This window comes from Companilactobacillus heilongjiangensis (assembly GCF_000831645.3).
GTDB lineage: Bacteria > Bacillota > Bacilli > Lactobacillales > Lactobacillaceae > Companilactobacillus > Companilactobacillus heilongjiangensis.
Genome location: NZ_CP012559.1, coordinates 2,364,533 through 2,422,203, shown reverse-complemented (window position 1 = coordinate 2,422,203; position 57,671 = coordinate 2,364,533). Strand labels below are relative to the sequence as shown.

At 35.7% G+C, this 57,671-nt stretch carries 50 protein-coding genes, 2 pseudogenes and 1 other annotated feature (1 of these 53 cut by a window edge); of the genes and pseudogenes, 37 read left to right on the top strand and 15 right to left on the bottom strand.

What is annotated here, in order from left to right:
- Positions 1-345, bottom strand: partial view of a PRD domain-containing protein gene (locus tag JP39_RS10810; protein ID WP_041500215.1) — the start only. 2,181 nt of this gene lie to the left of the window's left edge; the window shows 345 of its 2,526 coding nt (coding positions 1-345); its start codon is at positions 343-345; its stop codon lies off the left edge, out of view.
- A 544-nt stretch (positions 346-889) separates the two neighbouring features.
- On the opposite strand from JP39_RS10810, the gene JP39_RS10805 reads away from it, so the two are divergent.
- From JP39_RS10805 to JP39_RS10785, 5 genes are all read left to right on the top strand, one after another.
- Positions 890-1,327, top strand: a complete 438-nt coding sequence (locus JP39_RS10805) for a PTS sugar transporter subunit IIA (protein ID WP_041500217.1) — start codon at positions 890-892, stop codon at positions 1,325-1,327.
- Positions 1,328-1,343: 16 nt separating this feature from the next.
- Complete coding sequence (locus JP39_RS10800; RefSeq protein ID WP_041500218.1) at positions 1,344-1,838, top strand: PTS sugar transporter subunit IIB; 495 nt, start codon at positions 1,344-1,346, stop codon at positions 1,836-1,838.
- A gap of 43 nt (positions 1,839-1,881) precedes the next feature.
- Positions 1,882-2,733 (top strand): PTS mannose/fructose/sorbose/N-acetylgalactosamine transporter subunit IIC, encoded by an 852-nt coding sequence (locus JP39_RS10795; RefSeq protein WP_041500219.1) that lies wholly within the window; start codon positions 1,882-1,884, stop codon positions 2,731-2,733.
- Between the two features lie 2 nt (positions 2,734-2,735).
- Positions 2,736-3,584 carry a PTS system mannose/fructose/sorbose family transporter subunit IID gene (locus JP39_RS10790; RefSeq protein WP_041500221.1) on the top strand — a complete coding sequence of 283 codons (849 nt, stop codon included), beginning with the start codon at positions 2,736-2,738 and terminating at the stop codon, positions 3,582-3,584.
- 128 nt (positions 3,585-3,712) lie between these two features.
- Complete coding sequence (locus tag JP39_RS10785) at positions 3,713-4,018, top strand: PTS fructose transporter subunit IA (RefSeq protein ID WP_041500223.1); 306 nt, start codon at positions 3,713-3,715, stop codon at positions 4,016-4,018.
- 176 nt (positions 4,019-4,194) lie between these two features.
- On the opposite strand, the gene JP39_RS10780 is transcribed toward JP39_RS10785, so the two are convergent.
- From JP39_RS10780 to JP39_RS10765, 4 genes are all read right to left on the bottom strand, one after another.
- Positions 4,195-5,430 carry a CAP domain-containing protein gene (locus tag JP39_RS10780; protein ID WP_041500225.1) on the bottom strand — a complete coding sequence of 412 codons (1,236 nt, stop codon included), beginning with the start codon at positions 5,428-5,430 and terminating at the stop codon, positions 4,195-4,197.
- Between the two features lie 152 nt (positions 5,431-5,582).
- Positions 5,583-6,200 (bottom strand): hypothetical protein, encoded by a 618-nt coding sequence (locus tag JP39_RS10775; RefSeq protein ID WP_041500227.1) that lies wholly within the window; start codon positions 6,198-6,200, stop codon positions 5,583-5,585.
- Positions 6,201-6,212: 12 nt separating this feature from the next.
- Positions 6,213-6,623 carry a nucleoside 2-deoxyribosyltransferase gene (locus JP39_RS10770; protein ID WP_041500228.1) on the bottom strand — a complete coding sequence of 137 codons (411 nt, stop codon included), beginning with the start codon at positions 6,621-6,623 and terminating at the stop codon, positions 6,213-6,215.
- On the bottom strand, positions 6,620-7,507 hold the full coding sequence (locus tag JP39_RS10765; protein WP_041500230.1) for a LysR family transcriptional regulator: 888 nt from the start codon (positions 7,505-7,507) through the stop codon (positions 6,620-6,622). Before JP39_RS10765 ends, JP39_RS10770 begins: the two co-directional genes overlap by 4 nt.
- 109 nt (positions 7,508-7,616) lie before the next feature.
- Between JP39_RS10765 and JP39_RS10760 the strand changes: the two genes are divergently transcribed.
- Together JP39_RS10760 and JP39_RS10755 are read left to right on the top strand one after the other, a co-directional pair.
- Positions 7,617-8,156, top strand: coding sequence for a DapH/DapD/GlmU-related protein (locus tag JP39_RS10760; protein ID WP_041500231.1), 540 nt, complete (start codon positions 7,617-7,619; stop codon positions 8,154-8,156).
- 15 nt (positions 8,157-8,171) lie between these two features.
- Positions 8,172-9,038 carry an aldo/keto reductase gene (locus JP39_RS10755; protein ID WP_041500232.1) on the top strand — a complete coding sequence of 289 codons (867 nt, stop codon included), beginning with the start codon at positions 8,172-8,174 and terminating at the stop codon, positions 9,036-9,038.
- Between the two features lie 279 nt (positions 9,039-9,317).
- Here JP39_RS10755 and JP39_RS10750 read toward each other — a convergent pair whose 3' ends face one another.
- Positions 9,318-10,181 carry an SDR family oxidoreductase gene (locus tag JP39_RS10750; RefSeq protein ID WP_041500234.1) on the bottom strand — a complete coding sequence of 288 codons (864 nt, stop codon included), beginning with the start codon at positions 10,179-10,181 and terminating at the stop codon, positions 9,318-9,320.
- Between the two features lie 124 nt (positions 10,182-10,305).
- On the opposite strand from JP39_RS10750, the gene JP39_RS10745 reads away from it, so the two are divergent.
- The gene (locus tag JP39_RS10745; RefSeq protein WP_041500236.1) at positions 10,306-11,055 is read left to right on the top strand and encodes an alpha/beta hydrolase; all 750 of its coding nucleotides are present in this window, start codon (positions 10,306-10,308) and stop codon (positions 11,053-11,055) included.
- A 48-nt stretch (positions 11,056-11,103) separates the two neighbouring features.
- Here JP39_RS10745 and JP39_RS10740 read toward each other — a convergent pair whose 3' ends face one another.
- Together JP39_RS10740 and JP39_RS10735 are read right to left on the bottom strand one after the other, a co-directional pair.
- Entirely contained in the window at positions 11,104-11,562 is a 459-nt protein-coding gene (locus tag JP39_RS10740) for a nitroreductase family protein (RefSeq protein ID WP_041500238.1), read from the bottom strand.
- Positions 11,563-11,631: 69 nt separating this feature from the next.
- Positions 11,632-12,552, bottom strand: a complete 921-nt coding sequence (locus JP39_RS10735) for a helix-turn-helix transcriptional regulator (protein ID WP_041500239.1) — start codon at positions 12,550-12,552, stop codon at positions 11,632-11,634.
- Between the two features lie 90 nt (positions 12,553-12,642).
- Between JP39_RS10735 and JP39_RS10730 the strand changes: the two genes are divergently transcribed.
- From JP39_RS10730 to JP39_RS10700, 7 genes are all read left to right on the top strand, one after another.
- Entirely contained in the window at positions 12,643-13,290 is a 648-nt protein-coding gene (locus JP39_RS10730) for an FMN-dependent NADH-azoreductase (protein ID WP_041500241.1), read from the top strand.
- Positions 13,291-13,362: 72 nt separating this feature from the next.
- A complete protein-coding gene (locus JP39_RS10725; protein ID WP_041500243.1) occupies positions 13,363-13,596 on the top strand; it encodes a cytochrome b5 domain-containing protein in 234 nt (77 codons plus the stop codon).
- A gap of 566 nt (positions 13,597-14,162) precedes the next feature.
- On the top strand, positions 14,163-15,200 hold the full coding sequence (locus JP39_RS10720) for a zinc-dependent alcohol dehydrogenase family protein (protein WP_041500245.1): 1,038 nt from the start codon (positions 14,163-14,165) through the stop codon (positions 15,198-15,200).
- Between the two features lie 12 nt (positions 15,201-15,212).
- A complete protein-coding gene (locus JP39_RS10715; RefSeq protein ID WP_041500247.1) occupies positions 15,213-15,809 on the top strand; it encodes an NAD(P)H-binding protein in 597 nt (198 codons plus the stop codon).
- A 410-nt stretch (positions 15,810-16,219) separates the two neighbouring features.
- Positions 16,220-17,098 carry a LysR family transcriptional regulator gene (locus JP39_RS10710; RefSeq protein WP_041500249.1) on the top strand — a complete coding sequence of 293 codons (879 nt, stop codon included), beginning with the start codon at positions 16,220-16,222 and terminating at the stop codon, positions 17,096-17,098.
- A 97-nt stretch (positions 17,099-17,195) separates the two neighbouring features.
- Positions 17,196-17,567 carry a nuclear transport factor 2 family protein gene (locus JP39_RS10705; RefSeq protein WP_041500251.1) on the top strand — a complete coding sequence of 124 codons (372 nt, stop codon included), beginning with the start codon at positions 17,196-17,198 and terminating at the stop codon, positions 17,565-17,567.
- 19 nt (positions 17,568-17,586) lie between these two features.
- Positions 17,587-18,081, top strand: a complete 495-nt coding sequence (locus JP39_RS10700) for a GNAT family N-acetyltransferase (protein WP_041500253.1) — start codon at positions 17,587-17,589, stop codon at positions 18,079-18,081.
- A 71-nt stretch (positions 18,082-18,152) separates the two neighbouring features.
- On the opposite strand, the gene JP39_RS10695 is transcribed toward JP39_RS10700, so the two are convergent.
- The gene (locus JP39_RS10695) at positions 18,153-19,343 is read right to left on the bottom strand and encodes an ATP-binding protein (protein ID WP_041500254.1); all 1,191 of its coding nucleotides are present in this window, start codon (positions 19,341-19,343) and stop codon (positions 18,153-18,155) included.
- A gap of 522 nt (positions 19,344-19,865) precedes the next feature.
- Between JP39_RS10695 and JP39_RS10690 the strand changes: the two genes are divergently transcribed.
- From JP39_RS10690 to JP39_RS10650, 9 genes are all read left to right on the top strand, one after another.
- Complete coding sequence (locus tag JP39_RS10690; protein ID WP_041500255.1) at positions 19,866-22,397, top strand: M1 family metallopeptidase; 2,532 nt, start codon at positions 19,866-19,868, stop codon at positions 22,395-22,397.
- A gap of 169 nt (positions 22,398-22,566) precedes the next feature.
- Complete coding sequence (locus tag JP39_RS10685; RefSeq protein ID WP_137619729.1) at positions 22,567-24,807, top strand: hypothetical protein; 2,241 nt, start codon at positions 22,567-22,569, stop codon at positions 24,805-24,807.
- Positions 24,808-25,206: 399 nt separating this feature from the next.
- Entirely contained in the window at positions 25,207-27,999 is a 2,793-nt protein-coding gene (locus JP39_RS10680) for a TOTE conflict system archaeo-eukaryotic primase domain-containing protein (RefSeq protein WP_048699087.1), read from the top strand.
- A gap of 291 nt (positions 28,000-28,290) precedes the next feature.
- Complete coding sequence (locus tag JP39_RS10675) at positions 28,291-29,031, top strand: metal ABC transporter ATP-binding protein (RefSeq protein WP_041500258.1); 741 nt, start codon at positions 28,291-28,293, stop codon at positions 29,029-29,031.
- Positions 29,031-29,882, top strand: a complete 852-nt coding sequence (locus tag JP39_RS10670; RefSeq protein ID WP_041500260.1) for a metal ABC transporter permease — start codon at positions 29,031-29,033, stop codon at positions 29,880-29,882. Before JP39_RS10675 ends, JP39_RS10670 begins: the two co-directional genes overlap by 1 nt.
- A complete protein-coding gene (locus JP39_RS10665; RefSeq protein WP_041500262.1) occupies positions 29,879-30,811 on the top strand; it encodes a metal ABC transporter substrate-binding protein in 933 nt (310 codons plus the stop codon). The genes JP39_RS10670 and JP39_RS10665 overlap by 4 nt, the downstream gene beginning before the upstream one ends.
- A 237-nt stretch (positions 30,812-31,048) precedes the next feature.
- A complete protein-coding gene (locus JP39_RS10660) occupies positions 31,049-31,843 on the top strand; it encodes a zinc ribbon domain-containing protein (RefSeq protein ID WP_041500263.1) in 795 nt (264 codons plus the stop codon).
- 12 nt (positions 31,844-31,855) lie between these two features.
- Positions 31,856-32,641, top strand: a complete 786-nt coding sequence (locus JP39_RS10655) for an SGNH/GDSL hydrolase family protein (protein ID WP_041500265.1) — start codon at positions 31,856-31,858, stop codon at positions 32,639-32,641.
- An 11-nt stretch (positions 32,642-32,652) separates the two neighbouring features.
- Positions 32,653-33,804, top strand: a complete 1,152-nt coding sequence (locus tag JP39_RS10650; RefSeq protein ID WP_041500267.1) for a zinc ribbon domain-containing protein — start codon at positions 32,653-32,655, stop codon at positions 33,802-33,804.
- Between the two features lie 37 nt (positions 33,805-33,841).
- Here the strand turns inward: JP39_RS10650 and JP39_RS10645 are convergent, their stop codons facing one another.
- The gene (locus JP39_RS10645; protein WP_041500269.1) at positions 33,842-34,540 is read right to left on the bottom strand and encodes a Bax inhibitor-1/YccA family protein; all 699 of its coding nucleotides are present in this window, start codon (positions 34,538-34,540) and stop codon (positions 33,842-33,844) included.
- Positions 34,541-34,617: 77 nt separating this feature from the next.
- Here JP39_RS10645 and JP39_RS10640 point away from each other — a divergent pair, with 77 nt between their 5' ends.
- From JP39_RS10640 to JP39_RS10600, 9 genes and pseudogenes are all read left to right on the top strand, one after another.
- Positions 34,618-35,058 carry a hypothetical protein gene (locus JP39_RS10640; protein WP_041500271.1) on the top strand — a complete coding sequence of 147 codons (441 nt, stop codon included), beginning with the start codon at positions 34,618-34,620 and terminating at the stop codon, positions 35,056-35,058.
- A gap of 129 nt (positions 35,059-35,187) precedes the next feature.
- Complete coding sequence (locus JP39_RS10635) at positions 35,188-35,640, top strand: LytTR family DNA-binding domain-containing protein (protein WP_041500272.1); 453 nt, start codon at positions 35,188-35,190, stop codon at positions 35,638-35,640.
- Between the two features lie 2 nt (positions 35,641-35,642).
- Entirely contained in the window at positions 35,643-36,392 is a 750-nt protein-coding gene (locus tag JP39_RS10630) for a LiaF transmembrane domain-containing protein (RefSeq protein ID WP_041500274.1), read from the top strand.
- Between the two features lie 411 nt (positions 36,393-36,803).
- Positions 36,804-37,316, top strand: coding sequence for a Fic family protein (locus tag JP39_RS10625; RefSeq protein WP_048699089.1), 513 nt, complete (start codon positions 36,804-36,806; stop codon positions 37,314-37,316).
- A complete protein-coding gene (locus JP39_RS10620) occupies positions 37,317-38,078 on the top strand; it encodes a Fic family protein (protein ID WP_082330695.1) in 762 nt (253 codons plus the stop codon).
- 24 nt (positions 38,079-38,102) lie between these two features.
- Positions 38,103-38,477 (top strand): hypothetical protein, encoded by a 375-nt coding sequence (locus tag JP39_RS10615; RefSeq protein ID WP_041500275.1) that lies wholly within the window; start codon positions 38,103-38,105, stop codon positions 38,475-38,477.
- A gap of 190 nt (positions 38,478-38,667) precedes the next feature.
- On the top strand, positions 38,668-41,754 hold the full coding sequence (locus tag JP39_RS10610) for a type I restriction endonuclease subunit R (RefSeq protein WP_041500277.1): 3,087 nt from the start codon (positions 38,668-38,670) through the stop codon (positions 41,752-41,754).
- 8 nt (positions 41,755-41,762) lie between these two features.
- Positions 41,763-43,369, top strand: a pseudogene (locus JP39_RS10605) (type I restriction-modification system subunit M).
- On the top strand, positions 43,362-44,582 hold the full coding sequence (locus tag JP39_RS10600) for a restriction endonuclease subunit S (RefSeq protein ID WP_041500279.1): 1,221 nt from the start codon (positions 43,362-43,364) through the stop codon (positions 44,580-44,582). Before JP39_RS10605 ends, JP39_RS10600 begins: the two are co-directional and overlap by 8 nt.
- Before the next feature lie 30 nt (positions 44,583-44,612).
- Here JP39_RS10600 and JP39_RS10595 read toward each other — a convergent pair.
- The 4 genes and pseudogenes from JP39_RS10595 to JP39_RS10580 all read right to left on the bottom strand — a co-directional run bounded on the left by JP39_RS10595 (position 44,613) and on the right by JP39_RS10580 (position 49,002).
- Positions 44,613-45,539 (bottom strand): annotated as a pseudogene (locus tag JP39_RS10595) (site-specific integrase).
- An 80-nt stretch (positions 45,540-45,619) separates the two neighbouring features.
- Positions 45,620-46,627, bottom strand: coding sequence for a restriction endonuclease subunit S (locus tag JP39_RS10590; RefSeq protein ID WP_053085055.1), 1,008 nt, complete (start codon positions 46,625-46,627; stop codon positions 45,620-45,622).
- A 415-nt stretch (positions 46,628-47,042) separates the two neighbouring features.
- Positions 47,043-48,050: an aspartate--ammonia ligase gene (asnA, locus tag JP39_RS10585; protein WP_041500282.1), complete on the bottom strand. Its 1,008-nt coding sequence runs from the start codon at positions 48,048-48,050 to the stop codon at positions 47,043-47,045.
- A 98-nt stretch (positions 48,051-48,148) separates the two neighbouring features.
- Positions 48,149-48,399, bottom strand: a binding site (T-box leader).
- Between the two features lie 117 nt (positions 48,400-48,516).
- Complete coding sequence (locus JP39_RS10580) at positions 48,517-49,002, bottom strand: GNAT family N-acetyltransferase (RefSeq protein WP_041500283.1); 486 nt, start codon at positions 49,000-49,002, stop codon at positions 48,517-48,519.
- A gap of 100 nt (positions 49,003-49,102) precedes the next feature.
- Here JP39_RS10580 and JP39_RS10575 point away from each other — a divergent pair, with 100 nt between their 5' ends.
- Together JP39_RS10575 and JP39_RS10570 are read left to right on the top strand one after the other, a co-directional pair.
- Positions 49,103-49,963 (top strand): LysR family transcriptional regulator, encoded by an 861-nt coding sequence (locus tag JP39_RS10575; RefSeq protein WP_137619731.1) that lies wholly within the window; start codon positions 49,103-49,105, stop codon positions 49,961-49,963.
- Between the two features lie 94 nt (positions 49,964-50,057).
- Complete coding sequence (locus tag JP39_RS10570) at positions 50,058-51,743, top strand: glycosyltransferase family protein (RefSeq protein WP_041500285.1); 1,686 nt, start codon at positions 50,058-50,060, stop codon at positions 51,741-51,743.
- A gap of 43 nt (positions 51,744-51,786) precedes the next feature.
- Here JP39_RS10570 and JP39_RS10565 read toward each other — a convergent pair whose 3' ends face one another.
- On the bottom strand, positions 51,787-52,404 hold the full coding sequence (locus JP39_RS10565) for a LysE/ArgO family amino acid transporter (protein WP_041500286.1): 618 nt from the start codon (positions 52,402-52,404) through the stop codon (positions 51,787-51,789).
- A 124-nt stretch (positions 52,405-52,528) separates the two neighbouring features.
- Between JP39_RS10565 and JP39_RS10560 the strand changes: the two genes are divergently transcribed.
- Positions 52,529-53,980, top strand: coding sequence for an aminotransferase-like domain-containing protein (locus JP39_RS10560; RefSeq protein ID WP_041500287.1), 1,452 nt, complete (start codon positions 52,529-52,531; stop codon positions 53,978-53,980).
- Between the two features lie 172 nt (positions 53,981-54,152).
- Positions 54,153-57,581: an SLAP domain-containing protein gene (locus JP39_RS10555; protein WP_041500289.1), complete on the top strand. Its 3,429-nt coding sequence runs from the start codon at positions 54,153-54,155 to the stop codon at positions 57,579-57,581.
- The last annotated feature ends 90 nt before the right edge of the window (positions 57,582-57,671 follow it).

Genomic DNA, 57,671 nt, shown 5'->3' with positions numbered 1-57,671 from the left:
GATAGCACGAGCAAAGGTACGTTTGCCACTTCCCGGCGTTCCAGTAATAAAAATTGGCAAGCCGTTTGTCGGATAAACAATTGCCTCTAAAGCATGTTGAATATCAGAACTTAAACTCCCGTCAGCCCCGATTAAGTTATCGAAGGCCGATGGGTCTTTTTTGATTTGCCAGTAAACAGGTCTGGTTCCAGACTTTTTAAGCTTATCTTGTTTTTCCAATTTAGAAAGGTAACTGCTTGTGACGCCACGGGTTAATCCGACGGCATCTGCAGCCTGTTTAGTTGTAATACGTTCGTTAGGAAACCGTTGCAATATGGCGGTATATAGTTTTTCTAAAGCATCCAAAATAATCACTCCTTAAGCACTAACGATGATAATTAATCACAACGTACAGGTGACTTTCTACTTGACTGTGATTAATATAGACATTGTAAGCGTTATATTTATTTAAGTCCAGATGAATAGAAGCGGTCTACAGTAACTCAAATGAAAGGGGGTGCTTCCTTAACGGTATCGAAAACCACAGTAGATGAATAGAACAAAACAGATTCTTTACCGATGCCGACTACCGTTTTCTATAAAGCAATTATTAATAGTTGAAAGTTTTAAGTCCTGATTGGATTGAACAGATGTAGAAAAAAGAACAACTGTTATCTAGTTATACTGATTTGGTCGGAAGGGCTGAGAATATTTACCAGCTGTGGTAGTGGCGTTAGAGCTTTAGCTCTTACACCACCGGGCGAGTTTGGAGCCTTACCGAACTTTGGTAAGGCTTCAAACCGAGGTTCGAGACCGCACTTCGGCTCGGACCGTTCCGCATAGCAGGTAAATGTTCTCAGACCTGTAGACATTCAACGTTAATGATGTTTTACAGAATGGAAGAGATAAAATGAAATATTTACTACTTGTAAGTCACGGTGATTTCTCAAAAGGATTGAGACAAACATTGAGTATGTTTGCTGGAGATCCTGTCAAATCAGTAATTGCTGTTGGTTTGAAAAAAGATGAGGCAGCTTCCACACTGGAGAAACGTTTTGAAGATACAGTAAGTAATCTTCCAGACGATTCAGAATTTGTGATTTTAGCTGATGTTATTGGTGGAAGTCCACTGACAACTGTCTGCAACGTTCTAAACAATCACGGCAAGTTGCAAGGTAGCTTGGTAATGGGAGGAATGAATTTCCCAATGGCTTTAACAGCAACAATGTCGAAAGACAGTTTATCAAATGAGGATTTGCAGAAAAAGATAATATCAGAAGCAACTGATGCTATAAAAGTATTTGATACAACACAATCATCAGATGATTTATCTGACGACGATATTTAGAGGAGGATTTATTATTATGGCAATTTCTTTTGTACGTATTGACGATCGAATGATTCACGGACTAATTACAGTTCGTTGGGGTAAAGAATATCCTTGTGATGGAATTATCGCTGTTAATGATAAGGCAGCTAACAATCCAATTTTATCTGAGGCTTATAAAGCAGCTTCGGAAAAGAAAACTTTCGTCTGGACATTAGCACATTTTGAACAAGTTAAAGATAAGGTATTAAATTCATCAACACGTTATTTCTTAATTACAAAGAATCCCCAAGATATGAAACAAATTTTGGTAGATATGGGATTTGTACCAGGAGATATTAAGACAATTATTGTTGGACCTGGTAATGATCGTGATAACGCAATTAAATTAGGTGACAACCAATCATTCACGCAAGAAGAGGCCGATGCTTTTGAGGATATTGAAAAGGCTGGTTATAAAGTTGACTTCGCATTGTTGCCAGATCAACGTATCGGTGATTGGGGTAAATTCAAGTCTAAGTTTGGTTATTAACATTTGATTCAAACGTTCGATATTAAAAAGAGGGGTATTTAAAATGACAATTAGTTGGGTTCAAGCTGCTATTTTAGGGTTATTCGCATGTTTATGTTCCAACTCTTGTATGGCTGGTCAAGCAGTAGGTAATTATACAATCGGTCGTCCATTAGTTGGTGGTCTCATTTGTGGGATCGTACTTGGAAATGTGCCACTAGGTATCGCTGCTGGTGTCGCAATGCAATTGGTTTACATCGCTTTGGTTACACCAGGTGGTACTGTTTCAGCCGATGTTCGTGCAATTTCTTATATCGGTATTCCTTTGGCAATGGTTGCTATTACAGCACAAGGATTGAATCCTATGAGTGGTAGTGCTGCTAACCTTGCTAAATCAGTTGGTACTTTGGTTGGTACCGTTGGTACTGTCTTGTACTACGCCGTTGCAACAATGAATCTAGTTTGGCAATCATTTGGTTGGAAAGATGTTCACAATGGTAAGCTTGATAAATTAACTGCTGTTAACTTTGGCTGGCCTTGGATTTCACACGCTTTGTTCTCATTCATTCCTACAATGCTTCTAACATATTATGGTTCTACAGCTGTTACAGCATTACGTAATGCTTTACCAATGGATGGTGTTGCTATGAAGACACTATTCACTGTTGGTGGAATGCTTCCATGTGTCGGAATTGCTATCTTACTCCGTCAAATTATTAATACTCCACTTGATTTTGTACCATTTTTAGTTGGTTTCACATTAGCAGCATCTCTACACTTAAACCTAGTTTCAGTAACAGTTATTTCACTATTGTTCGCCGTTATCTTCTATGAAGTTGAAATGGCAAGAGGTTCAAATAATGGTACGCCGTCGGTTGCAGATGGACCAGATGATGACGATGAGGAGGATATTTGATCATGGAAAATACTACTGATACTATGAAAAAACTTGATCGGAAGACATTAAATAAATCTTTCCATCGTTGGTTCTGGGGAGCACTAACATGTTTCTCTCAAGAACATATGCAGACTTTTGGTTACATGGCTTCAATGCTACCAATTATCAAGAAATTATATCCAAAGCATGATGATCAAGTAAAAGCAATTCATGCTTACACAGCTTTCTTTAATACAAACCCTATGTTGGGTACAGTTATTGTTGGTATTACAGCAAGTATGGAACAAGCTCGTTCCAACGGTCAAAATATTGATGGCGAAACAATTAATGATATGCGTGCCGGTCTTATGGGACCTATCGCCGGTATCGGTGATTCATTGATTGATGGTACATTGATTCCTATCTTGCTAGGTATTTCATTAGGCATGTCTTCAGGTGGTTCACCAGTTGGTGCTATCTTCTATATCGTTTCATGGGTACTAATCGCTTACTTTGGTCAACGTTTTCTATACTTCCGTGGTTACAAATTTGGTGACCAAGCCGTTAGTTTCCTAGTTGGTAAACAAGGAGCAGCTATTCGTCACGCTATCGGAATCGTTGGTAGTATGGTCGTTGGTGGTGTTCTAGCTTCATGGGTTAACGTCACAACATCATTGAAATTAGTTGGATCAAACGGAAAGGTTTTCCTAAACTTACAAGATAAGTTGGATAGTATTTATCCCGGAATCTTGACCGTTGCAATTACATTCTTCTGCTGGTGGTTAATGACTAAGAAACATGTTTCAGCTATTTGGACTATGTTGATTTTGGTTGCTGTTTCACTTGTAGGTGTATTGCTTGGATTCTTCAACCCAGGTCTTTCATATTAAAAAAGCCGGCTCTAGGTATGAGAATATCTACCTGCTAGTTTAATTAAATATGTTTGTTGGTATTACGAATATGATGGTTAGGATATTTTGAAATATTCAGTTAGAAATAAATGTAAAGGAGAAGTAAGATGACATTTCAAGAAATGAAAGATGGTTATGAGCAAGAAGTTACTTATCAAAAACATATGCTAAAGAATTTAGGTTATTGGTTCCAGCTCTTTACTATTCTTGGTGGTATTGGAATTGTCTTGATTTACTTCTATCATGCTCAAAGTTCATGGTTAAAAATCTTAGGTATTGTATTGTTGGTTCTTGGTGCATTCGGGATGTTACTATTTGGATATTCAGGATGGAAAGGTCAACAGAACGTCAATGCTTTGATCGATGATTATGAATCTAAAGTTGATTATTTACATAAGAAATCACATAAGTAACTATCGGTTCCTCCGGTTAGTTTAATACATGTATATTATTGAATAAGACTACAACTGAACTTAATACAGCAACGTGTATAAACGGTTTAGAGTTTAACCCTTCAGTTAAATTAAAAATTCTCCAAATAACATTTTGAAATGTTATTTGGAGAATTTTTTTGTTATTAGATTATTTACTAGATAGCATCTTTGGAGATGAACTTAGTATTAGGATTTGAGCCTGTGTAATCATATAGTGCGTTTAATTGATCAAGGTCATGCCAGTTGGCATTAAAGGCGGCATCACCATCAGTAATACCTAAACCAACATTTGGACCTGAATAAATTAGGGCAGCACGGTGACCGAAGTGTCCAGCTTGTCCCATTGGATAATAATTATTATCTTCGTCATACCAATCCTTTAATAGGAAGTATGCTGCATCTTTGTCTGATTTGATTCCAACGTAACTCATATAATGGAAACCAGCACTTGATAGATTCTCTGATAAGTTTCTAGTAGCAGTTGAATGATCCAAATTGCCACCATCTTGTTGGCTAGCGCGTTGTTGAGCATAAGTCATCATATCATTATCCAAGTTAACAGGGTCAGTACCATTAGCTTTATGCAAAGCGTTCAAATATTCAACAAAGTACTTATTAATATTTGCCAAATTTGGTTTATATGAAGCCGTGTTTGTATTCGTATTAGTTGAAGTATTTGTGTTGGTATTTGTATCAACATTATTGTTATTAGAATTGTTGTTAGTATTTACAACGGTTGAATTATTATCTGTACCGATATTTGACCAATCGTTGTTATTATTATTGTTGTTTGAAGTAGTAGTTTCAGTACTTGTATCAACGCTTGCGCCAGGAATACCAAAGTTAGCACTGTATGTAGTGTCTTGTGGCATATGGTTCAAAGATAAATGTTTGCCATTGACATATTCGTGAGTTGAAACTTGGAAGAAGTCATCGCCATTTTTATTTAGATAATGCTTACCAATTGCCCAGTTGGAATTATTTCCTAACAAACGGTCAGACATGGCGTTGGTATCGTCACGGTACAATTGCGCGTTACCATTAATGATTTTTCCTACTAATTTGTCGGTTGAGGCTGTCTTCTTAGGTTGTAAGTAGGCATAGTCACCCGTTAAATTGGCTTCTGTTGATCTCAAGTATTCATTGGTTGAAACTTGATAAATAGCCATGTTACCGTTGGCAACAAAGATTGTTCCGACAGCCCATTTAGTATTTGGTGCAAGGGCGCGGTTGGTGATTGGACTGCCATTGATATCGTATAACGTGGCTGGTCCTTTGGTAGTTATGGTCGCGATAGTTGAGGCGTCAGCTTGTTTTTGTGATAAAGCTAAACCTGCTGTAGAGGCCATTGCTAAAGCAGCGATAATTGTTGCTGATTTAGAATATTTCATTTGTGGATCCCCCTAAACATATTATCCTAAATATCGGATAATTTAAGAATAGAAGAATTTAATTAATATATCAATAGGTAAAATTGAAAGATAGCCCTTCCGACTAATCAATTTTTTGTTATAAATAATTAATCAGGTGTATTAAGTGAATTTTAGAAATTGAACCAACCATCAATGCTGGTATAGTTATACGCACTTTGTGGATCGCGGAAAGGTTGATAAAAGAACCCTACATCATATGTTGGATTTGGTAATATTTGATTGAATACCATATGAACAGCTGGAACATATGTATTTCTAGCTACTTCAACATATATTTCACCGAAAGTATTAACAAGACATTGACCAATACGCCATCTTGAGCCCTCAGGTAGACGAGGTGTGGGAGATATACCACCAAGGTTTTTATCAATAGTCACAGTACCATCATGAAAGCGAGATCGTACGGTACCAATTAAAGGCTGTTGAACGGGATTCTGAATATCAGACAAGGTAGAGTCCTCGTATGATAAATATTCATTAGTAGCCACTTGGTAATAATAATCTCCATTGTCGCGGGTAATAATCTTACCAACAGCCCATTCTGTATTTGGGCTTAACGCACGGTCGGTAATCTCCGTCCCATCAGAAGTATAAAGCTTGGCTGGTCCTCTTCTGGTAGTGGTTGTAGCAATTTTTACGGCTTTAACATCACTTTGAGAAGTTAATAATCCTCCAATTGTGGCCATGGCTAAAAATGCAATTAAAGTTACTAATTTAGATGATTTCATCTGTATTTCCCCCTATAATTTGAGTTTCTTTTTTAAAATCGTGATTGCTTCAGTGACTGTTGAGTATTCAAAAATATCTTTAAAATAATCAGTCCCATTGATCATTGCGGACAACTGGCCGTTTTTAGAATTATGCAGGATAATGACGGGTTTGTGCAACTTCTCCGCGTAGGCAAGTTCGTAACCGACGCCCAAGCTAGGATTGGAAGTTTCGGCCACTACTAGGTCGGCTTCTTTGAGCCAGGCAATGTCACGGTCTCTTATATATGAATCGTCTTGTTTTTGACCGACAACTGAAAGGGATGGGTCGCCAATATGTTCCGTCAAAACTTGATTATCCTGTTTGAGAAAATCAATCAGTTGTTTGTAAATTTTTACATCGTCACGTCCGCCCCGAATTGAGGCTGAAAAGTATATTTTCATTTTGACTGTTCTCCAATTTTTTCTTTGAGAGTCTTTAAAAATAATTTATCCACATCAGGTAAAGTTCGTTTCTTACTCCAAATCAAAGTATTCGGATCGGTTAATTCAGGAGATAGTGGACGAAAGGTTAAATCACTGTCGGCGGAAACGTCTACCAGATCATCATATGTCAGTGCCATACAGGCGCCAGTTTTGACCAACAAACTAGCATTGAAAATTAAATTATAAGTTCCCACAAAGTTGAATTGATCGAATAATCCCTGACTCCAATTTTTGAAATCACGGTGCTGCTTAATTTGATGGGAAACTAATAGCGGACGTCCAATCAAATCACTTGGTTGGATGTATTTTTTTGTCGTCAATTGTTCGTCCTTACGCATCAAAATACCCCAACGGTTTTTCATCGGCAACTCCAAAGTATTGTAGTTATTAAATTCGTGTCGTCCCATGATGATGCCGAATTCTAGAACGCCGCTATCGAGTGCAGCTTCAATCACAGTATAATCGCCACTATTAAAGTTAACGTGAACTTCTGGATATTTGTGAATGATGTCGTGGACGGTATCCATAACACCCTGAATGGCAATGCTTTCGCCAGCTCCGATATCCAAAGTTCCACTGACGACGTCCTGCTTTTGTAAATTATAGGTAGTTTTATCGACCAAATCGACAATCTCGTGGGCACGTTCCAAAAGGTAATAACCGTCTTGAGTCAGTTGAATCTGTCGTTTGCCACGAATGAATAATTGAGTCCCCAAATTAGTTTCCAAATCAGCGATTTGTCGTGATAAAGCCGGTTGCGAAATATGTAATAAACGGGCAGCTCGAGAAATATTTTGTTCCTGCGCGATGGCAATAAAGTAGCGTAAAACTCTAACATCCATTGATAGACTCCTATTATAAGAAAAAGGTATGGTTATTGATTCATGATAAGTATTTAACATTATAATAATCTCTTTGTATACTGAATCCAATCAGAGAGAGGTACTTAAAATGAAATCAGAAATGGATGTAGGGACAGAGGCCTACGAACAAATCGAAAAGGTCAATCGTCGCAACCAAATGTTAGTGCAACAGTTGAACGATTCGCCACATACGAAAGCGGAGACTCGCGACCTTGTCAGCCAAATTACCAATGAAAAAATTGATGAGACGACTGAAATTAGATTGCCATTTTATACCGACTTTGGGCAAAACCTGCATATTGGTAAAAATGTTTATATCAGCAATTGTTCAATGTTCGTTGATCTCGGTGGAATTTATATTGGCGATAACGTTTTGATTGGACCTAATGTCACGATAACATCTGTTAATCATCGTACTAATCCTGCCGATAGACGTCATTTGAGTTTTAAATCGGTCTATATTCACGATAATGCTTGGTTGGGTGCGAATGTTACCGTCACACCGGGAACAATTATCGGTGAAAATGCTATCGTCGCTGCGGGTGCAGTTGTGACAAAAAATGTCCCTGCCAATACTGTGGTGGGTGGTGTACCGGCCCGCATCATTAAAACTATTAAATGCAATTAAGAAGGAGAAAATTATATGTCAATTTTTGATGAAACAATCACTTTAAATAATGGAGTAAAGATTCCTAAATTAGCTTTAGGTGTCTGGGAAATCCCTGATGATCAAGTTGCTGCTGCAGTTAAGAGTGCACTTGATATTGGCTACCGTCACATCGATACAGCCCAAGCTTATGGCAATGAACGTGGTGTTGGCGAAGGAGTTTTAAATAGTAGTGTCAGTCGTGACCAAATTTTTGTAAATTCAAAAGTCGCTGCTGAAATTAAGAATTATGATGAAGCTAAAAAATCAATTGATGAAACTTTGAACAAGATGGGCTTGGATTATTTGGATATGATGATTATTCACAATCCTCAACCATGGACTGAAGTTAACCAAGGCAATGACCGTCACTTTGAAGGAAATTTGGAAACATGGCGTGCAATGGAAGATGCCGTTAAAGCTGGTAAGTTGAAGACTATCGGTGTTTCAAGTTTTGATAAGGAAGATTTGGACAACTTGATTAAAAATAGCGATACTAAGCCTGCTGTTAACCAAGTTCAGATTCATATCGGCGATACACCAATGGATATTATCAAGTATTCACAAGCTAACGATATTGCTGTTGAGGCATTCTCACCAGTTGCCCATGGTGCTGCGATGAATGATGAACGGATTAAAAAGATGGCTGAAAAGTATCATGTCAGCGTGCCACAATTGTGTATCCGTTATGACTGGCAATTGAACGTTATCGTTTTGCCTAAGTCAGCTAACCCTGAGCATATGAAGTCTAATGCCGAGATTGATTTTGAAATTTCAGCTGAAGATATGGATACTTTGATGAAGATTGACCAAATGAATTATGGTGCAGCTAGCGCTTATCCTGTGTTTGGTGGAAAGCTATAAAATGGGGTCGTCTCCAGAGTTGAGAGTATTCATCTGCTGCGCGGAACGGCCCGAGCCAAAGAGCGGTCTCGAACCTCGGTTGAAGCCTTTCCAAAGACCGGAAAGTCTCCAACACGCCAGGTAGTGTAATGGCTAAAGCCATAACGCTACTTTCGCTGCGGATGAATACTCTCAACTCTTCCGACTAGTTAATCCGTATCAAATGTATTTATTGATCAGAAAAAACATATATTAATAGTAGAAAAAAGGAGAAAACATTTTAGTTTTCTCCTTTTTACGTTATTTAAAGTAGTCTTGATAATCATAAATGTAATTTTGAATTGTTCTGGGTGTGTGGCCTAGTACTTTTGCAGCTGTATCGGTAACTTCTTTGGCATTGCCAAGTTGTGTTATCAAGTAAAGCATGACCATTACGTTGACGAAATCCTTTTTGATGCCACGCTTTAACATTACTTTTCTAAATTTTAAAAGACTTGGTTTGCTGTAAGTTATTGGGGTTCCTAGAACTTTAGTCATAATTTTGGCAATTTCTTGATATGACAAAGCTGCTGGACCGGTGATATTTAGTTTTTGGTTGAGATATTTGTCGTTCATTAGAGTGATGCCAGCGACTTCACCAATATCACGTGTGTCGATGAAACTTGTTCTAGCGTTTCCAGCGGGGATGAACAAATCATGATTCTTTTGAATATCCTCACGGTGCGTTGTATTGAGATTTTGCATGAAGAAACTTGGCCGTATGAAAGTGTATGGAATCTTCAAATCGAGAATCATCTGTTCAATTTTATGATGTGGAGTCATGGGATTCTTTTCGACACCAATCAAAGATACGAAGACAATTTGTTGAATTTGTTTTTGCTTGGCAAAGGTTAGAAATGGCAACATATCTTGTTTCGGCTTTGCCAGTTGTGGAGGGCGAACGAAGAATACTTTGTTTACACCGTCAAAAGCAGCTTCAAAAGTCGATGGATCTAGGAAGTCGAAATGTTTAATTTCTACATTACTCAAGCCCTCAAACTTTGCCTGAGCTTTTTGTATATTGTGTGTCCCAGCTACGATTTGAACGTCTTGCTGATTTAAATATTTAATTAGCGGATAACCGATGTTACCCGTACCACCAATTACTAAAATTTTATCTGCCATAATTTTTGCTCCAATCTATCTAACTTTATTATATTCAATTTGAAGACCGAATTTAAAAAACTTAGAACTTTCTAACAAACAAGACTAAAATAATCATAATTTGTTAGAAAAAGGATGATAAAAAATGGATGTCGAAATAAAACGTGATGGTTTAACTTTGCGAGGAACTTTCAATAAGCCTGCCGCAGATAAATTTAATCTAGTGATTCTGATGCACGGCTTTACTTCAAATCGTGGAGTTGACCCAGATCAGTTGTTGTATCAATTAGCAAAACGCTTTGAGGGAAAAGGATTGGCTACACTTCGTTTTGACTTTAATGGTCATGGTCAATCGGATGGAAAGTTTGTCGACATGACAGTTTTGAATGAAATTGGTGATGCTAAAGCTATCTTGGACTATGCCAGACAAATCGAAGGTGTTGAAAAGATTTATCTATTGGGTCACTCACAAGGTGGGGTTGTTGCCAGTATGATTGCTGGTTATTATCCTGAAAAGATTGCTAAATTGGCTTTGTTAGCTCCTGCTGCAACTTTGAAAGATGATGCTTTGAAGGGCAGTACTCAAGGATATACTTACGATCCAAACAATATTCCTGACACATTGCCAATCAAAAAGAATTTAACTCTGGGTGGTTTTTATCTCAGAACAGCCCAAACTTTGCCAATTTATGAAATTGCTAAAGAATATCATGGTCCCGTTTGTTTAGTCCACGGTATGAAGGATACAGTTGTTGATAAGATTGCCTCGACACGTTACGACGACGTTTATACCACTGATACTTTGCACTTGTTGGATGATGCTGACCATGGCTTCGGAATCGGAAACTCTCGAGCAGAAGCTTTGGATATTGCTACAAAATTCTTTACTGAATAAGCGTTAAAAAAAACTAGGACTTCTCATGACGAGAAATCCTAGTTTTTATTATTTAACAATATTAGTTTGAATCTTCTTTAGAGAAATCTCACGTGGTGTGAAAGCTTCATTCGTTTTCCCTAATGTCAAAGCAAAGAGTGGTTTGAAACCATCAGGAAGAACTCCAGCAGGAATTGAACCAAGACTTGCCATGTTGTAATTAGCGCCTAAACCTTGGTTTTCTGCTTCAAGTTCCATGTTGTGAACGATTGTGCCGGCGGAATTTCCTTCCATTAAACCATTGTTTTGACCAGAGACGACAATGACTGTGGGAGCGTCGTAAATACCATTCATTTGTGACAAAACTTCTGGTTTTTGAATAACAGTTAGACGATATTCATCGAATTTTGCCAAACCAACGGATCCAGCATTAGCAGCCAACAAAATATTGTTCAATTGTTTGTCAGTAATTTGTCCAGAATATTCACGAACTGACTTACGTGATTGAATCATTTCAAAAGTTTCCATTATATATGAACCTCCAAAAATACGATTTAGTTTAATAATAAACTTTTTTGTATCCGGTTGCACAAACATCTAGTATTGATTGATAATTTTTTGCAATTCATTAACATATGCCTGTTTCAGTTCAGCCGGATAATTTATTTTGACGTTTTTACCAAGTGTGATTAGGTATTTGACCATATAGTTGAATTCGGCTCGATTGTAGCCACCATACATTAGAATCCTGCCATTGGAAGTTTTTAAATGCATGTTTGGATAGTTGTTCTTCTGAAATAATTCTTGTCCCAACGGTGTTAACTCGCATTCGAAAGGGATGTTGTGATAATTATTCTCGTAATTTTGTTGGAATTGTTTCAGTTCCAGACGTGAATAAGTATCCGTAATTTTGCGATTGATTTGGCAACTTTCGATACGGTCACAACGATAAGTTCCCCATTTTTTCGTATTAATATCGAGGGCATCACAGAACCAGATTCCGTTGCGGTAGAGCAAATTGAAAACTTGAAGCTGCTTATTTCGATGATAAGTTACATCGATAATTCTTTCATCGACAATTGATTGTAAAATGATGTTCAAAAAATTGGGTGTCGTAATAGAAGGAATGCGATAATAGTTAACACCATCCTGCAATTTGGCGACATATTCTTGTTGAGATTTAGGTAAGGTTGCTAATAATTTGTCATAAATATGTTGATAATTTTTCTCAAAGGGAGTGGCTGATAATAAAGTCAAAGCTTTGATAGCAAAGAAAATAGCACTGACTTCTTCAAGATTAAAGATAACGGGAACGAGCAGTTCTTTTTTGATAAGATGATATCCACCGTGACGGCCATTTTCGACATAAAAAGACAGTCCCATGGCCTCCAATTCAGTTATATCGCGCAGAACGGTTCGTTTAGAAATATTGAATTCAGTGATTAAGTCGTTGATTTGAAAGAAATTCTTATTGCTGAGAAAGATTAATTCTTGATTTAGTCTTTCGGCCTTATTCATTTTTATATCTCCTTTTTTTGTAAAGGGTGCCATGTGTTGTCACCTTTAGATTGTAGGATATTAATATCGAGAAGGAAAGAAGACATAACTATGAAAACATTAATAATTAACGCTCAACCGGATTTTAGAAATGGTGATCATTACTCAATTAAATTACAAAAACGATTCTTAGAAAAATTTCGAGTTTCGTTTCCGCAACAAACAGTCGATTTGATTAACCTTTATGATGTGGAAATTCCACAACTAACAACGGATCAATTGTTGGGCATTTGGGAAAAGCAAGCTGCACACATAACCTTGAGTGCTGAAGAGAACCGAATTTTCCAAATCAATCAGAATTTGGTTCAACAATTCAAGTCACATCACCGAATTGTTATCGTTTCACCACTTCATAACTTTAATGTGACTTCGAAGATGAAAGATTATATCGATAATATTTTGGTTGCTCACGAAACTTTTAAGTATACAGCCGAAGGGTCAGTTGGGTTGATGACTGATAATTATAAAGTCATGTTGTTGCAAGCAAGTGGGTCGATTTATACCAACAACGATCGTTACACGCCGCTAGAATTTTCAAGAATGTATCTAAAAGGCATCTTTGAAGAACTAATGGGATTTGATAGGTTTTCAATCGTCAGAATCGAAGGGTTACAGACAAATGGTGTTGATATAAAACAGGCTGTACAGCAGGGAATGGCTGATTTGGACGTTGAGTTTACTAAATTCTATGAGAGCTAAAAATGTCTTCATCCACTGATAAATGTCATAATATTTGTAGATATTAATTTTTTGAAAGTAGAGGTTGATTAGATGGCAGATAAACAATTTACACTTGAAGAATTAAAGAAATTTAACGGTGAAAATGGCAATCCAGCCTATGTAGCCATTGACGGGATTGTTTACGATATGACAGATGTTGAACCATGGAAAGGCGGCAAACACCATGGCAACGTTGCAGGCAATGATTTGTCGGAAGCAATTATGAAGTCTCCACATAAGCATTCAGTTATTGCTAAGTTAAATGAGGTTGGAAAGCTAGTCTAGATAGTGGAGCAGGCCCAGGAATTTCCGATCATTTGCATGACTTCACGAATTATCCGCGTGCTTTGCGGATGATTTGGGAAGTTAGGCAAAACGGAAGAAATTGGCCTGCGGAACTCGTTTTGGTGAGAGAGTGGAGATAGGGCGGTTAGCTCCCGAGCATTTTCGTATTTAAGCGAATTGCACGCTGGTTTTGCGTGTGATTTGCTTAAATATGAAAAGCGGAAGGAGTTGCCCTATCGAAACTCGTTTTAGAGCCACTGCCTATATATAAAGAATGATTTTAAAAATAGCCTCAAGTGATTAGAAGGAAATCACTTGAGGCTATTAATTTTGCTTTCAAGGCTAAAGGACTAAGCTATATGAAAAATTCTTACAAAAAGTAATAAATAAGTCTCCAGAACAGAGCAGGTGAATATTCTCTGTCCTGGAGACGGCCAATCATAAGTAAAACTTATCAATCACTTCAATATTTGAAATTGGTCTAACATCAAAATGAATGTACTATATCACTTGTAAGTTAAATCAAAGAAATAATAAATAAATAAAACATAAGGAGATAATTAAATATGAGAGCAGCAACTTTTGTAGAACCTGGAAAAATGGAAGTTAGAGAATATGCTAAACCAACTATCCAAAAGCCAACTGATGCGATTATCAAAATCGTTCGTGCTTGTGTCTGCGGATCAGATCTTTGGTGGTATCGTGGAATTTCCAAACGTGAACCTGGTTCAACTGTTGGTCACGAAGCTATTGGTATTGTTGAATCAGTTGGTTCTGATGTTAAAGATATTAAAGTTGGCGACTTCGTAATTGCACCTTTCACTCATGGCTGTGGTCACTGTGCCGCTTGTCTAGCAGGTTTTGATGGCGATTGTTTGAACAAAGAAGCTGGTGGCAATGGCGGTTACCAAGGTGAATATTTGAGATTCATTAACGCTAACTGGGCTTTAGTTAAGATTCCTGGTCAACCTGAAGATTATTCTGACGATATGCTCAACAATTTCTTAGCTTTAGCTGATGTCATGGCTACAGGTTTCCACGCTGCCAAAAGTGCTGAAGTTAAGAAAGGTGATACAGTTGTAGTAATGGGCGATGGCGCTGTTGGTTTGAGCGGTGTGCTTTCTGCTAAATTGCTTGGTGCTAAACGTATTATTGCCATGAGCCGTCACGAAGATAGACAGAAATTGGCTAAAGAATTTGGCGCAACAGATATCATCGCTGAACGTGGTGACGAAGCCGTTGAAAAAGTTATGGAATTAACTAAAACTGGTGCTGATGCCGTGCTTGAATGTGTTGGAACGGAACAATCAGTCGATACAGCGGTTAAAGTTGGTCGTCCTGGAGCAATTGTTGGACGTGTCGGTGTACCACAAAAGCCAGAAATGAATACGAATAATCTTTTCTGGAAGAATATTGGTCTACGTGGCGGAATTGCCTCAGTAACCACAGATGATAAGAATGTTTTGTTAGATGTTGTTTTAAATGGTGAAATTAATCCGGGCAAAGTTTTCACAAAACGTTTTGATCTTGATCATATCCAAGATGCTTATGAAGCAATGGATAAGAGAACAGCTATTAAATCACTATTAATTATTGATAAATAAGAGGAAATTAAAATGACAAATGTATTAATTATTGGAGCAACAGGAACAATCGGCGGAACAGTTCGCCAAACACTTTTGAATGAAACTGATGACAAGCTAACTTTATTTGCTAGAAGTGCTGGTCGTTTGAATGTCAGTGACCGTGAAACTGCAATGGCCGGAGATGTGACATCTGATTCTGACTTGGATAAAGCTATGGAAAATCAAGATGCAGTCTTTGTAGCCTTGAGTGGTCCATTGAATCGCTTTGCTGAAAAGATTGTGGCAGCTATGGACAGAAATAATGTTTCACGTCTATTATTCATTACATCAATGGGAATTTATAATGAAATCCCTGCATCCGTTGGTAGTAACGGAAACTTGAGTAGCAACGGTGTCCTTCGTCCTTATCGAGAAGCCGCTGATATTATCGAAAGTTCTGATTTGAACTATACCGTTATTCGTCCGGGTTGGTTTACTAATGGACCAGTTAATTACGAAATTACACGTAAAGGCGAACCATTCGGTGGACATGATGTTTCAGTTAAATCAATCGCTGACTTTGTAAAGAATGCGATTGCTGATGACAGTTATTATTCACATGATAGCGTTGGATTAAATAGTAAATAACCTCGAAAGAGGTTATTTTTTTTTGCTTTGCCGCCGAATGATTCGATGGAGGGCAGCCCCCCCTCGAATCATTCGGCTAATGTGTTTTGGACTTAATTGATATTATCTTTAGTTTGTTCCCGTTGATATGGGTACGAATTTAATTAAGGTAATTCATTGAATTATAAATAATCAAAAATGGAATAAATTAGCTGGAGGTTGTCGGTAATACAGTTCAGCAGTGGAGGTGGCGTTAGAGCTTCAGCTCTTACACCACGAGACGAGTTTTGAGACGTGGTCTTCGGCTCAAAATCGAGGTTCGAGACCGTACTTTTGCTCGGACCGGTCCCCACAGCAGAACTGTATTACTGACAACCGGAGGCGGCCCCAACTGGTATAATGAGGAAAAATACAAATTTGAGGCGAAGTTTATGTTTCAACAGATGCAATACTTTATCGCAATCGTTAAGAATCATAGTTTTACGCAGGCGGCAGTGGAATGCAATATTTCTCAATCGGCCATTTCCCAACAAATGAAAGAGTTAGAAAGCAATCTCGGTGTGAAACTCTTGGAACGTAAAGGTCGGAGTTTTGAAGTTACTGAGGCGGGACAATATTTTTACACGCATAGTCAGGATATTTTGACGAATGTTGACCAATTAGTTAAAAATACGGTGAAAATTGTCAAAAATGATGATGTGAATCTCAATGTTGGTTATTTGCGAAGTTTTGGGACGACAGAATTTCTTCAAACAGTTTCCAAATTCACTCAAGAATACCCCCAAGTTAAAATTCACATTACTAGTGGCAACCATGAAGAACTCTATGAATTGCTACGAACAGGCAAGATTGATTTGAATTTTTCTGATCAAAGACGGGCGTTGTCGAATGAATATCAGAATGAATTTCTGACATCAAGTAAATTTATGGTAGCGGTCAGTCGTTCTTTGCCAGTCGGTACTGAAAAAATTGATATTGCTGAATTGGCTGATATTCCTTGTATTTTAATTTCTGACAGTGAGAATCCAACGGCCGATGAGTCGTATTATCGCGATATTCTCGGGGTTAAAGGTGAATTTGTCATTGCTAAGAATTATGATGAAGCACAAATATTAGTGGCTTCCAGTCAAGGATATTTAATTATTAATGAGCGGATGAAAAATCAGTTGAATCAAGATATTGTTAAGGTAATCAAGTTGATTAAAGGTAAGCAGAGTTTGGTTCAGAATTATTATGCATACTGGCAAGCTGATAACTCGGGCTTTTATATCGAAAGTTTTGCGGACTTGTTGAAAGAAAGCTTTGCATAAGAATAGCTTATGAATGCTATTTGGAATTGAAATAGCTCTATGGCGGTCTTCACGGTATCATTCTTTTTGTAGATAAAAGCAGAAAGCGTGATAAATAATGACTGATCAAGAAGTAATTATTCAATTATATCGAGACGAAAATAAGGCCATGGTTGAGAAAGACCTTTCTAAATTAGATAAAATTTTAAGTTCATCAATGAAATTAACTCATATGACAGGCTATGTGCAACCAAAATTGGAATGGATCGACCAGATTCAAAATGACGAAATGCAATATCTTTCTTCAAAAGAAGATGCAATCAAGAATATTGAAATTGATGGCGACAAGGCTAGTTTTATTGGTCAAAATCGTGTTCAAGCTAAGATTTGGGGCGGTAGTGCTAATACTTGGCCTCTACAAATGAAGATGTATTTCGAAAAGAAGAATGGTCAATGGATTATTTCCAACCAAGTTGCCAGCACTTACTAAAAGTAACGGAGTAACAATAATGGAAATTACGAATGTAATGCCGGAAGACTTGCCGGAAATTTTACGCATCGAAAACTTAGGCTTTACCGCTGAAGAAGCTGGAACTGAAGAACAGTATCGTGACCGCATTAACAAATTATCAGATACTTTCTTGGTCGCTAGAGTGGATGAGAAAGTTGTGGGATTTATCGTGGGACCGGCCACTAAGGAAGCTTATGTGGAAGACTGGATGTACGAAAAGACTCCTAATAATCTTGCAACAGGCGGACATCAAATCGTCTTCACAATTGCAGTAGATCCAAAATATCGTGGCAATAGTATAGGAAGTAAATTGTTAGGTGCCTTGGAAAAGAATGCTCGAATTGCTAAAAGAGAAAGCATTTCTTTAACTAGTTTGGAACGTAATGTACCATTTTATTTGAAAAATGGTTTTGAAAATGAGGGTGTGGCAGATTCTGAACACGCTGATGAAGTTTGGTATAACTTGGTTAAGAAGTTAGATGGTAACTTATAATTTCTAATATAAAAGAGAGATTAATCGTTTGATTAGTCTCTCTTTTTGTGATGCTTATTTAAAACTTTAATTTATGATAGTAACCAATCAATGATGTATTCTACAGAAATACCATTTACGTGGCCAACATCCATTCGATTGGCTGTTAGGACGACTTTAGGAAAGTTGTCAGGCAAAACAGCTAGATTACTGATTTCACGGTCATTATCATCAGGCAGTTGCATAGTTACTTGGTAGTAACGGGTTTCATTTCCTTTTCGTGCGATAAAATCGATTTCCTTAGTATCATCTTTACCAACATCAACTTGATATCCGCGACGTCGTAACTCTAGGTAAACGATATTCTCTATTTGGTGTCCAAAATTGTCATGATAGTTGCGGTTTAATGTGGTATTTCTTAACCCCGTGTCGACAGCGTAATATTTCGCAACAGTACGAAGATAAGCTTTGCCACGTATATCGTAACGTTTAGCAGGATAGAAGAGAAAAGCATTTTGTAATAAATTGATATATCGAAGAACTGACGTGGCGTTAGCTGTTTTGAATCCTTCATTAGATAGAACACCTGCAATCTTGTTGCCGGAAATCAAATTACCAATTTCACTTAGAAGATAATTTGAAATTTGAGTCAATTGACCATCATCACGAATTTGAGCACGTTCGGTCACGTCACGAAGCAGAATAGAACTGTATATTCCATCCAAAATGCTCTGTTTTACCGAAGCATCATCAACTAAGGCTACAGCGGGAAATCCACCTTCGGTTATATAGTCGTTAAAGTATCGTTCTGGTTGGTCAGTTATATCTCGAAATTGTAAATATTCTTTGAATGATAGTGGATAGATAGGAATTTCTACCATTCTACCTGTTAGAAGAGTAGCTAATTCGCCAGATAGTAGAGATGCGTTTGATCCAGATACGTAAATATCTGCATCAAAGTCTACTCGAAAACTATTGATTACATCTTCCCAGCCAGTAACTCTTTGAATCTCGTCAAAGAATAAATACATTTTTTTATCAGGAATTAAGGATTTCATAACATAGTCGTAGAGGGCATTTTTAGATAAGAGATCCTGATATTTCATAGATTCAAAATTGATAAAGATAATCTGATCGTCAGGAATCCCTTGTTGGCGCAATTCATCTCGAAACAGCCGAAGAATAAAAGTTTTGCCGGATCTTCTCACGCCAGTTATGACTTTAACAAACTCGGTGTTTTGAAATTTACGTAGCTTATTTAAATATAAATCACGAACAATCATTTTAAGTCCTCCTTTTTCTTCAATTATAATTGAAGAATTTCTTAATTTCTAGTTTTCTTCAATTATAATTGAAGAATTTCTTAATTATCCGCTTTTATCAATTATAATTGATAAAAATCAGAAATAGTATCGATTTAGAAATCACTTTGTTTGGGACATAGGTTTATATTTGATAAGCTATTTAGGTATTAATAATCGTTCAACTGTTTTATTAAAAAGATTTTAAGCACAATAAATTTTAGTCGGAGGGTGTCAGTGATTTTTGCCTGCTGTGGAGGTGGCGTTAGAGCTTTAGCTCTTACACCACGGGGCGACTTTGGAGACTTGCCGGGTTTTGGCAAGGCTTCAAATCGAGATGCGAGACCGTAATTTGGCTCGCACCGGTCCCCATAGCTGGCAAAAAATCACTGACACCCGGAGACGGCATATTAAATTACTATTCTTTTTATATTGAAACTAAGATATATTAAAGATTATAATAAATTAGAAGTATATTAAAGAATGATTAAAAAAGGGGAACTTATGTCTGAAATAACACGCTTTTATGATAAATTTCAACCAAGTCGCTATGATGTCTTCATCGATATTGACCGTGGAACTAAAAAAATCTCTGGTAAGACTGTTATTGATGGTGGAGCTAAAGTGCCATCTATCTCAATTAACCAAAAATATTTAAACGTTGAAACTGTTCAAGCTAACGGCAAGGACGTTCAATTCACTGTTGATGATACTAATGAGGCTATCAACATTGATTTGCCACAAGCTGGCGAAACAACTTTGACAATTACTTACAACGCTAAGTTGACTGACTCAATGATGGGTATTTATCCTTCATATTACGAAGTTAATGGTGAAAAGAAGCAAATTATCGGAACACAATTTGAAACTACTTTTGCCCGCCAAGCTTTCCCATGTGTCGATGAACCTGAGGCTAAAGCTAAATTTGATATGGCTATCAAGTTTGATGAACAACCTGGTGAAACAATTTTGGCTAACATGCCAGAAATTAGAACTGAAAATGGTGTTCACTACTTCGATACAACTGTTAAGATGTCAACTTACTTAATCGCCTTTGCTTTCGGTGATCTTCAAAGTAAAGTTACAACAACTAAGAGTGGCGTTGAAGTCGGTGTCTTCGCTACTAAAGCTCACAAGGCCAACGAATTAGACTTTGCCTTGGATATTGCTAAACGTGCTATTGAATTCTATGAAGATTTCTATGAAACTCCATATCCACTTCCACATTCATGGCAATTAGCTTTGCCTGACTTCTCAGCTGGTGCCATGGAAAACTGGGGTCTTGTTACATACCGTGAAGCTTACTTGATGGTTGATCCTGACAATACTTCACTTGATACTAAACAACTTGTTGCTACAGTTATTACTCACGAACTTGCTCACCAATGGTTCGGTGATTTGGTAACTATGAAGTGGTGGGACAACTTATGGTTAAACGAAAGTTTTGCCAACATGATGGAATACGTTGCTGTTGATGCAATTGAACCTGACTGGAATGTTTGGGAAATGTTCCAAACATCTGATGTTCCTGCTGCTTTGCAACGTGATGCGACTGATGGTGTTCAATCTGTTCATGTGCAAGTTAACAATCCGGCTGAAATTGATGCTTTGTTCGATTCAGCTATCGTTTACGCTAAGGGTGCCAGAATGCTAGTTATGGTTCGTGCCTTGTTAGGTGACGATAACTTACGTGCTGGTTTGAAGAAGTACTTTGAAGCTCACAAGTATAACAACGCTGAAGGTGATGACCTTTGGAATGCTCTAGGTGATGCTTCTGGTATCGATGTTGGCTCAATCATGCACTCATGGCTAGAACAACCGGGTTATCCAGTTGTTTCAGCTAGTGTCGTTGATGGCAAGATTACTTTGTCACAACAACAATTCTTTATCGGTCAAGGTAAAGATGAAGCTCGTTCATGGAAGATTCCTTTAAACAGTAACTATGGTGCTACACCTAAGATTATGTCTGAAAAGTCAGTCGTTGTCGGTGATTACGCTGAATTGCACAAGGATGCCAACGAACCATTCCGTCTAAATGTCGGTAACAACTCACACTTTATCGTTAAATACGATGCTACTTTGTTGAAAGATATCTTGGATAATCTTGATTCAATCGACAACATTTCACAATTAGGAATTCTACAAGATCTTCGGCTATTGGCTGATGCTCGTGAAATTTCATACGCTGAAATCGTGCCATTGCTTGGTAAATTTGCTCAAAGTCATTCAACTGTTGTTAATGCCGCATTGTATCGTGTTGCCAACAATTTGAAGAAGTTTGTTAAACCAGGTTCTGCTGAAGAAAAGAACTTGCAAGCTTTGTTCGATAAATTGAGTGCTAAGCAAGTTGCCCGTTTAGGTTGGGAACCAAAGGCTGGCGAATCAAATGACGATCAATTAACACGTCCATATGTTTTGAGCGCCGCATTGTATGCTGAAAATAAAGATGCCATTGCTAAGGCTCACGAAATCTTTACTGAAAACAAAGATAACTTGATTGGCCTATCAGCTGACATTCGTCTCTTCGTTTTGAGAAATGAAGTTAAGAACTACGGTTCTGCTGAATTATTCAATAACTTGTTGAACGATTACGTTAAGACTGCTGACCCAAGTTATAAAGAAGACCTTTCAGTTGCCATTACAAGTACACCTGATGCTGAATTGATTAAGAAATTAATTAGTAAATTTGAAGATGCTGATACTATCAAGCCACAAGATTTGCGTGCATGGTATCGTGGAACTTTGGCAAATAAAGAAGCTCAACAAGACGCTTGGGATTGGATTAGAAATGACTGGTCATGGTTGGAGAAGACAGTCGGTGGAGATATGGAATTCTCAACATATATCACTGTTACGTCAATGATTTTCCATACACCAGAACGTTTGGCTGAGTTTAAGAAGTTCTTTGAACCAAAAGTTAATACACCAGGTTTGACTCGTGAAATCCAAATGGATATTAAGATTGTTGAAACTAACGTTAACTTGATTGAAGACGAAAAAGACGCAGTTAACAAAGCAATTTCTGAAAATAAATAGCAAATTATGAAAAGAAAGCTTATCAATATTTGATGAGCTTTCTTTTTTTATGCCAAAAGACTAAAAAATGATACAAATTCGATGTATTTTTTTCATGATGTGTATATAATTATCAAAAGATATTTTTAATTTATATATTTATGAAATTGAGGGCAGCAAAATAAAAAGAATGAATATATTATGGCTATTTTGTGTAGCCATTTTCATGGGTATTGAGGGATTTTTTAATAGTTCAGTTAATGTTAAAGCTGCATCTGCTGCATCTGCCTTGGCGGAACAAAATGCAGGCTTGTCGACCGCTCCGGATAATTTGGGATTGGATTCCACTTTATTTACAAAAGGAGACTTTAGTGACTACAAAACATCTAGTGGTGGGACCGTTAATAACTTGGCTTCTTTGATGAGTGCTACTGGCTCTCCATTTGGTGATTTGCGTGCCATTAGAATGACATATAATACTAATCAAGCCGCTGCTATTTGGTCTAACGTTGGTGGCGGTAATTATATTGATATTACTAAAAAGCAAACACTATCGATGTGGCTCTATTTTGGTCCCAAAACACATACTAGTACAGGTGATTTTGGTGATGGAATGGCCTTTGTTTTACAGAACTCATCTCTAGGTGTTAAGGATTTCTCGCACAAGGGAACAACGCTTGGGGCCGGTGAAACCTTGGGTGTCTGGGGATTAGATAACGATAATAGTGTTGATAGTCCCAAAACAATTGCAGATACGGCTATTCAAGACAGTTGGGCACTGGAATTTGATACAACTGCGAATACCGCTGGTGATCCAGGTGGAGCTGATGGTTTTGACCAAGGGATTTCTGGCCAGCATATTGCATATGGATACCCCCATGATCCGACCACTTATATTAGAGGCGGAACCCCACCTAAAACCGGCCTTTTTGGAAGCACTAGCGGCGGTTATTACTATACCCAACATCACACGGGAACTGTGCCAGTAACGCTTCATGATGGACAGTGGCATCACTTAACCATTAGTTGGGACCCAACAACATTTCAGGCTACTTATTCATTTAATGATAAAAATCCTGATGGTTCCAAAGGAACTAATCCTATCACTGAAACAACTGATCCTATCAAACCTACAGAATTTGGAGTAGTACCCGATAATCACTTACGTTGGGGCTTTACGGCTACTACAGGTGATAGTTATGAGGCTAACTTGATTGCTTTCGAATCAATTCCTTCTTCAGTTGAAGGGGATGCGACGGCAACAATTAAAGATGAGACTCAAAATAAAGATGTTAAAGATGGCGATTCAGTTAATTCCAACGATCAGTTAGCAATTAATTATAATCTTACATACGATAGTGGTCGTGACTCATGGGACAACATTGTGGCGGATTTGAATTTGCCGTCCGGAGTGACTTATACGGCTGATTCCAATGGAAATATCGGTAAAATCACTTATAGTGACGGGTCAACCAAAGATATTAAATCAAGCTTTTTGAGTGGAACGTCTGTAAATGGATATCCCGTAGACAAATCATTGAGTAGTACTGGCCCAACATCGGCAACTATCACTATTAATGGGGTTGCGAAGGCTGTAAGTTCAGATACAACAGTAGCTTCAACGCGTTCCAAAATTGATAGTGATACCTTGATTAAGGATGTTGATTCACCTTCATTTACTATTAAAAAGAGTAAACCAATCAATTTGAGCTTAGATAAAAGTAACGTTTCTGTTAGTCCTGATAAGGACGTTGGTATAACCGGTACCGTTTCTTATACTGATGGTACAGCCGTTACTAACTCAGCCGTTTCTGTTTATGCTAAATTGAAAGATAATGATACTGGCATGGAAACTACTCTGGATACTTTCCCATTGAGTAGTGATGATGCTTCCGGAAAATTGAACTTTAGTATTCCGGCAGATAAATTGACAGGAACAACGAATGATTTGGAAGTTTATGTCATGGATAAAGATGGTAATAAATCTACTACCTCAACTGAAGTGATTTCCAAAACAGGTGCTTTGTCGCTGACTGTTAATAAAGGGTATAACTTTAGTAATGTTAACCAAGTTACGGCATCCCATTTAATTACAAGAAGTGGTAATTGGGACATTACTGTTAATGATGGTCGTCAAGTAAGTCAAGATAACGTGTGGCATTTATCTGCTGATACGGATGGCCTCAAGAGTGGAGATACTCCATTTAATGGCGAGATGGTCTATAAGGATAATAACGGTGATGAACAGAGTTTAATGGGTGATAATTTAGTAGATATTGCCAATGGTGTAAAAACTCAAGATGGTGAACAAACGACATCTGTTTCAAAAGCTTGGAATAGTGGTATGGGAATTTTCCTTCGTAGTAATGGATTGATGACAGCTGGTAAGTATACTGGTGAAATTAATTGGACTTTGTCTGATACGCTTTAAAAATTTAAAGTATGCCGTTTCCAGAGTTAAGAGTATTTTATTTTTGTGTATGAAGATAATCAAATTAGGTATTGGATTACCTTAAGCGCTAGAATTAACAACTAAAAATAGAAACAAATTAAAAAGAAACAAATCAATTTATGGGTTCTTTCTTAAACTTGATTATTTTTACAAAGAACATCAAACAAGAGTGAATAAATTCCCGATTTACTAGGATTTATTCACTCTTGTTTTTAGTTTCAATTGTATCCTAGCCGAACTTGAGAAAAGAACCAATTTACGATTGGCCTTTTTGATTTGTATCAACAATATGTTTGAGAGATGATGTTAATAATTGGTATTATAAATATTATTTCAATTAGTTAATCAAAAATGATTTGTTATACGGGAGAATAGTATATGGAGCGAGTATATCGTGATGGTAACGATAGCTATATTTTAAAAATGATTGCTCTGTCAGCACATTCGGGTGAAAAACAAGCAGTTTATTTAAACCAACGTACACAACAATTATTAGTTGAACCGTTAGCTGAATTTATGAATCGGGTTGCTGCACCAGCTAATCAACAATTTGGTACTGCTGAAAAAATTGCTCTTTATCGTCGTCGCTTTAATGGACGTCAAGATGTTTATGCTAAACGATATTACAATAAGAAAGCACAACGAGATGTGTATAGTCCGGCAACAACTTTTTCTAATGGTCGCCCTAACAAAAATGATTATTTGCCGCTAACTGATAATGTCCTAAAGGAGCATCTCAGAGGAAATATCTTTATTGGAATTTTCCCATTATTACCTAATGATGTGACAAATTTTCTTGTCATTGATATTGATAAACAAAATTGGCAAGAAATTGTTTCTTCGCTAGTTAAAATCTGTAATCAAAATACCTTACCTGTTGCCATTGAGCGTTCTCAATCAGGTAATGGGGCACATCTGTGGTTCTTTTTTGAACATGCGATTTCTGCAGCATCAGCGCGCTGTATGGGACAGGCTATTTTAAAAGATGCGATGGCTATTAATCCTAATATTTCGTTTAAGGCATTTGATCGTCTATTTCCAAATCAGGATACGATGCCGTCCGGAGGGCTTGGTAATTTGATTGCCGCCCCGTTACAATATCAGAGGATGAAGTTGGGTCGCAGTCTATTTGTAAACGAAAAATTTGAGGCATATGCAGATCAATGGGATTTTTTGTTACAAATACAGACTATTAGTGATGCCAAAGTCAAACAGGTTACAGAAAAATTGGACTCTACTAATGACTTCAAATTATTTGAACTGCCAGATGGAACACAGCCTGATTTGCTTACTGATAAATTATTGGATGCTACACAAAAAATTACTGCTTATCGTCGCAACCAGTTGTATATTTTAAAATCACAGTTAACTACCGCTCAAATAAATGCTTTAAGATATGCGGCCACTTTTAAAAACCCACAATATTATCAAAATCAAAAGCAGCGTCGAAGTAATTGGGAAACCCCACAATATATCTCTCTTGCTGAGCAGGATAGTCAGTATGTGATTTTGCCAAGAGGATTGGAAGATTATTTATGTGGAAAATTGCCCAAACTAACTATCCATGATGAGACGACGACTGGAGAGCACCTAGATGTTAAATTCAATGGTGAGCTTCGACAAGCACAATTGCCAGCACAAGCATCCCTTTTGAAACATAACATGGGAGTTTTAGCAGCACGTACTGGTTTTGGCAAAACAGTAATTTCCGCCAGTTTAATATCAAAACGTGCAGTTAGTACACTAATTATTGTGAATAGTCGAGTTCTAGCTCAACAATGGGAACAACGGCTTCAAAAATTTTTAACGATTAAAAATGATCCCTTTGTTGAATATACGAAAACTGGTCGCAAACGAAAAAAGAATGTTATAGGTTCTTATTATAGTGGTCATAAAAAAATTAGTCGTTTAGTGGACGTTGCAACTGTACAAGCACTGAGCCACTTGGGGGATGATTTAAGTGAGTTTATGTCCCATTACGGAATGGTTATTTTTGATGAGGTCCATCATTTGGCTGCGGTCACGAACGAATTAGTAATGAAACAAGTTACTGCTAAATATATTTATGGACTATCAGCAACTCCTTATCGCCAAGATAGTCTTGATCCAATTATCTTCATGCGCGCTGGTAATATTGCTTATCAAACTGCCAAAGTTGATGAAAAAAATTTGCTAACAACGAAACGGTCTTTAGTTTTGCGAATGACTAATTTTGGAATGTTGAATAATGAAACTATGGCTAATAATACATTGCAAGAGAATTATGAGTCTATATTGAATGATCAGGATCGCAATCAATTGATTGTTGATGATATATGTAATAATTTTAAACTTGGTCGTCATCAGTTGGTATTAACTAGAAGATTGGAACAGATAGATATTCTAGCAAACTTAATTCCATCGAAATTAAAAATTCCAGTTTTTGAATTATCTGGCCGCCAAAAAGCCAAAGTTAATCAGAATATTATTGCTGAGTTGGTCAAATTTAAGAAACCATATGTGTTGCTAGCAACTGGAAACTATATTGGTGAAGGATTTGATATTGGAAGTATAGATACTTTACTTTTGGCTATGCCGATTTCGTGGAAGGGCAGTACGGAGCAGTATCTCGGGCGTTTGAATCGAGACTTAGGTCAAAAGAGTGAACTACAAGTTTTTGATTATGTAGATTTATTCGTACCTATGTTAGCTCGAATGTACCAAAAGCGATTACGAACGTATAAAGAATTACAATATCAAATCAGTGCTAATGATAGTAAATCGGTGGTTAAAGTAATGAGTGATGTTACTGGTTATAAGCAGCTAATGATGGAGCTCACAACTAATAAACCTGAAATAGTTATTGGAGTGGCATATCTAACTTCCTCTATTTTGAAGTTGGTTAAAAAACTACCTCCTGCTGATATTGTGATTGTGACTTTACCAGCCGATAAACAGGAAAAGTTAGGTTTATTTAATCAATTGCTTGATATGAAAATAACCGTCAAATACAGTAGACAGGTTTTAAATACTGTATTGATTAACGATAAAATCGTTTGGTATGATTATGATCAATTATTAAATAATGCCAATATAGGTGCCAGTTTACGGTTTAATAGCAGTGCTTTGGCTAATAAATTTAAAGATTTATTTTTTAAAATGCCACCATTATTGAATAATGCAGATGATTAACGTGGTTACTAATTTAAATGTAGTTGTTGTTTTCAGAATGAGTTCTCATTAATTTTGAGAGCTTTTTTTCTTTGTCACGAGAAATCTAGCTGTAATTCATTTGGAATAGGAAAAGTTTTTATTTTGTTTGATTATCTTAAAAAATACTCTCAGCTCTGGAAACAGGACACTCGTTAATACAAGTACAAGAATAAAATTAAGCATTCCTAACTTTTTAATTGAAACACCATGTAGTATATGATAACCTGACATTAGAGCGGAGAAATCCGCCATTAGAATGGAGGCTCTTTTATGCTAAATGTTAAGAACCTCACTGTCGCTTACGATGACACACCAGTATTTTCTGATGTTGCCGTTAATTTTAACGCTGGTAAAATCACTGGAATCATTGGACCGAATGGTGCAGGTAAATCAACGCTGATTAAAGCTATTTTAAATTTGGTCAAGGTACGCCAAGGAAGTGTCGACTACGATGGTCAGTCGATTAAGTCAGTTCAGAAGAGAATTGCGTACGTTGAACAACGAAAGGATTTAGATTTAACTTTTCCAATTGATGTTCTGGATTTAGTTTTGACTGGAACATATGGAAAGTTAGGGCTCTTCAAAAGTCCTGGTAAAGCCGAAAAACAGGCTAGTTTGGATGCTTTGGAACAAGTTTCATTGTCGAAATTCAAGAAACGTCAAATTGGAAATCTTTCTGGTGGACAATTACAGCGAGTTTTCGTTGCTCGAGCAATTGTTCAACAGGCGAAAATAATTATCTTGGATGAGCCATTTGTGGGAATTGATTTGCAAAGCGAGACAGCGATTATGCAAATTCTCAAGCAATGGCGAGATGAGAATAAGACGATTATTGTAATTCATCATGACTTGAACAAAGTTACTAAGTATTTTGATGATTTAGTTATTTTGAATCACGGAATCGTTGATTTTGGACCAGCTCAGGAAGTTTACAACCCTAAGAATATTGAAAGTGCCTTTAGTGCAGATCTTTCTTCGGTATTGTTTCAGGAAAAGGAAGGTGTGCAGTGATGACATCGATTATTGAATTTATTCATGCGTTAGGAAAGTATGATTTCTTACAGAGTGCCTTGTTGACGGCTGTCATGGTCGGAATTATGTCGGGAATTATCGGAAGCTTTATCATTTTACGAGGGATGTCGTTGATGGGGGATGCCATTTCCCATGCAGTTTTACCGGGAGTGGCCGTCGCCTACATGTTAGGAATCAATATTCTGATTGGTGCCTCAGTTTTTGGCGTGCTAGCTGCATTGTTGATTGGATTCGTGGCTTCCCGCAGTAAAATCAAGACTGATACTTCGATTGGTGTCGTCTTCAGTGCCTTTTATGCCTTGGGATTTATCCTGATTTCGATGGCCGAAAGTTCGACTAATTTGCATCATATCCTTTTCGGAAATATCCTAGCTGTCAGTGATTCTGATATCATGACTACAGCAGTTGTATTAGGAATCGTCATCTTGTTTGTGGTAACTTTCTACAAGGAACTATTGGTTACATCTTTTGACGAAACATATGCCAAAACTTATGGCTTGAATGTTCAAATCATTCATTACGCTTTGATGCTAGTTTTAACGTTGGTTACAGTCTCGGCATTGCAGACGGTAGGAATTATCTTGGTTGTAGCAATGTTGATTACACCGGCCGCAACAGCCTTTCTGTGGACAGATAAATTGGGTACAATGCTAATTCTTTCAGCAATTGTTGGCGTAATTTCATCAATGACTGGTTTGTATTTCAGTTACACATTCAACTGGGCATCAGGTCCAGCAATCGTTATTGTGGCAGCGATGTTGTTTGCCATTTCATTTGTTGGTTCGCCCAAGCAAAACTTCTTTAAGTTGAAAAGGAGTGTGGCCCGATGAAACGATTTTTTATAACTTTAGTAGGTGTCATCGCAATGATCAGTGGCGTATATTTTTTCTTACATCACCGTGATAACAGCAATTTGACGGCTGATAACGAAAAACTCCAAGTTGTTACAACTAATTCAATTTTGGAAGATATGGTTCATAATGTCGGGAAAGACCGGATTGAACTGTACAGTATTGTAAAACGTGGGACTGATCCGCACGAATATGAACCACAACCAAGTGACGTTTCAGCCGCGGCCGATGCGGATGTTATTTTCCACAATGGCTTGAATCTGGAAACTGGTGGGAACGGTTGGTTTACTAAATTAGTTGAAACTTCTCATAAGAAACTTGGTCGTGAAGTATTTGCGGCGAGTGAAGATGTGGAAGCTAAACATCTGACAACTAATAAGGATGAAGATGACCCTCATGCGTGGCTAGACTTGGCTAATGGGGTCAAATACGTTCGCACGATTACGAATGTTTTGAAACAGAAGGATCCGAAGAATGCCAGTTTCTATGAAGACAATGCAGAAACTTATATTGCCAAATTGGAAAAATTACATCAACAGGCGCAATCTAAATATCTACAAATACCAGAGAAACAGCGCTTGTTAGTGACCTCAGAAGGTGCATTTAAGTATTTTTCCGAGGCTTATCACATCACTCCGGCATACATTTGGGAAATAAATACTGAAGCTCAAGGAACACCGGAACAGATGAAAGCTGTTTTGAGTAAAATTAAGAATTCTGATGTTAAACATCTTTTCGTTGAATCATCAGTTTCGCCCAAATCAATGGATAAAGTTGCCAAAGAATCGGGATTAGAGATTTATTCAAAATTGTTTACTGATTCGTTAGCTAAAAAGGGTACCACTGGCGATACGTATTATTCGATGATGAAGTGGAATATCGATCACATTTATAATGGCTTGAAATAAAAAATTTCCCCGCAGTCTTTTTAGTAGACTACGGGGAAATTTTTTCGATTTCTACTCACGAAAAAACCGAAAACATAGCAATTGAGGACTATTAGTTTTCCGATTCTTCGTGAGCCACTTATAGTACTACCTTATTTAGGGCGGTGTAAGAAATTAGTCTGAGCTTGTTTTCCTAGTTTTAGAATATTTTTTGCTATAATTGAATAAATACATGAATGGAGAAAGTGGGAATCTTTTATGGACGAATGTAGGAATTGTGGAGCAGAACTTAAATCCGGAGTAAAATTTTGTACCAAATGTGGGGAACCGGTAGATGTAACAAGTGTAGTAACGCATCAGTCAGTTACGGATAATAATGAGACCATGAAAAGATTTAAAAATCATTCCATGAATTATTTTAAATGGTTTAAAGAATCTATTATCAGTCCATCCAAAGTTAATTATGACAATAAATATTTTGGATTAGTTTCATTGTTTATTAACGTGATACTTATTGGATATGCACTTTATGTCTTTGTTCACCAGATGATGATGTCAACGATGGGTTTAATAGGGAGGTTATATTCAGGAGGTGAATTTTTATTATTAGGGGCGAACCTGTACACAAAGTTGTTATTCTTACCGATTAGTTATTTTGCAGTGTTTTTATTGATGGGCTTTGCATGTAAGAAGTACTTAATTGATAGCAAGACTGATTTGTTTGATTATGCAAATCAATTAGCAGGCTTTAGTAATTCAATTATTATATTGGAACTCATATTATCACTATTTTTACAGTTTATAGTTCCATCTAGTTTCTCTGCAATGACAGCATACAGAAGTTATGAATCATCATTTACTTTCTTAATGATTTTGTTGATTCTAATAGCTACTATTTGGTTAGTAGCTTATATTTTATCGATTGTAGTTAATGTGAATCAAATGAAATGGGATAAGGTTTATGTGGCTGCAGGTACACTTATTCTGAATAATATTATTTTGCTATTTGTTTTTAAGATGATTATTAACTCTTTTTTAAATCAATTCAAATAGTAGGGTATAAAAATGAAAAAAATTTTTATTCTTGTAACAATGCTGATTGTTCTAATTTCTTTGATTGATGGATGTGCTAATAAAACTCATGTTAGTACATCGGATAAAAATAAAACTGAGATAAAACAAGTCAAAAAGAAAGAATTAAAGCGTGATCAGAATAAGTTTATGCTTACCGATTTAAGAAACTCAAAGAAAAAAAGTTTGGTTTATTATGCTTTAGGAGATTCATTATCAGTAGGACTTTTTTCAAAAAATTTAGACAGTAATTTTACTACTTTATTTAATGATTATTTGAAAAAGGGAACAGGTAAAGAAGTAACTGAAGTAAATAATTCGTCTGTGGGAAAAACGGTCACTAATTTTGGATTACCAAATGTTCAAAATCTAATAAATCATCGACCCGATATCGTAACAATTGAATTTGGAACTAATGATTCTGCCTACGGAGTTGATTATAAAAATCTGAGAAACTTTACTAATAATTTAGATACTTTAGTTAGACGTATCAAAAATGAAACTGATGCCCAGATTTTATTAATGACCACGTGGTCGCCAAGCAATGGTAAGTATATCGATAATGATTTGATTTATGATCGAAAGATAAAAGATATTGGTAAAAAATATGCTGTAACAGTAGTTGATTTATCTACTATTTGGAAACATAATCCTAAGGTTACGGAAAATGATTTGGTATATAGTCAAGTTTATCATCGGCGGAAGGATCAATTTCATCCTAATCAATCTGGACATGATGAAATAGCTAAACTTTTATATAAAACAGTAAAAACAAAATAGGAGATACTTTTATGGATAAATTGGATTTTTGTCCTAATTGTGGTAATCATTTAGATTCAGGAGGTGAATTTTGTCCTAACTGTGGTTTTAATTTAAAGAAATATGAGAGTGAAAATAAAAGCATTAGTAAAACTAATATCGACAAAAGAAAAATACCAGTTAAAAATTATGATATAAAGTATCATTCAATTGAGAGTGATACTCAGCTAGATAAAAAGAATGTACCCAATCATTCAAAAAAAAGAAAGGTAGGGTTTATTTTAATAAGTATCGTTGCAATATTATTGGTTGCAGGTTATTTTGGTGGCAAAGTGTATTACGGTGAGAATTACCAAGCACAAAGATTACGGGAAGAGGTAACCAGTGGGACGTCTTCTAAAATGAAAGCCGCTTTAGTCGATAGTGATGGAAAGCAATTAACTACTGGTAATATCAGTGCTTTGAGACGGTTATATTTAAAGGACAGCAGTATGATTCGACAAATCGAGTCACAAATAAATGTTAACCAAAGTAATAAGGTATTTAGTCTGAAAAAAACCGGTAAGTATTTGATGTTTTTTCCAAAGTATAAAGTGATGATAAAAAATCAATCCTTAAATATTAATACCAATATAGATAATCCCACATTCTTTATTGATGGTAAGAGTGTTCCTACTAAATCTGAAAATGGTAAATATAAAATTTCCAATCTTATGCCAGGCTTTTATGATGTTAAAGTAGAAAACTCCAAAGAGAGTAATGAAACCAAAACCAAACAAGTCGTTATAGGCATCGATAATGATGATAAATCCGTTGAATTTGAGGCTAAAAAGGTTGAGAAACCAGCAAAGGTAATAACTAAGATTATTCATGAAAAAGATGAGGATAATACAACGTCCAACGTAAATGATACTTTAGTTGCCGATTCAAAAGAACCTTCTACAATTTCTTCTAAAGACTCTTTGATTGGTGAATATACAGGTAATCCTAATCTGACTTTGTACCCGAATGGTACGTATGAATTAGGGGATAAAAATGGAACATATGATATTCTTGAGGATGATAATGGACATGTGAAAATAAGATATAATCAGAATAATGGTGGCTCGATTGTAGAATCCTATTACTATTCTGATGGTGAGTTACGATCTTCTAAATACAATCAAAGTTGGTATAAAAAATAAAAAAACTCTTCAAACATTTTTGTTTGAAGAGTTTTTGCTAGTTATTATTACCAAAAATTTGAATGATACTCATGAACAAGTTAATGAAATCAAGAACTAAGTTAACTGAGGCAACTAAGGCGATAGCACCCAAGCTTTCTGAGTCTGAGTAATTTTGGTAAATACGCTTGATATTTTGTGAATCAAAGGCAATGTAGAATAGGAACAAAACAATAATTACGGCGCTGGTGATCATCATCATTGCTGAGCTGTGGAAAATCAAACCGTTTAGCAATTCGACAACGATAACAGCAATTAAAGCTGTAAATAAAGTTCTACTCCAAGATGTTAAATCTTTCTTAGTAATGAAACCAATTACGGCTGAAACGACGAAAGCACCGGCTGTAACTGCCAATGTTTGAACGATGCTTCTAGCTGAATATAGGTAGAAGACAGGCACGCCGATAACTGATAAGGTAACGATAAATCCAATGTAACTCAAGAATGTTAGGAAATACGACCTCGTAGCTAAGCGACTACATAAACTAATGAAAGCAATTGGAATACCAATCATCAAAATCATTGAAATGATACGATGTTGTGCCATTCCTTGGAAGATTGCCATTGAAAGGGCTTTGTTATTTGCGATTAATTGTGCACTAATGGTCCATAGGGCGATTCCCAATCCTGTATAGAGATAAACTAGGGATGTGAATCTTGCTAAACCAGAAGTTCTGACTTTATCTACAGATTGCATAAAATTCCTCCTCAATTATTATAGTAATAATTGTACAATAGAATAACATTTTTGACGGTTTTAAGAAAGGAAGCAGTATGGGACAGAGACACGATTTGCGTTGCAGTAAGTGCGGTTACGAAATTGATGCGTTGTTGGGTATCGGTATGATGTACGCGAAAAGTAATATTTTTGAAGGTGAAAAGCCAATGTTGGCGGAATTGGTTGACGATACAGAGATTACTAACCGTGCTTTGAAGGCTGTAGCAGCTGGAGAAAAAATATCGGATGATTATGGGCATGAATTTTACGCTTGTCCAGAAGATTTCTACCTATTTGATAAGTTCCATTTTAAAATTGGGGATATGGAACCGGAATATCATTGTCCTTATTGTGACAATTTTTTACAACGAGTTACCTTTGCTAAAGGGAGTGCTGGTAAAACACGGTTGAAGTTTGTTGATCAAAGTAAATTTTGGCAGTGTCCGCGTTGTGGTAATGATGAAATGGTGGAAGTTAAGTTTGGTAATTGGGATTAGTCAGGAATTTAAAGTTCCTGACTTTTTTTAATACCTCTTAGTTTCCAAAAAAGACCACTTAGGTAGAATAGCTATACAGCCTAACTGGGATGTGGTGTAATACAGTTATCGAAAGAGGGTTGAGTCGATGTGAAGATAAGATTAGATATTTCACCTGATTATCAGGAAAAAGAAGTTGTCATCAAAGCCGCTCAAAAGGACGATGAAGTGCAACAGATTATGGACAGTATTAAAGATGTTGCTGAAAAATTTAATCATCTCAGTGGCTATATAGGTGAAACGGTTTATTCGTTGGCATTAAAGGATATTTTGTTCTTTGAAACCAATGACCGTAACGTCTATGCTCACACGACCAACAATGCCTTTCTAATTCATTATCGGTTGTATGAGCTGGAGGAGAATTTGCCTGATAATTTCTTACGGATTTCTAAGTCATCAATTTTGAACGTTGATGAAATTTTATCATTATCCAGATCAGTGACTGGTAACCTAGTTGAATTCAAAAATACTTATAAACAAGTGTACGTTTCACGGCGATTTCTACATGAGTTAAAAGATAAATTAAAGCAAAGGAAGTTTTGAATATGAGAAATAGAAATGGAATTTTCTGGGGTATTTTTCTAGTGTTGAGTGCGGCAATTTTAGTTGTCAGCCAGATGCACCTGATTACATACTCGTTTAGTTTTTGGACAGTAGCTGTAACAATTTTCTTAGCAGCTGTTTTGATTAAAAGTTTAGTTTACTTTTCAATTCCCGGTACAGTGTTCTCGTTGGCATTTCTAGCAATATTGTATGCTAAACCTTTGGGAATTACGGCAATTGTTCCTTGGACGCTTTTGGGAGCAGCATTGTTAGTTTCAATCGGTTTGTCGATGATTTTTCGACCATTGATTGCCAAACATCACCCTTGGATGAATTATAGTAAAGGTTACACAAGAGGACACCATGGTCCTTTTGTCCAAATGGATTACACGGCGAAACCCGATGTGAAGACCGTTAATGATCCAGATGTAAATGTTTATGTAAAAATGGGTAGCAGTATCCGTTATGTTAAATCGGAAGACTTTAATTCAGCTGATATTAATGTTTCGATGGGAGATGCTAAAGTTTATTTTGATAATGTAAAAATTAAAGATAGTGCCACAATTAATGTCGACGTTTCGTTTGGTGGGGCAGAGTTGTTCGTACCAAGTGACTGGATTATCCGTCAAGGAATCGATACTAATATGGGAACTATTACTGAAGTCGGTAATGTTAGAACTGATGAAGATAGTCCAGAGATTACGATTACTGGTCGAGTTTCGGTTGGAAGTTTGAAGATTAATTATATTTAGATGATCTGACTTTGGAAAATGATATTGAACGGAAACACCATCGATAAATTCTATCAATGGTGTTTCTTTTATATATTGAATGTAGAGTGCTGTTAATCAAACAATGAGATTGTAAGATAATCATTTTTGCATTTGAATTATTTGTCATAAAACATAAATGAGGACAATAAGATCGAGATCAGATTCAATATTATGGCTTAATATTGAAATTGATTGAATAAAATTACAGTCAACTTTAATATTATGACCAAATATTAAAGTTGACTGTTTAAAATGCCGTCCAACTTCAATATTTCGGCTAAATATTAAAGCTGAAGTGAAAAACAGTACATTAACTTTAATATAATGGTAAAATATCAAAATAGAAATCAAATATTTGAACAGTAAATTAAAGTTTGAGGTAATTACATTATGGAATTGAAACCATTATCTATTTTAAATTATATGAGTAGTACTGATGATTCTATTAATGTTCAAAAAGAGTATGAAAGTAGATTAAATGGGTATTCATCATTTAAAACAGGGCTTTTTCCTATGTTAACGGATAAAAATAAGAAACAATATGATGACTATCCTATATTCTTTATTGAAACAAGAGACATATCACGTTTAAACGCAGATATTTTAAAAAAATCCAGTCAAATCGAAAAATTAAGTTATTCTTTACCAGGAATTGCTCAAGAGAGTTACACAAATTCATTATTAACTAATGAAATACAATTTAGTAATGAAATTGAAGGAGTCAAAACAGAGAGAAAAGAAATTGGAACTATTGTAGATGATTTGCAAACCAATAATAAAACCAATCAAAAAAGATTGGTTTCTACTGTAAAAAAGTATATTGATATTTTAAATGAGCCAGAAATTAGAATTAATGATTTTCAAAAGTTGAGAGATATATACGATAAGTTAACTGATGGATAAATTGAGGAAGGAAAACTTCCAGATGGCGAATATTTTAGGGATAAACCAGTTAGAATCGGAACGGATCTAGAGACGGTTCATAGGCCTCCAATAAATGAGAGAGCTATTAAAGATAAATTACTGTCATTGATTGATTTTATGAATAATGAAAGTGTCCCACCTATAGAAAAGGCGTTGGTTACTCATTTTATGTTTGAAAACACACATCCTTTTATAGATGGAAATGGCCGTATGGGAAGATATTTGTTATCACAATATTTAAGCAAAAAGATTGATCCTTTTACAGCACTATCAATATCCAGCTCAATACATAGTAACCAATCCAAGTATTATAAGATATTTAAAGATGCAGACTTATATGAAAACAGAGCCGAGCTAACCTTCTTTATTCAAAAAATGATGGAAATTATTTTAGAAGGTCAAAATTCAGTTTTAGATAAATTAAATGAATCATTAGATATGCTTAAAAAGTATTTTGCCAAATTAAAGGAAATACTAAAAGTTGATGATACGGAAAACAATATGGAATTTAATTTATTATTCGTTTTTATAGAATCAAAATTATTCAATGTTGATAGTTCTTTGGGAGTAAAAGATACTGCATTGATAAACATGTTATATAAAACTAATACAAAAATGTATAAGAAAATTAAGGTTAAAGAATCCATTCAAAAGTATGAAGATTCTGGAATCCTAATACAGATAAATAAAAGTCCACTGCAACATGAAATTGATTTGGGCAAATTGTTTGGTGATATATAATAAATTTACAGGATAGGTGGCATTATGAAATTTGATAAAATAAAGTTTGTAAGTGCTGGATTTGGACCACCTTCAGATATGTACTGGATTGATTTTGATAAAAAGCTAATGTTTGTTACTAATGATTTCCCAAAACTGTTGAAACCAGGAAAAAGTCAGGATATTTCACTTTCTGAAGAGGATATTTTGAAATTAGATCGTAAATTGCAACGATTGCATTTTGAAAATTGGAATCATGAATACAATGATAATCATATTCTGGATGGCGAACAATGGGAAGTTGAAGTCTACTATCATGATGGAACTGAAGTTAACTATTATGGTTCTAATGCATATCCTGATAATTTTGATAGTTTGCGAAGAATATTTAAGCCGCTCGAAAACATTTATTTATATTAAGTAACAGGCCAGTTATTTCGTTGAGGAATAACTGGCCTATTTAATTTCTTATACAGGAAAATTACGGCAATTTGATGGTCTTTAATCTGATAGAATGAGTAAAGAGTGTAAAAGTTAATTTACAAGAACTAAACAACAAATATATATAAATTTGTTTTTAGTTTAATTTACAGTTATTCGGGGGAATATCATGAGTTTGGAGACTAATGAATTGGCTTTCGAAAGTAATTTGATTGATTATTTAGTCAATCTAGGTGGAACAAAGCAATGGGATTATTTGCCGGGAATTAAAACCACAGATGATTTATGGCAGAATTTTAAAACTATTGTTGAGCAGCATAATCAGGACCGATTAGACGGAAAATTATCTGATGCTGAATTTAAACAGATAAAGGTTATCATCGGACAACTAGAGACACCGTATCAAGCGGGTCAATTTTTGTATGGGATGAATGGAATCTCACAAGTAGAAGTTGATTTGGACAATGGTAAACATGTTTATTTGAAGATTTTTGATCAGGATAATATTGGTGCTGGAGATACTATTTATCAGATCGTTAACCAAATCGAACGTCCGGCTATTATCCCTGGAAGAAAGGCACGTCGTTTTGACACTACATTATTAATTAATGGTTTGCCAATTATTCAGATTGAGGAAAAGGCTGATGGTCATGATGCTAAAGAGGCATTGAACCAGATGCATCAATATATTGAAGAAAATCAATACACTGATATTTTTTCGACATTGCAAATATTAGTAGCAATTACGCCACATGATAGTCGTTATATGGCCAATTCAACTGCCGACAAATTTAATACTGACTTTGCTTTCCGTTGGCAAAAGGCCGATGATAATAAACCTGTTTTTGATTGGAAAGAATTTGCTAATAATATGTTGTCGATTCCGATGTCACATCAAATGGCAACCAACTATATGATTTTGGATGGTACGCCCAAACATCAGATGATTAAAGTCATGCGTCCTTATCAAGTTTATGCAACTCAAAGAGTTATCAGAAAAATTCGTCAGCATACTTTTGGAATTGATGATCCTGGAGTTGGATATGTTTGGCATACTACTGGATCAGGTAAAACAATTAGTTCCTTTAAAGCTGCGTGGTTGGCTTCAAGATTACCAAATGTTGATAAAGTAGTTTTCTTGGTTGATCGTGTTGCATTGACGAATCAGACAGTTGATGAATATAAAGCATATGACCCTGAAAATACCGAGGAAAGTAACGGTGGAGTCGTAACTGATACAGCTAACCGTTGGGTTTTGGAAAGAAAACTTAATAAAAAAGGTAACGGAATTATTGTTACATCTACTCAAAAGATGGATTCAATGGTTAGAAGCAGTAATTTTAAGCAAGTTAATAAGAATATTGTATTTATTGTTGATGAAGCACACCGTTCTACTTCTGGTGACATGTTAAAACGAATCAAAGATGGTTTCAGAAAGTCAGCTTGGATTGGCTATACTGGTACACCGGTTTTCGATACGCATCCAACTACCAGAGAAGTTTTCGGTGATTTGATCCATGCTTATACAATTCGAGATGCAATTGCAGATGGCAATGTTCTAGGATTTAAAGTAGATTTTGAAACAACCTTATCGGATTCAGTTTTAAGAGACCAATATTTACCCGCTTATTTCAAATCTCGCTATCCATCAATGTCTGAACAAGATATTGAAATGCGAATTGATGATATGGCTGATGAAGATATGGATGATACTGTGGAACCATCAGTCTATGACAACAATCCTAAGCATATAGAACTAGTAGTTAAGGATATTATCAAGAATTGGAAGAAACGTTCTCGTAATGGCGAATACAATGCTTTGTTTACGACTCATGTGGGTGGCGGTAAAGCATCAACACCTATGGCAATGGAGTATTATGAAGAGTTTAAAAAGCAGAATGCTAATTTGGAAAATCCATTACGCGTTGGTATCACTTTTAGTCAGGATACTTCAAATAGTGATAAACAATTAAAGAATAATGAATCATTGCGTGAAATCATGAATGATTATAATAAGAAGTTTGGTACTAGTTTTGACGATACGCAAGTTAAAGACTATACGGCTCAAGTTGTTTCCAGATTGAATCGGACAATTGATGATGGAAAGTATTTTGACATTGTTATTGTTGTTGATCAATTATTGACTGGTTTTAATGCTCCTCAGATGAATACTCTATATGTTGATAGAACGTTACAGGGTGCGGCTTTAATTCAAGCCTATTCGAGGACTAATCGTGTTTATGATATGCAGACCAAACCGTTTGGACGTATTGTTAATTATCGCTGGCCACATCATACAGAGGTATTAATGAAGAAGGCTTTAGCCAAGTATGCCAATCGTGATTCGGCTAACATTCAATTAGAATTACCTGTTATAGATGATGGTGTAGTTATACCTCCAGTTGAAGAGACAAAAGAAGAATTAAAGAAGGTTGTTACACAATTAGCAGATTATTCGAATGACTTCACTAGAGTTCCTGACAACGATAATAAGGTAAAAGAAATGTACTCTAGCTTGCGAAAGTATAATCATCTTATGTCTATGATTAAGCAAGATGATAGTTATGATGAAGAACATCCAGAAAAGGTATTAGGCGAATTAGGGATGTCCGTTGATACAGAAGAGGTTTTAACAACAACCCTTAAAAATGAAGTTAAACGAAGAATTGCCATCATGGATCATGTCGATATTTCGCAAGTTGATTTACAGATGGAGCATGTTAAAGCCATTAGAGTAAATTATGATTACCTAGAGGAACTCATTGCTGATTTGATGAATCAGTATCATGATGACGACTTAGATTCAGCTAATAAAACGGCTACTGAAATTCAGAATATTTCTGATAAAGTAGATGACCGTAAATATGCTGAACAAATCAACCAATTTACTAAAGATGTTTTGAATGGCAATATATCGGTTAATAATTATCCAGTTAATCAAAAAGATATTAAAAACCTAGTATCTAATCACAATGACATGCGTTTAAGAAACGATATTTTTGATTACAAGAAAGATTGGGGACTAGCAGATATTGATTCTTCCCAAAAGATAAATAAGATTGTTTTAGGTCACGTTAAAGATGCTGATGATTTAAATATTAATGGTGTCTTGGATGAGATTGTTAAAGAGGGAACAACGGTTTATACGACAGATGCTGAATCATCAAGAGTTAAGAAATTATCGAAAATCAAATACAGAACCCACTTGAGAAGAAGCTTTAAAGAATTTGCTGATCAAATGGTTGAGAAGTACTAGGAGAAATTATGAGTAAAGCACAAGAAATTACTAGTCAAATTTGGGAGATGGCAAACCGTCTTCGTAGTAATATGGATGCCAGTGAATATAGAAATTATATTCTAGGTTTTATGTTTTATCGTTACTTGTCAGAACATCAAGAAGACCGAATGGTTCAAAATGATTTGCTTGATATCGCTGATGGTCAAAGTGTAAATGATGCCTATGCTGAACAAGCTGGTGGGGATGATCTAAGCGACTATTTGGAATAATTAGCCGATTCATTAGGTTATGCCATTGCCCCACAATACACATGGCAGACTATTGTTGATAAAGTTAATAACAATTCTATTGCTCCATCTGATTTTCAAGATATGTTGGATGATTTTAATCACAATGTTGATTTGAACACTAATGCTAAACAGGATTTTCATGGTGTATTTGCGGATATGAACCTAGGCAATTCTCGTTTAGGTCAAACAACTGCTGCACGTGCTAAGGCTTTGACAGAAATTGTTAATTTGGTTGATGAAGTTGAGTATAAAGATGATGATGGTCACGATATTTTAGGTGATATTTATGAATTCTTGATTGCCCAATTTGCAGGTAATTCTGGTAAAAAAGCCGGCGAGTTTTATACTCCTCACCAAGTTTCAGAAGTTTTAGCAAAATTAGTTGCGCAAGGATTAGACCCTAAAGAGGATAAACCAAGTGTTTATGATTTTGCATGTGGTTCTGGATCATTGCTGTTAACTGTTCAGGAACAAATAAAAGACCGTAGATTGTTTTATTACGGTCAAGAATTGAATACAACAACATATAACTTGGCTCGAATGAATTTGATGATGCATGATGTTTCTTATATGAACATGGATTTGCGTAATGCTGATACGTTGGAAAGTGATTGGCCTGATGGAATTGATTCTCAAGGTATCGATCATCCAAGAAACTTCGATATGGTTGTTGCTAATCCTCCATATTCAGCTCATTGGGATAACAATGATAATAAAATGAAAGATCCACGTTTTAAAGATTACGGTGGCTTAGCTCCAAAGACTAAAGCTGACTATTCATTCTTACTTCACGGGTTATATCATTTGAGCTCAAAAGGAACGATGGCAATTGTTTTACCTCACGGTGTGCTATTCCGTGGTGCGAAGGAAGAAAAAATTCGTCGAGCACTTTTGGACAAAAATCAACTGGAATTCCAACCGTTGTTATGGTGTTAAAGAAGAATAAAACTAATAAAGATGTTTTATTCATTGATGCAAGTAATAACTTTGAAAAAGGAAAGAATCAAAATATTCTTCGAGCAGAAGATATTGATAAGATTATGGATACTTATAATGAACGTAAAGATGTTGATAAGTACGCTCATGTTGCCGATTTCAAAGAAATTGAAGAAAATGATTATAATTTAAATATTCCAAGATATGTTGATACCTTCGAGCCTGAACCGGAAATCGACCTCGGAGAAATAACAAAAGAAATAAAAGAAAATAATAAAAAAATTGAAGAAAATAAAAAGGAGTTACTTTCAATGATGAAAGAACTCACTTCTTCTGATGAGAAAACGATGAATGATCTCAATGATTTTATTTCAATGTTGAATGATGAGGTGAACCATAATGGATAAACGTGTGCCGGAGCTGCGTTTTAAAGGGTTTACTGATGATTGGGAACAGCATAAAATCGGAGATTTTCTCAAAGAGAGTAGAATAAAAGGATCCAGTGGACTTACAGCAAAAAAACTTACCGTTAAACTCTGGGGTAAAGGAATTGTACCCAAAGAAGATATATACCTTGGAAGTACAGCGACACAATATTACATTCGTAAAGAAGGCCAATTTATGTACGGCAAATTGGACTTCCTACATCAAGCATTTGGTATTGTCCCTTCTTATTTGGATGGTTATGAGTCCACTTTAGATTCGCCGTCTTTTGACATTAGTAAGAATTTAAATCCAAATTTCTTTTTAGAATACGTTTCACTAGAAAAATTTTATAAATATCAAGGAAGCATGGCTAATGGCTCAAGAAAAGCCAAACGTATCCACCCCAATATATTTTTTGAAATGCCAATATTAATTACAAAAATAGATGAGCAAAATAAAATAGGCAGTATTATTGAAAAACTGAATTTACTAATAGAACTACATCAAAAAAAGCTGAATCTGTACGAAGGGATAAGGAAGTACATGTTACAGAACCTTTTCCCTAAAGATAAGGCAAATGTTCCAAATGTTAGATTTGCTGATTTTGTTGGAGATTGGGAACAGCAACTCATTGGAAATCTACTCAACAATTTATACAACGGGCAAACTCCTTCTAGATCTGACAATCTCAACTGGAATGGTAATATAAGCTGGCTTTCTAGTGGAGAATTAAATAAAGGAACTGTCCTTAAAACAGTTGAAAAGATTACACCCGAGGGAAAATCAGAAGCTAACCTTAAAATTGTACCATCTGGTACATTTGTAATGGCCATTACGGGGTTAGAGGCAAAAGGAACACGGGGAAATTGTGCCATCTTAGGAATAAATACAACATTAAATCAATCTTGTATGGCATTATTCCCAAACAAATCTAAATTGATATCTGGATTTCTTTTTCAGTGGTATATGAAATTTGGCGATGAATACGGAATAAGATATACACAAGGAACTAAGCAGCAGAGTTACAATGCAGAATTAATTAAAATACTACCTATCAAAAATCCAAATATCACAGAACAAAAAGTAATAGTTTCTCTTTTGACAAAGTTGGATGAATTAATTAAAATTCAAAAAAGGCAACTAACGTTGTACGAAAATATAAAAAAATATTATATACAAAAGCTGTTTATTTAATTGCTTTATAAAAAATAAGTTCTAAAATTATTACATCAATTTGGACATTTGAAACATTATTTTTTCATTATCCTGCGTCTGTAATTCCTGAATAATATGTAAGTATGTACTTTGAGTAGTAGTTATATTAGCGTGACCCAATCTTTGGGCGACACTAGCAATCGACACTCCAGCAAACAAAAGTAAAGATGCATGAGTGTGTCTGAGTCCATGGACTGTAATTATTGGAATATTAGCATTTTTACAGAGAAGCTCAAGCCGTTTATTAACAGTTGAATTAAAAATACGTTGATTTACAAAAATTGGTTTATCTACTGGCGTGTTACTTATCATTTTTGCAAATTGAATTGCCAACTGCCAATCAATTTGCACTTTTCTGACTGATGATGAGTTTTTAGTTGGCTGAAATCCGCCAGTTGTGGAACGATAATTCCAAGTCTTATTAATATTTAATAATTGTTTAGTAAAATCAAAATCTTTGGGTGTCAGGGCAAGAGCTTCCGCAAATCTTAATCCGGTTTTGGCTACCAATAATATATACCAATCCCAATTAATTTCAGAATCTAAATTAAGCTGTTTAATAAGCTATTGTAATTCATATTCATTCAAAAATTTTGGCTTCTTCTCAGCAGGTTGCTTACCTTTGATAATTATTTTTCTAGTAGGATTTTGTTCAATTAATCCTTCATCCATAGCATCTAGAATGGCGCCCTTTATTTGATGATGAAAATCTTTCGTGGTTTGTTTCTCATGTTCTAATGCGTAATTATTAATCAGCTCCTGGTAACTTCGCCTTGTTAAATCGCATAGCCTTAAATTGGGAGCTAACTTTATGATCCATTTCAAACTCATATAATATTTATTCAAAGTAATAGTTCTAATTGCATTGACCTTATACAGATTAATCCATTCTTCATAATATTCATGGAATAATTGTGTTGACTTATTTTTAGACATTAAAAAACCTCCGAATAATTTTTGACATGTATTGTCAAAATCATTATCCAGAAGTTTTTTTATTTATGCAGTTCCAAATGTTAAATAAATAATTTTTGAAGATAATATTTTTTTGTTTTTTTCAAGATTAATAATCTATCCTCTTGGAGCTCTGTAAAATTGTCTAATTGTTTTAAAAGGGCTCCAATATTTTCCTGCTCTTTATAATCAGGTGTCTTTATTTTTTGCTTTAAGAAATCCTTAGCAACTAAATTATTCATCATCGTTGCCTTAGTAGTCACTTTTCTCAAAATATATCCCATAATATTCTCATTATTTATTAGGTATTTCCAAAAGTACAAATCATATTTGGCTTTAGGTCGGAAAACATCAAATACATGAGATACAATTCCATTTCCTATGTCATTTTCGACAAAGCGCCCATAAGAAAAGTTTTTACTTTTATGTCCTTCATATGCTATATCACCTTTAAGAAAGATATTATAAGTTTTCATGTATTCTTCAGTGGAATTAGTATTTTGACCAGATTTATAATACATATTTGCAACTGATATTATTTGGCTACTATTAAAAGATAAGTCATTTTTCTCTATCATTTTTTCATAAAGTTCTGAAAACTTACGCTTACCCCAATCTCCACTAAAATCAGCAAATCGCACATTAGGAACTTTTTCCTCATCTGAAGGGAATAGATTCTGTAACAAATACTTTTTTAAGCTTTCGTACATCAATAATTGATTTTGGTACAAGTCTATTAATTCATCTAACTTTTTTAAGATATTGCCTACCTTATACTGTTCAGTTTTATCTACAGGTATTATTAACTTAGAATCGAAAAAGTCAGATGGGGCTATATTTAATAGTCCATGGTTTCTTGCCCCTTCAGTGGCAATCATGGAGATTTCTTTATGCCAATAATTTGTATCATAATACTTTTCTAAAAAATTGCTATCGACATTTGTTGGTTTAAAGATAATGTATAAAGTAGATAGCACGCCCATGTTATATCGATTCAATCGTTTGATAGTTCCCCAAGGGAATCCTTTAGAATACGATTTGTTATATGCAAATTCTCCCTTTTTAATCAAATAGTATCCACTGACATCTTTGCTGGCAATTTTTTTGTTAAAGAATTTTTCTTGATCTATCAGACCCTCTTGCGCAGAAATAGTAAGAGATAATTTTGACTCTAAGTCATTATTTTTTCTTGTTATTCTATTTACAACCTTTTTTAGGTAATGCTGTTCCCAATCGATGTAAAAGATAAGTTTTCGTAAACTCAGGATAAATATAATGAATAAAAATAATATTTTATTGATAGGTGCGTATTATTATTTAATAAAGAATACTGTACTTCTGATTACTTATGTTATTTCGTTATCAAAAGAATTTTTGTTAGCTTGTATTGATTTTTTTAATAAAACAATATTTAAAAATGGTCCTACATTCTGAACAAACAGAATATAGGACCATTATTTGTAATTAGGGAAGGATTAATATTTTTTATAGTAAGTGAATGCCATTTTCGTCACATTTCTTACGTAGGTCTTCAGGCCAAACAGCAGCTTGAACTTCACCAACGTGAGCTTTGCCGAGCAATAACATACATAGACGTGATTGTCCGATACCACCACCGATTGTGTATGGTAGTTCACCGTTCAACAATTGTTTGTGGAAAGGCAATGAGGCACGATCTTCGGCATGAGCCATCTTCAATTGTTCTCTCATTGATTCTTCGCTGACACGGATACCCATACTTGAGATTTCCAAAGCCTTTTGTAAAGGTTCGTACCAGAATAAGATGTCACCGTTTAATTTCCAGTCGTCGTAATCAGGGGCACGGCCGTCGTGACGCTTACCACTCTTCATAGGTCCACCAATTTGCATTAAGAATACACAGCCGAGTTCTTTACAGATGGCATTTTCACGTTCCTTAGGTGTCTTGTCAGGCCAGCGGTCTTCAAGTTCTTGAGTTGTAACAAAGTGAATTTCGTCAGGCAAATGGTGGACAGCCTTAGGGAATTTGTACCAAACTTCGTGTTCCATATGCTTGATAACTTTGAAAATTTGACGAACGGTGCTTTCCAAAGTTTCAGTTGTACGTTCATCTTTAGCAATGATTTTTTCCCAATCCCATTGGTCAACGTAGATTGAGTGAATGTTATCAAGATCCTCATCTTTTCTGATAGCGTTCATGTTAGTGTAAATACCTTCGTGCATGTCAAAGTGATAACGTTTCAAAGCTAGACGTTTCCATTTAGCCAATGAGTGAACGATTTCAATTGTTTCACCGGGCATACCTTTCATAGTAAAGGAAACAGGTGATTCGACACCGTTAAGGTTATCATTAAGACCAGTACCTTTTTCGACCATCATTGGTGCTGATAGACGTGATAAATTCAATTCTTTACCAAATTCGTCTTGGAATGTTTCACGAATGTATTGAATAGCTTTTTGTGTTTCTTTAACTGATAGTTTTGGATCGTAGTCCTTAGGTATAATTAAGTCCATAATAATTTCTCCTTCTTCGGTCGATCAATTGATCGTTTTTCTTAATGAATAAATGCAAAATAAAAAAAGTCTTTCGTCCTAATTATTAAATTAATAATAATTGGGACGAAAGACTTTTTCGCGGTACCACCCAAGTTGCCTATATAAAAATAGGCCACCTCAATAAGAGCACTAGCATGCTCCACCGATGGTAACGTACCGGTTAACGTCTGAACTTACTCTGATTACTCATTTTAGCCAGAAACATAAGAAAGTGTTATTCGGATAATCCATTTACTAATTGGGTTCTCACCATTCCCAACTCACTGTTAGTGTGGAAAATCTTACTCTTCTTTCTCGTCGTTTTTATCTTGTGACACTTATATTAGCATCTTTTTAAAAAAAGTAAATAATAAAATTTGAATTTTATTAATTTTGGCATAATTTCTTAGAACCCCTTTAATGTAAGAAAACGTGATTATTTAAGTTAAAAAATTAGTTCATAGAGTCGAGAATTTCGGTCTGGGTAAGGATAATTGGCATTGAATTGCTCGGGTGTGACTTGTTTAAAGCCGTGCTTTTCATAAAAATAATGTGATCTGGTTTCGCCTTCTGGGGTATCTAAGACTAATCTTTTGAAGTTGTTAGCTTGGGCGAAGTTAAGTAATTCCTGATACAACTTTGCGCCTAGGCGATTTGGTTGCCCACGAAATTTTGGATAAGTGAAGAATTTTTTGAGCACGGCTGTCTGATTTCCAATTGGCAATAAGGCGATGGAACCTACCACTTGATTTTCTTCTAATGCAATCCAGAAATTTCCACCTTTGGATTGATAATAAGAGCTGATTTGGAAAATATCATCTTGTTCAGCCATTTTAATATTTAATTTGGCTTCGATGTTTTGACAATAATTAATTAAGTCGACTAATTGGGCTAGGTGATGGGGATTATTTTGATAAGGAACTATTTGCATATGAAAGCCTCATTTCTTAAACGTTGATTTCATTGTAACTGGCAATCCTATATATGTATAATTGATAGTATGAATAGTGATTATCAAATAAATTGATAGATTGGATAAATTTATGGACGTTCGTGAATTAATAACTTTTAAGACGGTTTCTGAAACACGTAATTTTTCTAAAGCTGCCGATATTTTAGGTTACATGCAATCAACTGTTTCTATGCAGATTAAAAGCTTAGAACTCGAGTTAGGCGCAAAGCTGTTTGAATATAAAAAACGCCAAGTAAGCATTACTGATGCTGGTTTACAGTTGTTGCCTATGGTCGAAAAAACGTTAGAAAGCTTTTCAGATATTAAAAAATGGAATCAAACTGAAACTTCAGGAATCTTGAAGATTGCCGCTCCAGAATCCTTGACGATTTCGGTGATAGCTCCGAAACTACAACAATTTCAAAAACTTTATCCTCATGTACAACTTGAGCTTCAGAATGCGACTTGTTTACATAATGAAGAAGTTTTGTTGCGTGGCGATGTCGATATAGCTTTTATGATGTGGCCTAGTAAACCCAGTAAGAGGTTGATAGATCATGATTTGGGTGAACAAAAAATGGTGTTAGTTAGCTCACAAAAGCAGACTTTTCAACAATTGTTAAATGATAGTCAGGCTACTTTTGTAATCAATGAACCTGAATGTAGCTATCGTAATCAGTTTGAAACTTCTGTTTGGCAGCAACATCAGCGACAATTCAGAACAATCAGTTTGCCAAGTATTGCTGCAATCAAGTCAGTGGTAATTGGTGGGTTAGGATTTAGTTATTTACCATGGGAAATGGTTAAAATGGAAGTTGAGAATGATCAATTGTTTGTTATTAAAACGGATATTATTAATCACGTTCATGGACATCTATTGACCCGCAACTATAAAACTAAATCCAATTTGATTTCTGATTTTGTTAAGGTATTTAAATAAGTTTTGAAGCATATACAGATATTAGATTATCAACTAGCACCATGCGTACTATAATTGAGAACAAATATGTTTATAGGTCTTCTAATGGTGGGTTATGAAAAATTTAAGTCTGAATCGTAAGTCGAAAGTATTAATAATTTTATTAGGGTATTTATTTATTGCCGGTATCATGTATTTAACTTTCCAAAGCAAGAGTATTTGGTATGGCGATGATGTTTATTATCAATTTCAACGTATTCAAGGAATTAGTAAGTCCCTGAAAGAAGGGCTACTGCCGTCAATTTCAACGATAAATTTTGGAGAAATTGGCTATGCAGTCAACATTTTTTATCCCTGGATAACTTTGTTGCCATTTGGAATTGTTTCACTGTTTAATGGCAATCCGATTTCGGCGTTTTATATGGCGTTGTTCATTTATTTTTTAGCATCGCTACTGATTAGTCATTATTCAATGTATGAATTCTCAGGTTCACATTTACAGGCGTTAATTTTTACATTGATTTACAATTTTAGTACCTATCGTTTGATTGATTTATTGAGCCGGGCAGCCTTAGCCGAATATATTGCGACTATCTTTTTACCGTTGTGTTTTCTAGGATTTTATGAAACATTCTTTAGAAATTATCATAAATGGTATTTATTTGCACTGGGATTTGGGGCCATTATTTTAACTCATGTGCTGACAACGTTTATGACAATGTTAATTTTTATCGTCTTCTTATTGTTTAATTTTATGAAAATAAAACCGTTTAAAGAGCATACGACTGCATTGATAAAAGCTGTCGTGACAACGATTTTGATAACTTCAATTTATACTGGACCATTCATTCTTGAAGAGTTATTCCAGAAGTTTCCCAAACCCGATCCGCAAATATTGAAAGGATTGGAATTAACCAAGTTTTTGAAAGTAACTATGCAAAGTAATGCCAGCCGTTTTGTGGAAGGAAATCTCTATAATCCAGGCTTGATAGTTTTAGTTATTTTGATAGTCGGAGCGATTTATTTTGTAAAATTTAATAGTTTAAATAAAAAGATTTATTTAATGGGATTGGCATTATTCTTGATTTCGACTAATCTTTTTCCATGGAATGTTTTGCAAAATACTCCAATCAGCGTAATTCAATATCCTTATCGATTATTGATATTTGCAACATTATTTGCGGCGGTCAGTGGATCATTGATGATAACTGAGTTAGTACGCCAGCGTGACATTAAGATACAGTGGGGTGTGGCAGCTTTATGTGGAATACTGATGATGGGAATTTGGTTTTGTTCTTTCAAATCAGCAACGAATCACACCATGATTTCTGATCCTCATGGAGTTATTGATACGGCGATGATTAATGAAGACAGGATTCCAGATTCTTATTTAAATCAATATGTTCCCAAGGAGACTTTGAATTATTTATCTTCGGTTATAGAACATCAGATGTATATTAACGATAAAGTTGTAAAAGCAGTTCCACATGATAATCGTGATACTGCAGTTTTGAAAATTAATAAATTGCAAAAAGGCGATGATATTAATTTACCAATAATTCGATATCGTTTGACCAGAGTATCAGTGAATGGTAGACCAGTGCCATTTTGGACTAGTACTCGAGGGACCATTGAATTTAAAGCAAAACAAAGTAGTCGAAATAATCGGATTGTTGTATCTTATGGGAGCAGTAAGTTGTACGCCGGTTTGATTTGCTTAACGATATTAGGGTTTTTGATTATTGCAGGTGATGTTTTCTTGCAGAAACGTTTGAAGTTGATTGAAGAATTGAGTATATAAAAAAGTGTTGCTGGAATTGGTTAGAATTCCAGCAACACTTTTTTTAATGAATCAGTAAAGTAATGAAATTAAACAATAATTTTCCACCATACAAAATAATAATCACGCCACAAATTAAATTAATAATCCGTAAAACTTTAGCGTTGAATTTATCTTTAAATTTGGTAACCACGGCATTTAACACGATAAACCAAAGTGCCGAAGCAATCCCAACACCCGCGATGAATACTGGATAACTATAAGTTGGCAAGGTCACTTGAAAAGCTCCGAGCATCATTGAACCATCGATAATTGCTTGCGGATTGAACCAAATTACGACGAAAGCTGAAGTGATAGTTTTAAAAATTGTCATTTCTGGCGTAGCTTCCGCGCTGATATCTGTCGTTTGTGATCGAAGCAAGTTTATCCCCATGTAAATTACGATTAAACTACCAATTAAAAGAATCGCTAACTGTAACCACTCGAATTTTTTCATGACTGCTCCGATACCAAAGAAGCATGAAAAGGCCAGTGCCACGTCGAAAATTATGACTATTAATGTCGAGAAAAATGATTTACGCCGTGTCTGTGTGAGTGCAGCGTTGATGACGAAAAGATTTGCCAGACCGATTGGAGCATCATATGCAATCCCCATTGTTAATCCCTGTAAAAAGAAGTTCATGATTAGTCCCCTTTACCAACCAAATAATGTGTTATATATTGACTACAGTAATGATTATATCGGTGTTGCTAAAAGATGTAACCAACCAAAAATAAACTTTCGACCCAACCAAAAGGAGTAAATTATGAAACGAGTTCGTCCGATTCAAATTGCTTGGAAACCTGATAAGAAAAGTAGCACTCCAGTTTACCGTCAAATCGTGCAATATATTTGTGACAAGGTAGCTAATGGTGAATGGACAATTGGCTCAAGATTACCTCCGCAACGGGCTTTAGCAGAATCTTTTGGAGTCAATCGCAGTACTATTTCGACAGCAATCGATGAATTAACTTCCTACGGAATTATTTCTGGAAAGTCGGGTGCTGGTACTCAAATCGTCAGTAATACGTGGTCACTGATGTTGCCGACCAAACCAAGTTGGAAGAAATTGATTTCGTCTGGATATTTACAAGAGAATAACCGCCGAATGCAGCAAATCAATCGACTCGAATTTGCCCCTGATATTATTCGTTTAGGAACCGGTGAACTCGACCCTAGGCTGTTTCCACAAAAAATGTGGACGGAAGTTTTACAAAAGATGAGTGTTGAAATAACTTCATTGGGGTACGCTGAACCACTGGGAATACTGACTTTACGAGAAGCAATTGTTGAACATATGAAACAATTTGGTATCAATGTTTCAACTAAAAATGTTTTGGTGACATCCGGAGCTTTGCAAGCGTTGCAATTAATTTCTTCATGTATGTTAGAAGAAGGTAGCACGGTTTTCACGGAAGCACCAACATATTTGAAGTCGTTACAAATGTTTCAATCGGCCGGATTAAATCTAAATGGTATTTCGATGGATCAAGATGGCATGGAATATTGGAAAATTGCCAAGCAATTGCAGAAATCAGAATCATCCATTCTCTATACGATTCCGACTAACCAGAATCCCACTGGAATCACGATGAGTAATGCTCGTCGTCAAGAATTGATGAATTTTTGTATAAAAAATAGACTGCCAATCATTGAAGATGGAGCCTATCAGGAATTATGTTTTGATGGTGAATCTGCATTGCCTTTGAAAGCTATCGATGATAACGGCATGGTCATGTATCTTGGCAGTGCATCGAAAACTTTGGCACCGGGATTAAGAATTGGTTGGGTGATTGCCTCTGAACCAGTGATACAACGACTTGGTGATGCCAAAATGCAGATGGACTATGGAGCAAGTTCTCTGTCACAGTTGGTATTCGCGGAGTTTTTACAGAGTGGTAAATATAAGGAATATCTAATTGGTTTGAAGAAAATTTTAAAGAAACGTCGAGATAATGCTTTGAAAACTTTGGAAAAGTATTTTCAGGATATTGCGACTTGGGATGTGCCAATTGGTGGATTTTATATTTGGCTGACATTCAATGATGATGTTGAAGTTGACGATTTATTTGAGCGTGCTTTGGACAAGGGAATACTGTTAAATACTGGTGATATTTATGATTTTAAACATAATCGTTCCCTCAGGTTGTCGTTTGCATACCTAACTTGCGAAGAATTTACAGCAGCGATGAGAACCATTCGTAATGGACTCTATTAATAGAAATTAGCAATAATTTTAAGTGAATATTTCAGAAAAATAATACCAGTTTATTGTTGCTTTTCTGAAACTTTACATAATATTTACATGAAATCTACAATAAATCTACAACTCCCCGATATGATTTAAAAGTTAAAACTTATAGAAACCATTAGGAGAGATTATAGATATTATGAAGAGAAGTAAATCCCTCGTTATTACGAGTTTATTATTTAGTACCATGATTTTGAATCCAACTGTTATTCAAGGAGCCATCGTTCAAGCTGAAGCTGCTAATCAAGCACAAGCTACTGAAGTAAGCACCGCTATTAACCAAGATGAAATTCAGAATATCGCTACAAATGGAGCCGTTGCTTCCGAAACTAAAGAAATTACTGTTCAATATCAAGATGTTGCTAACAACTCACATAAAATTGCCAATGGTAAGATGACAGTTGCTAAAAATGCAAAAAGTATTCTTGGTAAAGATGCACCAATGCCTGAAGGTTATGAATTTAGTGATAGAAAAGCTGAAGTTAGAATTTTAAAAGGCAATAAAGTTATTATTAAAGTCAGAGCAGTCAAGGTTACACAACCAACAAAGCCAGTAGAAGTAGCTAAAGTAGACGTTACAGTTAACTATGTAAATGACCAAGATGCTAATACAACAATCGCTGACAGCATCATCAAGGATGTTGCTGAAAATGCTACAGCCGTTGATGCACAACAAGTTTCTGTACCAAACGGTTATAAATTGGTTGAAGGCCAAAACTTTGCTATCGACAACGGTAAAGTGACAGTTCACGTGGTACCTGTTGCCCCAGTTGCTCCAGTAGAAGAAACCAAAGAAATTACTGTTAAGTATCTTGATTCAACAAATAACACGAAGAAGATCCCTAACAGCACAATGACAGTTGCAAAGCATGCCAAGAAGGTTGCCGGCGAAACTGTTCCATTACCAGATGGTTATCAAATCAGTGGTCGCAGATTGATTTCAATTAAACGTGGTCATATCTTGGTACACGTTAAGCCAGTTAACTTTAATGCCGGTCATGAAGTAAGTAAGTCAGACGTTGTTGTTAATTATGTTAACGATAAAAATGCTAGTGATAAAATCACTGCTGGTGTAATCAAAGATGTTGCGGACGATGCCACATCAGTTTCAGCTGCTCAAGTTTCTGCACCAAAGGGTTACAAGCTAGTTGAAGACCAAAAGTTTGCCGTTAGTTATGGTAAAGTGACTGTTCATGTCGTTCCCGTTGAAGAAACAAAGCAAATTGTTGTTAAATACCTCGATACAACAAATAACATGAATAAACTTGCCGATTCTACAATGACAGTTGCTAAGAATGCTAAGAAAGTTCCTCATGAAACAGTTCCACTACCAGATGGTTACCAAATCAGTGGTCGTAGATTGATTTCAATTAAGCATGGTCATATTTTGGTACACGTTAAGCCAGCTAACTTTAACGCCGGTCATGAAGTGAGCAAGTCAGATGTAATCGTTAAGTATGTTAATGATAAAAATATCAATGACAAAATTACTGATGGAGTTATCAAGGATGTTAAAGATGATGCCACATCAGTATCAGCGGATTTAGTATCAGCACCAAAGGGTTACAAATTAGTTTCGGGTCAAAAGTTTGCAGTTAGCTATGGCAAAGTAACGGTTCACGTTGTGCCAGCTGAAGAAACAAAGGAAATCACTGTTAAATATCTTGATACAACTAACAATATGAACAAGCTTGCTGACTCAAAGATGACAGTAGCCAAGAATGCTAGAAAAGTTGCTCACGAAACAGTTCCACTACCAGAAGGCTACCAAATCAGTGGTCGTAGATTGATTGTTGTTAAGCATGGTCATATCTTAGTACACGTTAAGCCAGTTAACTTTAACGCCGGTCATGAAGTAAGCAAGTCAGATGTAATTGTTAAATATGTTAACGATAAGGATCCAAAAGCTAAGCTTTCAGATGGTGTAATTAAGGATGTTAAAGATGACGCCACATCGGTATCAGCCGATTTAGTATCAGCACCAAAAGGTTACAAACTGGTTGAAGGTCAAAAGTTTGCGGTTAGCTATGGCAAGGTGACAGTTCACGTTGTACCAGCCGAAGAAACAAAGCAAATTGTTGTTAAGTATTTGGATTCAACAAATAACATGAACAAGATTGCTGATTCAACAATGACAGTAGCTAAAAATGCTAGAAAAGTTGCCGGCGAAACAGTTCCAGTGCCAGACGGTTATCAAGTTAGTGCTCGTAGATTAATTTCAATTAAGAATGGTCACATTTTAGTACACGTTAAACCAGTCAACGTTTATAGTGGTCATGAAGTAAGCAAGTCAGACGTTATCGTTAAATATGTTAATGATAAGGATCCAAAGGCCAAGCTTTCAGATGGTGTAATTAAAGATGTCAAAGATGATGCCACATCAGTATCAGCAGAATTAGTTACCGTACCAGCAGGTTACAAACTAGTTGCAGATCAAAAATTTGCTGTAAGCTACGGTAAAGTGACAGTTCATGTTGTACCAGCCGAAGAAACAAAGCAAATTGTTGTTAAGTATTTAGATTCAACAAACAACATGAACAAGCTTGCTGATTCAACAATGACAGTAGCTAAAAATGCTAGAAAAGTTGCTCACGAAACAGTTCCACTACCAGAAGGCTACCAAATCAGTGGTCGTAGATTGATTGTTATCAAGCATGGTCGTATTTTAGTACACGTTAAACCAATCAACATTAATGCTGATGGCGAAGTAAAGAAATCAGATGTTACAGTTAAGTATGTTAATGATAAAGATACAACTGTTAAAATTGCTGATGGCGTAATCAAAGACGTTAAAGATAGTGCCACATCAGTGTCAGCAGAATTAGTTACCGCACCAGCAGGCTACAAACTAGTTGAAGGTCAAACATTTGCTGTAAGTTATGGTAAAGTGACAGTTCACATTGTACCAGCTGAAACTGCTACTCAAAAGCCAGCTGAAACTAAGCCAACAACTCCAGAAACACCAGAAGTAACTGCTAAAGAATTTACAACAACTGTTCATTTTGTTGATCATCAATCAGGTGAAAAAGTTCATTCAACTAAGGTTGTTGGCAAGTCTGGTCAAAAGCACGAAATTTCATTGCCTAAAGAATATGAATTAGCTACAGGCGAAACAAACAAAATTTCAACAGGTAAGAAAGATGCAACAGTTTCTATCAAAGTTGTGAAGAAAGCTGTTGAAGAAAACCACCGCGCAACTTTAGGTGTTATTAATACTGCTTCATTGTATACAAAAGATGGCAAAATCATTAAGGACCGTGCTCTTGCTAAAGATTCAAACTGGATTACTGACAAGAAATTGGTAGTTAATGGCGAAACTTTCCACCGTGTTTCTACAAACGAATGGGTTAAAGCCAGTGATGTTTACGAATTTGAAAAAGTTAACAAGATTATCACAACATCAAATGGTAGTTTCAAAACTTTGTATGATGCCAAAGGCAACGTTATTAAGGACCGCGCTCTAGCTGCTGGTTCAGCATGGTTCTCAGACAAGACATCAACAATCAATGGTAAGCAAATGTACCGCGTTGCAACAAATGAATGGGTACTAGCAAGTGATTTAGTATAATTTCATGTTTCAAATATCTTCCCAAACACTCAACAAGAACTAAATAATTTCTTATAGAAAGAATTCGTTGAATGATCAGGTGTTACTGAT

Bases quoted from the DNA above. Each gene is read 5' to 3' on its own strand.
- JP39_RS10805 (WP_041500217.1), top strand. From the start codon at position 890: ATGAAATATTTACTACTTGTAAGTCACGGTGATTTCTCAAAAGGATTG.
- JP39_RS10800 (WP_041500218.1), top strand. From the start codon at position 1,344: ATGGCAATTTCTTTTGTACGTATTGACGATCGAATGATTCACGGACTA.
- JP39_RS10795 (WP_041500219.1), top strand. From the start codon at position 1,882: ATGACAATTAGTTGGGTTCAAGCTGCTATTTTAGGGTTATTCGCATGT.
- JP39_RS10790 (WP_041500221.1), top strand. From the start codon at position 2,736: ATGGAAAATACTACTGATACTATGAAAAAACTTGATCGGAAGACATTA.
- JP39_RS10785 (WP_041500223.1), top strand. From the start codon at position 3,713: ATGACATTTCAAGAAATGAAAGATGGTTATGAGCAAGAAGTTACTTAT.
- JP39_RS10780 (WP_041500225.1), bottom strand. From the start codon at position 5,430: ATGAAATATTCTAAATCAGCAACAATTATCGCTGCTTTAGCAATGGCC.
- JP39_RS10775 (WP_041500227.1), bottom strand. From the start codon at position 6,200: ATGAAATCATCTAAATTAGTAACTTTAATTGCATTTTTAGCCATGGCC.
- JP39_RS10770 (WP_041500228.1), bottom strand. From the start codon at position 6,623: ATGAAAATATACTTTTCAGCCTCAATTCGGGGCGGACGTGACGATGTA.
- JP39_RS10765 (WP_041500230.1), bottom strand. From the start codon at position 7,507: ATGGATGTTAGAGTTTTACGCTACTTTATTGCCATCGCGCAGGAACAA.
- JP39_RS10760 (WP_041500231.1), top strand. From the start codon at position 7,617: ATGAAATCAGAAATGGATGTAGGGACAGAGGCCTACGAACAAATCGAA.
- JP39_RS10755 (WP_041500232.1), top strand. From the start codon at position 8,172: ATGTCAATTTTTGATGAAACAATCACTTTAAATAATGGAGTAAAGATT.
- JP39_RS10750 (WP_041500234.1), bottom strand. From the start codon at position 10,181: ATGGCAGATAAAATTTTAGTAATTGGTGGTACGGGTAACATCGGTTAT.
- JP39_RS10745 (WP_041500236.1), top strand. From the start codon at position 10,306: ATGGATGTCGAAATAAAACGTGATGGTTTAACTTTGCGAGGAACTTTC.
- JP39_RS10740 (WP_041500238.1), bottom strand. From the start codon at position 11,562: ATGGAAACTTTTGAAATGATTCAATCACGTAAGTCAGTTCGTGAATAT.
- JP39_RS10735 (WP_041500239.1), bottom strand. From the start codon at position 12,552: ATGAATAAGGCCGAAAGACTAAATCAAGAATTAATCTTTCTCAGCAAT.
- JP39_RS10730 (WP_041500241.1), top strand. From the start codon at position 12,643: ATGAAAACATTAATAATTAACGCTCAACCGGATTTTAGAAATGGTGAT.
- JP39_RS10725 (WP_041500243.1), top strand. From the start codon at position 13,363: ATGGCAGATAAACAATTTACACTTGAAGAATTAAAGAAATTTAACGGT.
- JP39_RS10720 (WP_041500245.1), top strand. From the start codon at position 14,163: ATGAGAGCAGCAACTTTTGTAGAACCTGGAAAAATGGAAGTTAGAGAA.
- JP39_RS10715 (WP_041500247.1), top strand. From the start codon at position 15,213: ATGACAAATGTATTAATTATTGGAGCAACAGGAACAATCGGCGGAACA.
- JP39_RS10710 (WP_041500249.1), top strand. From the start codon at position 16,220: ATGTTTCAACAGATGCAATACTTTATCGCAATCGTTAAGAATCATAGT.
- JP39_RS10705 (WP_041500251.1), top strand. From the start codon at position 17,196: ATGACTGATCAAGAAGTAATTATTCAATTATATCGAGACGAAAATAAG.
- JP39_RS10700 (WP_041500253.1), top strand. From the start codon at position 17,587: ATGGAAATTACGAATGTAATGCCGGAAGACTTGCCGGAAATTTTACGC.
- JP39_RS10695 (WP_041500254.1), bottom strand. From the start codon at position 19,343: ATGATTGTTCGTGATTTATATTTAAATAAGCTACGTAAATTTCAAAAC.
- JP39_RS10690 (WP_041500255.1), top strand. From the start codon at position 19,866: ATGTCTGAAATAACACGCTTTTATGATAAATTTCAACCAAGTCGCTAT.
- JP39_RS10685 (WP_137619729.1), top strand. From the start codon at position 22,567: ATGAATATATTATGGCTATTTTGTGTAGCCATTTTCATGGGTATTGAG.
- JP39_RS10680 (WP_048699087.1), top strand. From the start codon at position 25,207: ATGGAGCGAGTATATCGTGATGGTAACGATAGCTATATTTTAAAAATG.
- JP39_RS10675 (WP_041500258.1), top strand. From the start codon at position 28,291: ATGCTAAATGTTAAGAACCTCACTGTCGCTTACGATGACACACCAGTA.
- JP39_RS10670 (WP_041500260.1), top strand. From the start codon at position 29,031: ATGACATCGATTATTGAATTTATTCATGCGTTAGGAAAGTATGATTTC.
- JP39_RS10665 (WP_041500262.1), top strand. From the start codon at position 29,879: ATGAAACGATTTTTTATAACTTTAGTAGGTGTCATCGCAATGATCAGT.
- JP39_RS10660 (WP_041500263.1), top strand. From the start codon at position 31,049: ATGGACGAATGTAGGAATTGTGGAGCAGAACTTAAATCCGGAGTAAAA.
- JP39_RS10655 (WP_041500265.1), top strand. From the start codon at position 31,856: ATGAAAAAAATTTTTATTCTTGTAACAATGCTGATTGTTCTAATTTCT.
- JP39_RS10650 (WP_041500267.1), top strand. From the start codon at position 32,653: ATGGATAAATTGGATTTTTGTCCTAATTGTGGTAATCATTTAGATTCA.
- JP39_RS10645 (WP_041500269.1), bottom strand. From the start codon at position 34,540: ATGCAATCTGTAGATAAAGTCAGAACTTCTGGTTTAGCAAGATTCACA.
- JP39_RS10640 (WP_041500271.1), top strand. From the start codon at position 34,618: ATGGGACAGAGACACGATTTGCGTTGCAGTAAGTGCGGTTACGAAATT.
- JP39_RS10630 (WP_041500274.1), top strand. From the start codon at position 35,643: ATGAGAAATAGAAATGGAATTTTCTGGGGTATTTTTCTAGTGTTGAGT.
- JP39_RS10625 (WP_048699089.1), top strand. From the start codon at position 36,804: ATGGAATTGAAACCATTATCTATTTTAAATTATATGAGTAGTACTGAT.
- JP39_RS10615 (WP_041500275.1), top strand. From the start codon at position 38,103: ATGAAATTTGATAAAATAAAGTTTGTAAGTGCTGGATTTGGACCACCT.
- JP39_RS10610 (WP_041500277.1), top strand. From the start codon at position 38,668: ATGAGTTTGGAGACTAATGAATTGGCTTTCGAAAGTAATTTGATTGAT.
- JP39_RS10600 (WP_041500279.1), top strand. From the start codon at position 43,362: ATGGATAAACGTGTGCCGGAGCTGCGTTTTAAAGGGTTTACTGATGAT.
- asnA (WP_041500282.1), bottom strand. From the start codon at position 48,050: ATGGACTTAATTATACCTAAGGACTACGATCCAAAACTATCAGTTAAA.
- JP39_RS10580 (WP_041500283.1), bottom strand. From the start codon at position 49,002: ATGCAAATAGTTCCTTATCAAAATAATCCCCATCACCTAGCCCAATTA.
- JP39_RS10570 (WP_041500285.1), top strand. From the start codon at position 50,058: ATGAAAAATTTAAGTCTGAATCGTAAGTCGAAAGTATTAATAATTTTA.
- JP39_RS10565 (WP_041500286.1), bottom strand. From the start codon at position 52,404: ATGAACTTCTTTTTACAGGGATTAACAATGGGGATTGCATATGATGCT.
- JP39_RS10560 (WP_041500287.1), top strand. From the start codon at position 52,529: ATGAAACGAGTTCGTCCGATTCAAATTGCTTGGAAACCTGATAAGAAA.
- JP39_RS10555 (WP_041500289.1), top strand. From the start codon at position 54,153: ATGAAGAGAAGTAAATCCCTCGTTATTACGAGTTTATTATTTAGTACC.